This window comes from Pseudomonas sp. B424 (assembly GCF_055408345.1).
The window spans coordinates 112,154-167,214 of the sequence record NZ_JBUZTL010000009.1 but is presented as its reverse complement, the minus strand read 5'-3'; the positions used below and the strand labels follow the sequence as shown (position 1 = coordinate 167,214).

The 55,061-nt window shown below is 60.4% G+C and carries 59 protein-coding genes (2 of these 59 running past the window's edge); 32 read left to right on the top strand and 27 right to left on the bottom strand.

All coding sequences use genetic code 11. The features are described from left to right. Positions 1–466: the 3' portion of an alpha/beta hydrolase gene (locus ACZRMS_RS13555; RefSeq protein ID WP_463995665.1), read on the top strand. 191 nt of this gene lie to the left of the window's left edge; the window shows 466 of its 657 coding nt (coding positions 192–657); its start codon lies beyond the left edge, outside the window; the stop codon is at positions 464–466. A gap of 83 nt (positions 467–549) precedes the next feature. After that, complete coding sequence (gene rhlB / locus ACZRMS_RS13550) at positions 550–2,052, top strand: ATP-dependent RNA helicase RhlB (protein WP_463995664.1); 1,503 nt, start codon at positions 550–552, stop codon at positions 2,050–2,052. 63 nt (positions 2,053–2,115) lie between these two features. Here the strand turns inward: rhlB and moaE are convergent, their stop codons facing one another. Genes moaE through moaC form a run of 3 tightly spaced genes read right to left on the bottom strand, consistent with a single transcriptional unit; the run spans position 2,116 to position 3,283 of the window. Continuing rightward, complete coding sequence (gene moaE / locus ACZRMS_RS13545) at positions 2,116–2,565, bottom strand: molybdopterin synthase catalytic subunit MoaE (RefSeq protein WP_463995663.1); 450 nt, start codon at positions 2,563–2,565, stop codon at positions 2,116–2,118. A 2-nt stretch (positions 2,566–2,567) separates the two neighbouring features. Next, positions 2,568–2,813 carry a MoaD/ThiS family protein gene (locus ACZRMS_RS13540; protein ID WP_463995662.1) on the bottom strand — a complete coding sequence of 82 codons (246 nt, stop codon included), beginning with the start codon at positions 2,811–2,813 and terminating at the stop codon, positions 2,568–2,570. Beyond that, positions 2,810–3,283 (bottom strand): cyclic pyranopterin monophosphate synthase MoaC, encoded by a 474-nt coding sequence (gene moaC, locus ACZRMS_RS13535; RefSeq protein WP_463995661.1) that lies wholly within the window; start codon positions 3,281–3,283, stop codon positions 2,810–2,812. The genes ACZRMS_RS13540 and moaC overlap by 4 nt, the downstream gene beginning before the upstream one ends. Before the next feature lie 144 nt (positions 3,284–3,427). Here moaC and ACZRMS_RS13530 point away from each other — a divergent pair, with 144 nt between their 5' ends. After that, on the top strand, positions 3,428–3,874 hold the full coding sequence (locus ACZRMS_RS13530) for a DMT family transporter (protein ID WP_261739552.1): 447 nt from the start codon (positions 3,428–3,430) through the stop codon (positions 3,872–3,874). Here ACZRMS_RS13530 and ACZRMS_RS13525 read toward each other — a convergent pair. Then, positions 3,863–4,774 carry a LysR family transcriptional regulator gene (locus ACZRMS_RS13525; RefSeq protein ID WP_463995660.1) on the bottom strand — a complete coding sequence of 304 codons (912 nt, stop codon included), beginning with the start codon at positions 4,772–4,774 and terminating at the stop codon, positions 3,863–3,865. The two genes, ACZRMS_RS13530 and ACZRMS_RS13525, sit on opposite strands and share 12 nt — an antisense overlap. Positions 4,775–4,815: 41 nt before the next feature. Between ACZRMS_RS13525 and ACZRMS_RS13520 the strand changes: the two genes are divergently transcribed. Together ACZRMS_RS13520 and ACZRMS_RS13515 are read left to right on the top strand one after the other, a co-directional pair. Next, complete coding sequence (locus tag ACZRMS_RS13520; RefSeq protein ID WP_463995659.1) at positions 4,816–5,949, top strand: efflux RND transporter periplasmic adaptor subunit; 1,134 nt, start codon at positions 4,816–4,818, stop codon at positions 5,947–5,949. After that, entirely contained in the window at positions 5,946–8,987 is a 3,042-nt protein-coding gene (locus ACZRMS_RS13515) for a MexW/MexI family multidrug efflux RND transporter permease subunit (RefSeq protein ID WP_463995658.1), read from the top strand. The genes ACZRMS_RS13520 and ACZRMS_RS13515 overlap by 4 nt, the downstream gene beginning before the upstream one ends. A gap of 51 nt (positions 8,988–9,038) precedes the next feature. Here the strand turns inward: ACZRMS_RS13515 and ACZRMS_RS13510 are convergent, their stop codons facing one another. Together ACZRMS_RS13510 and ACZRMS_RS13505 are read right to left on the bottom strand one after the other, a co-directional pair. Next, positions 9,039–10,433 carry a PhoH family protein gene (locus ACZRMS_RS13510; RefSeq protein WP_463995657.1) on the bottom strand — a complete coding sequence of 465 codons (1,395 nt, stop codon included), beginning with the start codon at positions 10,431–10,433 and terminating at the stop codon, positions 9,039–9,041. 262 nt (positions 10,434–10,695) lie between these two features. Further along, on the bottom strand, positions 10,696–11,814 hold the full coding sequence (locus ACZRMS_RS13505; RefSeq protein ID WP_463995656.1) for a polysaccharide deacetylase family protein: 1,119 nt from the start codon (positions 11,812–11,814) through the stop codon (positions 10,696–10,698). Between the two features lie 123 nt (positions 11,815–11,937). Between ACZRMS_RS13505 and yaaA the strand changes: the two genes are divergently transcribed. From yaaA to ACZRMS_RS13490, 3 genes are all read left to right on the top strand, one after another. After that, positions 11,938–12,717: a peroxide stress protein YaaA gene (gene yaaA, locus ACZRMS_RS13500; RefSeq protein WP_463995655.1), complete on the top strand. Its 780-nt coding sequence runs from the start codon at positions 11,938–11,940 to the stop codon at positions 12,715–12,717. A gap of 104 nt (positions 12,718–12,821) precedes the next feature. Continuing rightward, on the top strand, positions 12,822–13,286 hold the full coding sequence (locus tag ACZRMS_RS13495) for a multidrug transporter (protein ID WP_463995654.1): 465 nt from the start codon (positions 12,822–12,824) through the stop codon (positions 13,284–13,286). A 10-nt stretch (positions 13,287–13,296) separates the two neighbouring features. Then, the gene (locus ACZRMS_RS13490; RefSeq protein WP_463995653.1) at positions 13,297–14,124 is read left to right on the top strand and encodes an SDR family oxidoreductase; all 828 of its coding nucleotides are present in this window, start codon (positions 13,297–13,299) and stop codon (positions 14,122–14,124) included. Positions 14,125–14,241: 117 nt separating this feature from the next. On the opposite strand, the gene ACZRMS_RS13485 is transcribed toward ACZRMS_RS13490, so the two are convergent. Beyond that, the gene (locus tag ACZRMS_RS13485; protein ID WP_463995652.1) at positions 14,242–15,126 is read right to left on the bottom strand and encodes a LysR family transcriptional regulator; all 885 of its coding nucleotides are present in this window, start codon (positions 15,124–15,126) and stop codon (positions 14,242–14,244) included. Positions 15,127–15,235: 109 nt separating this feature from the next. Here ACZRMS_RS13485 and ACZRMS_RS13480 point away from each other — a divergent pair, with 109 nt between their 5' ends. Both ACZRMS_RS13480 and ACZRMS_RS13475 read left to right on the top strand, forming a co-directional pair. Further along, entirely contained in the window at positions 15,236–16,459 is a 1,224-nt protein-coding gene (locus ACZRMS_RS13480; protein WP_463995651.1) for an MFS transporter, read from the top strand. 13 nt (positions 16,460–16,472) lie between these two features. Then, positions 16,473–16,868 (top strand): DUF4440 domain-containing protein, encoded by a 396-nt coding sequence (locus ACZRMS_RS13475; protein WP_463995650.1) that lies wholly within the window; start codon positions 16,473–16,475, stop codon positions 16,866–16,868. A 102-nt stretch (positions 16,869–16,970) separates the two neighbouring features. On the opposite strand, the gene ACZRMS_RS13470 is transcribed toward ACZRMS_RS13475, so the two are convergent. The 4 genes from ACZRMS_RS13470 to ACZRMS_RS13455 are packed head-to-tail and all read right to left on the bottom strand — an operon-like array spanning position 16,971 to position 21,764. Next, positions 16,971–17,834, bottom strand: a complete 864-nt coding sequence (locus tag ACZRMS_RS13470; protein ID WP_463995649.1) for an efflux RND transporter periplasmic adaptor subunit — start codon at positions 17,832–17,834, stop codon at positions 16,971–16,973. A gap of 10 nt (positions 17,835–17,844) precedes the next feature. Next, complete coding sequence (locus ACZRMS_RS13465; RefSeq protein WP_016781859.1) at positions 17,845–18,045, bottom strand: DUF1656 domain-containing protein; 201 nt, start codon at positions 18,043–18,045, stop codon at positions 17,845–17,847. After that, complete coding sequence (locus ACZRMS_RS13460; protein ID WP_463995648.1) at positions 18,035–20,221, bottom strand: FUSC family protein; 2,187 nt, start codon at positions 20,219–20,221, stop codon at positions 18,035–18,037. Before ACZRMS_RS13460 ends, ACZRMS_RS13465 begins: the two co-directional genes overlap by 11 nt. Positions 20,222–20,252: 31 nt before the next feature. Further along, positions 20,253–21,764, bottom strand: a complete 1,512-nt coding sequence (locus ACZRMS_RS13455) for an efflux transporter outer membrane subunit (RefSeq protein ID WP_463995647.1) — start codon at positions 21,762–21,764, stop codon at positions 20,253–20,255. A gap of 218 nt (positions 21,765–21,982) precedes the next feature. On the opposite strand from ACZRMS_RS13455, the gene ACZRMS_RS13450 reads away from it, so the two are divergent. Both ACZRMS_RS13450 and ACZRMS_RS13445 read left to right on the top strand, forming a co-directional pair. Then, the gene (locus ACZRMS_RS13450; RefSeq protein ID WP_463995646.1) at positions 21,983–22,915 is read left to right on the top strand and encodes a LysR family transcriptional regulator; all 933 of its coding nucleotides are present in this window, start codon (positions 21,983–21,985) and stop codon (positions 22,913–22,915) included. A gap of 94 nt (positions 22,916–23,009) precedes the next feature. Next, the gene (locus ACZRMS_RS13445) at positions 23,010–23,999 is read left to right on the top strand and encodes a 2-hydroxyacid dehydrogenase (RefSeq protein ID WP_463995645.1); all 990 of its coding nucleotides are present in this window, start codon (positions 23,010–23,012) and stop codon (positions 23,997–23,999) included. A 110-nt stretch (positions 24,000–24,109) separates the two neighbouring features. On the opposite strand, the gene ACZRMS_RS13440 is transcribed toward ACZRMS_RS13445, so the two are convergent. Then, positions 24,110–25,006 carry a DMT family transporter gene (locus ACZRMS_RS13440; protein WP_463995644.1) on the bottom strand — a complete coding sequence of 299 codons (897 nt, stop codon included), beginning with the start codon at positions 25,004–25,006 and terminating at the stop codon, positions 24,110–24,112. A gap of 118 nt (positions 25,007–25,124) precedes the next feature. Between ACZRMS_RS13440 and ACZRMS_RS13435 the strand changes: the two genes are divergently transcribed. Further along, positions 25,125–25,997: a helix-turn-helix domain-containing protein gene (locus ACZRMS_RS13435; RefSeq protein ID WP_463995643.1), complete on the top strand. Its 873-nt coding sequence runs from the start codon at positions 25,125–25,127 to the stop codon at positions 25,995–25,997. 130 nt (positions 25,998–26,127) lie between these two features. On the opposite strand, the gene ACZRMS_RS13430 is transcribed toward ACZRMS_RS13435, so the two are convergent. The 3 genes from ACZRMS_RS13430 to ACZRMS_RS13420 form a co-directional block, all read right to left on the bottom strand. Next, a complete protein-coding gene (locus tag ACZRMS_RS13430; protein WP_463995642.1) occupies positions 26,128–28,542 on the bottom strand; it encodes a TonB-dependent siderophore receptor in 2,415 nt (804 codons plus the stop codon). A 221-nt stretch (positions 28,543–28,763) separates the two neighbouring features. Continuing rightward, a complete protein-coding gene (locus ACZRMS_RS13425) occupies positions 28,764–29,750 on the bottom strand; it encodes a FecR family protein (RefSeq protein ID WP_463995641.1) in 987 nt (328 codons plus the stop codon). Continuing rightward, positions 29,747–30,307 (bottom strand): RNA polymerase sigma factor, encoded by a 561-nt coding sequence (locus tag ACZRMS_RS13420; protein ID WP_463995640.1) that lies wholly within the window; start codon positions 30,305–30,307, stop codon positions 29,747–29,749. Before ACZRMS_RS13420 ends, ACZRMS_RS13425 begins: the two co-directional genes overlap by 4 nt. Before the next feature lie 177 nt (positions 30,308–30,484). Here ACZRMS_RS13420 and ACZRMS_RS13415 point away from each other — a divergent pair, with 177 nt between their 5' ends. The 4 genes from ACZRMS_RS13415 to ACZRMS_RS13400 all read left to right on the top strand — a co-directional run bounded on the left by ACZRMS_RS13415 (position 30,485) and on the right by ACZRMS_RS13400 (position 35,026). Beyond that, positions 30,485–30,973 (top strand): sigma-70 family RNA polymerase sigma factor, encoded by a 489-nt coding sequence (locus tag ACZRMS_RS13415; protein ID WP_463995639.1) that lies wholly within the window; start codon positions 30,485–30,487, stop codon positions 30,971–30,973. After that, positions 30,970–31,935 carry a FecR domain-containing protein gene (locus ACZRMS_RS13410; RefSeq protein ID WP_463995638.1) on the top strand — a complete coding sequence of 322 codons (966 nt, stop codon included), beginning with the start codon at positions 30,970–30,972 and terminating at the stop codon, positions 31,933–31,935. Before ACZRMS_RS13415 ends, ACZRMS_RS13410 begins: the two co-directional genes overlap by 4 nt. A gap of 123 nt (positions 31,936–32,058) precedes the next feature. Next, on the top strand, positions 32,059–34,395 hold the full coding sequence (fecA, locus tag ACZRMS_RS13405) for a TonB-dependent Fe(3+) dicitrate receptor FecA (RefSeq protein ID WP_463995637.1): 2,337 nt from the start codon (positions 32,059–32,061) through the stop codon (positions 34,393–34,395). A gap of 202 nt (positions 34,396–34,597) precedes the next feature. Beyond that, positions 34,598–35,026 (top strand): HPF/RaiA family ribosome-associated protein, encoded by a 429-nt coding sequence (locus ACZRMS_RS13400; protein ID WP_463995636.1) that lies wholly within the window; start codon positions 34,598–34,600, stop codon positions 35,024–35,026. Positions 35,027–35,097: 71 nt separating this feature from the next. Here the strand turns inward: ACZRMS_RS13400 and ACZRMS_RS13395 are convergent, their stop codons facing one another. Further along, positions 35,098–35,598: a phosphate-starvation-inducible protein PsiE gene (locus tag ACZRMS_RS13395; RefSeq protein WP_048360035.1), complete on the bottom strand. Its 501-nt coding sequence runs from the start codon at positions 35,596–35,598 to the stop codon at positions 35,098–35,100. A gap of 267 nt (positions 35,599–35,865) precedes the next feature. On the opposite strand from ACZRMS_RS13395, the gene ACZRMS_RS13390 reads away from it, so the two are divergent. From ACZRMS_RS13390 to ACZRMS_RS13380, 3 genes are all read left to right on the top strand, one after another. Then, entirely contained in the window at positions 35,866–36,123 is a 258-nt protein-coding gene (locus ACZRMS_RS13390; RefSeq protein WP_019410845.1) for a YebG family protein, read from the top strand. A 77-nt stretch (positions 36,124–36,200) separates the two neighbouring features. Then, positions 36,201–36,776, top strand: coding sequence for an NAD(P)H-dependent oxidoreductase (locus ACZRMS_RS13385; protein WP_463995688.1), 576 nt, complete (start codon positions 36,201–36,203; stop codon positions 36,774–36,776). Between the two features lie 37 nt (positions 36,777–36,813). Beyond that, entirely contained in the window at positions 36,814–37,188 is a 375-nt protein-coding gene (locus ACZRMS_RS13380; protein WP_463995635.1) for a MerR family transcriptional regulator, read from the top strand. A 16-nt stretch (positions 37,189–37,204) separates the two neighbouring features. On the opposite strand, the gene ACZRMS_RS13375 is transcribed toward ACZRMS_RS13380, so the two are convergent. The 4 genes from ACZRMS_RS13375 to hmgA form a co-directional block, all read right to left on the bottom strand. Continuing rightward, on the bottom strand, positions 37,205–38,230 hold the full coding sequence (locus tag ACZRMS_RS13375) for a Leu/Phe/Val dehydrogenase (protein ID WP_463995634.1): 1,026 nt from the start codon (positions 38,228–38,230) through the stop codon (positions 37,205–37,207). A 158-nt stretch (positions 38,231–38,388) separates the two neighbouring features. After that, entirely contained in the window at positions 38,389–39,027 is a 639-nt protein-coding gene (gene maiA / locus ACZRMS_RS13370; protein WP_463995633.1) for a maleylacetoacetate isomerase, read from the bottom strand. Positions 39,028–39,039: 12 nt separating this feature from the next. Then, on the bottom strand, positions 39,040–40,344 hold the full coding sequence (gene fahA, locus ACZRMS_RS13365; protein WP_463995632.1) for a fumarylacetoacetase: 1,305 nt from the start codon (positions 40,342–40,344) through the stop codon (positions 39,040–39,042). A gap of 3 nt (positions 40,345–40,347) precedes the next feature. Continuing rightward, positions 40,348–41,652, bottom strand: coding sequence for a homogentisate 1,2-dioxygenase (gene hmgA / locus ACZRMS_RS13360; RefSeq protein WP_463995631.1), 1,305 nt, complete (start codon positions 41,650–41,652; stop codon positions 40,348–40,350). Between the two features lie 164 nt (positions 41,653–41,816). Between hmgA and ACZRMS_RS13355 the strand changes: the two genes are divergently transcribed. Continuing rightward, positions 41,817–42,611 carry an IclR family transcriptional regulator gene (locus ACZRMS_RS13355; RefSeq protein WP_463995630.1) on the top strand — a complete coding sequence of 265 codons (795 nt, stop codon included), beginning with the start codon at positions 41,817–41,819 and terminating at the stop codon, positions 42,609–42,611. A gap of 12 nt (positions 42,612–42,623) precedes the next feature. On the opposite strand, the gene ACZRMS_RS13350 is transcribed toward ACZRMS_RS13355, so the two are convergent. From ACZRMS_RS13350 to ACZRMS_RS13340, 3 genes are all read right to left on the bottom strand, one after another. After that, complete coding sequence (locus ACZRMS_RS13350) at positions 42,624–42,998, bottom strand: hypothetical protein (RefSeq protein ID WP_463995629.1); 375 nt, start codon at positions 42,996–42,998, stop codon at positions 42,624–42,626. Between the two features lie 381 nt (positions 42,999–43,379). Further along, complete coding sequence (locus ACZRMS_RS13345) at positions 43,380–44,066, bottom strand: LrgB family protein (protein ID WP_463995628.1); 687 nt, start codon at positions 44,064–44,066, stop codon at positions 43,380–43,382. Then, positions 44,056–44,442: a CidA/LrgA family protein gene (locus ACZRMS_RS13340; protein WP_463995627.1), complete on the bottom strand. Its 387-nt coding sequence runs from the start codon at positions 44,440–44,442 to the stop codon at positions 44,056–44,058. The genes ACZRMS_RS13345 and ACZRMS_RS13340 overlap by 11 nt, the downstream gene beginning before the upstream one ends. A gap of 99 nt (positions 44,443–44,541) precedes the next feature. Between ACZRMS_RS13340 and ACZRMS_RS13335 the strand changes: the two genes are divergently transcribed. Next, positions 44,542–45,438, top strand: coding sequence for a LysR family transcriptional regulator (locus tag ACZRMS_RS13335; RefSeq protein WP_463995626.1), 897 nt, complete (start codon positions 44,542–44,544; stop codon positions 45,436–45,438). On the opposite strand, the gene ACZRMS_RS13330 is transcribed toward ACZRMS_RS13335, so the two are convergent. After that, positions 45,419–45,874, bottom strand: a complete 456-nt coding sequence (locus ACZRMS_RS13330) for a flavodoxin (RefSeq protein WP_463995625.1) — start codon at positions 45,872–45,874, stop codon at positions 45,419–45,421. The genes ACZRMS_RS13335 and ACZRMS_RS13330 overlap by 20 nt on opposite strands. 101 nt (positions 45,875–45,975) lie before the next feature. On the opposite strand from ACZRMS_RS13330, the gene ACZRMS_RS13325 reads away from it, so the two are divergent. Together ACZRMS_RS13325 and ACZRMS_RS13320 are read left to right on the top strand one after the other, a co-directional pair. Further along, a complete protein-coding gene (locus ACZRMS_RS13325; RefSeq protein WP_463995624.1) occupies positions 45,976–46,443 on the top strand; it encodes a PAS domain-containing protein in 468 nt (155 codons plus the stop codon). 60 nt (positions 46,444–46,503) lie between these two features. Continuing rightward, entirely contained in the window at positions 46,504–47,109 is a 606-nt protein-coding gene (locus tag ACZRMS_RS13320; RefSeq protein WP_463995623.1) for a hypothetical protein, read from the top strand. Positions 47,110–47,115: 6 nt separating this feature from the next. On the opposite strand, the gene ACZRMS_RS13315 is transcribed toward ACZRMS_RS13320, so the two are convergent. Continuing rightward, positions 47,116–48,048, bottom strand: coding sequence for a MerR family transcriptional regulator (locus tag ACZRMS_RS13315; RefSeq protein WP_463995622.1), 933 nt, complete (start codon positions 48,046–48,048; stop codon positions 47,116–47,118). A 214-nt stretch (positions 48,049–48,262) separates the two neighbouring features. On the opposite strand from ACZRMS_RS13315, the gene ACZRMS_RS13310 reads away from it, so the two are divergent. The 6 genes from ACZRMS_RS13310 to ACZRMS_RS13285 all read left to right on the top strand — a co-directional run bounded on the left by ACZRMS_RS13310 (position 48,263) and on the right by ACZRMS_RS13285 (position 51,246). Further along, on the top strand, positions 48,263–48,832 hold the full coding sequence (locus ACZRMS_RS13310) for an antibiotic biosynthesis monooxygenase (protein ID WP_463995621.1): 570 nt from the start codon (positions 48,263–48,265) through the stop codon (positions 48,830–48,832). Positions 48,833–48,920: 88 nt separating this feature from the next. After that, complete coding sequence (gene folM, locus ACZRMS_RS13305) at positions 48,921–49,631, top strand: dihydromonapterin reductase (protein WP_463995620.1); 711 nt, start codon at positions 48,921–48,923, stop codon at positions 49,629–49,631. A 24-nt stretch (positions 49,632–49,655) separates the two neighbouring features. Next, entirely contained in the window at positions 49,656–50,216 is a 561-nt protein-coding gene (gene folE, locus ACZRMS_RS13300; protein ID WP_463995619.1) for a GTP cyclohydrolase I FolE, read from the top strand. Next, positions 50,216–50,602 carry a dihydroneopterin triphosphate 2'-epimerase gene (gene folX / locus ACZRMS_RS13295; protein ID WP_463995618.1) on the top strand — a complete coding sequence of 129 codons (387 nt, stop codon included), beginning with the start codon at positions 50,216–50,218 and terminating at the stop codon, positions 50,600–50,602. Before folE ends, folX begins: the two co-directional genes overlap by 1 nt. Before the next feature lie 13 nt (positions 50,603–50,615). Continuing rightward, positions 50,616–50,912, top strand: coding sequence for a DUF1244 domain-containing protein (locus tag ACZRMS_RS13290; protein ID WP_048360055.1), 297 nt, complete (start codon positions 50,616–50,618; stop codon positions 50,910–50,912). Continuing rightward, entirely contained in the window at positions 50,905–51,246 is a 342-nt protein-coding gene (locus ACZRMS_RS13285) for a HopJ type III effector protein (protein WP_463995617.1), read from the top strand. The genes ACZRMS_RS13290 and ACZRMS_RS13285 overlap by 8 nt, the downstream gene beginning before the upstream one ends. Before the next feature lie 160 nt (positions 51,247–51,406). On the opposite strand, the gene trxB is transcribed toward ACZRMS_RS13285, so the two are convergent. Then, the gene (trxB, locus tag ACZRMS_RS13280; RefSeq protein ID WP_463995616.1) at positions 51,407–52,369 is read right to left on the bottom strand and encodes a thioredoxin-disulfide reductase; all 963 of its coding nucleotides are present in this window, start codon (positions 52,367–52,369) and stop codon (positions 51,407–51,409) included. 311 nt (positions 52,370–52,680) lie between these two features. On the opposite strand from trxB, the gene cysZ reads away from it, so the two are divergent. Together cysZ and ACZRMS_RS13270 are read left to right on the top strand one after the other, a co-directional pair. Then, entirely contained in the window at positions 52,681–53,439 is a 759-nt protein-coding gene (gene cysZ / locus ACZRMS_RS13275) for a sulfate transporter CysZ (protein ID WP_463995615.1), read from the top strand. A 64-nt stretch (positions 53,440–53,503) separates the two neighbouring features. Next, complete coding sequence (locus ACZRMS_RS13270) at positions 53,504–54,694, top strand: glycosyltransferase family 4 protein (RefSeq protein ID WP_463995614.1); 1,191 nt, start codon at positions 53,504–53,506, stop codon at positions 54,692–54,694. A gap of 51 nt (positions 54,695–54,745) precedes the next feature. Here ACZRMS_RS13270 and ACZRMS_RS13265 read toward each other — a convergent pair whose 3' ends face one another. Next, on the bottom strand, positions 54,746–55,061 hold the 3' portion of the coding sequence (locus ACZRMS_RS13265) for a glutathione peroxidase (RefSeq protein ID WP_463995613.1). Its footprint extends 179 nt past the window's final position; only the last 316 of its 495 coding nucleotides appear in the window; its start codon lies beyond the right edge, outside the window; the stop codon is at positions 54,746–54,748.

The window sequence follows — 55,061 nt, the reverse complement described above, 5'->3', positions numbered from 1 at the left end:
GCCCAGCTGGTACGACATCAAGGCCATGAGCCCTGCCCGTTCCATCAGTGAAGAGGAACTGGAAGAGTCCGCAGATACGGTCATCCAGTTGATAGAAGACCAGCGCCAGAGCGGTATCGACGCCAACCGGATTTTTCTGGCCGGTTTCTCCCAAGGCGGCGCCGTGGTGTTCCACACCGCTTACCTGAAATGGCAAGGGCCGCTGGGTGGCGTACTTGCCCTCTCCACCTACGCACCGACATTCAGCGAAGTGCTGCCTTTGTCTGCCAGCCAGCAACGGATCCCGGCCCTGTGCTTGCATGGTCAGTACGACGATGTAGTCCAAAACGCCATGGGCCGTACGGCTTATGAGCGCTTAAAGGCTGCAGGTGTGGCGGTTACATGGCAGGAATACCCAATGGGCCATGAAGTGTTACCCGAAGAAATCCGCGATATCGGTGCCTGGTTGGCAAAACGCCTGGGCTAAAACCGAAACATCCTTCGCTCACTACGCCGAGCACCCGACTTGCATTACACTGCCCGGCGTACACTCCTTAACCAACTGATGAGATGACCGTGCTCAAAGCACTCAAAAAAATATTCGGTAAAAGCGAGGCTGAGCCGCTCGCGCCAGCTTCCATGACACCTTCGAGCAACACCAGCCCGCGAACCGACGCGCAACAGCCTGGTCGTTCTGCTCCTGCTCCTGTTCCAGCACCCGCGCCGGTGACCATTCCTGACGCACAGCCCGCTGCCGAACAACCGCACATCGAAAAACCAAAAATTGCAAAACCTCGGCGCGAAGTGGCTCCCAAGCCACCGGTCATCCCCTGGAAACTCGAAGACTTTGCGGTAGAGCCACAAGAAGGCAAAACCCGCTTTCACGATTTCAAGCTCACCCCTGAGCTGATGCATGCCATTCAGGACCTGGGTTTCCCGTACTGCACACCCATTCAGGCCGAAGTGCTGGGCTATACCCTGAGCGGTCGCGACGCCATTGGCCGCGCCCAGACCGGCACCGGCAAAACCGCCGCGTTCCTGATTTCGATCATCAGCCAGCTGACCCAGACCCCGCCGCCCAAAGAACGCTACATGGGCGAGCCGCGCGCACTGATCATTGCGCCGACCCGCGAGCTGGTGGTGCAAATCGCCAAGGATGCGGCCGACCTGACCAAGTACACCGACCTGAACGTCATGACGTTCGTCGGCGGCATGGACTTCGACAAGCAGCTCAAGCAGCTTGAAGCCCGCCATTGCGACATTCTGGTGGCCACACCGGGCCGTCTGCTGGACTTCAACCAGCGCGGCGAAGTACATCTGGACATGGTCGAAGTGATGGTACTCGACGAAGCCGACCGCATGCTGGACATGGGTTTCATCCCTCAAGTACGCCAGATCATTCGTCAAACGCCGCCTAAAGCCGAGCGTCAGACGCTGCTGTTCTCTGCGACCTTTACCGAGGACGTGATGAACCTGGCCAAGCAATGGACCACCGACCCGGCCATCGTGGAAATCGAAGCGCTCAACGTCGCCAGCGACATGGTCGAGCAGCACGTGTATGCCGTTGCCGGTGCCGACAAATACAAATTGTTGTTCAACCTGGTCAACGACAACGGCTGGGAGCGCGTCATCGTGTTCGCCAACCGCAAGGACGAGGTGCGCCGCATCGAAGAGCGCCTGGTACGTGACGGCATCAACGCCGCCCAACTGTCAGGCGACGTACCGCAACACAAGCGCATCAAGACGCTGGAAGGCTTTCGTGAAGGCAAGATCCGCGTACTGGTGGCCACCGACGTGGCGGGCCGCGGGATTCACATCGACGGTATCAGCCACGTGATCAATTTCACCCTGCCCGAAGTGCCGGACGACTATGTGCACCGCATTGGCCGTACTGGCCGCGCAGGCGCCAGCGGGGTTTCCATCAGCTTTGCCGGTGAAGACGACTCGTATCAACTGCCATCGATTGAAGCGCTGCTGGGTCGCAAGATCAGCTGCGAAACACCGCCGACAGAACTGCTGCGCCCCGTCGTACGTGCTGTGCGCAAGCCACACGATCCGGATGCAATAGCCTGAGTGCTGACCTGTAGCAGCTGCCTCGTTCCTTCGGCAGCTGCTACGAAGCGATATGCGACATCTTTACTTCCAGCGTTCTGCCGCCGCGTCATCGCTGGCCCGCCCTTCAACCCAGCGCGGGCCATCGGCGGTCTGTTCTTTTTTCCAGAACGGGGCGCGGGTTTTCAGGTAGTCCATCACAAACGCACACGCATCGAAGGCCGCCTGACGGTGAGCACTGGCCACGCCGACAAACACGATAGGCTCACCCGGCTCCAGCGCTCCAATACGGTGCAGCACTTCAATCTTGAGTAACGGCCAACGCTGCTCAGCCTCAACCACGATCTTGCCCAGCGCTTTTTCGGTCATGCCCGGATAGTGCTCCAGAAACATCCCCGCTACGTCACGCCCCTCATTAAAGTCGCGCACATAACCGACAAAACTCACCACCGCACCCACGCCCGAATTGGCCGCATGCAGAGCATTGACTTCAGCGCCCGGGTCAAAGGCTGCCACTTGCACGCGAATGCTCATGTTCAGCCTCCGGTCACAGGCGGGAAAAACGCCACTTCGTCACCCTCCGCCAGCGGCTCGTCGAGCTTGCACAGCTCTTCATTGCGCGCGCACATCAGGTTGGACTCGGCCAGCACCTGCCAGGCGCCACCGCGTTGCGCCAGGTGCGCCCGCAGCTGTTCGATGGACGCAAACTCACCGTCCACTGACTCGACACCCAGCCCCAGGGCCTCACGATAACGGGCAAAAAACATCACGTTGAGCTTCATAGCGGGTCAGCCTGAAAGTGCCCGCTCTTGCCGCCGAGCTTCTCCAGCACACGCACGCTCTCGATGGTCATGCCGCGGTCTACCGCCTTGCACATGTCATAGATCGTCAGCGCAGCAACACTTGCAGCGGTCAGGGCTTCCATCTCGACGCCGGTCTGCCCGGACAACTTGCAACGCGCCACGATCAGCACGGCATCACTGCCATGGGCGCTGAGTTCAATCTTGACGCTGGTGAGCATCAGCGGATGGCACAGCGGGATCAGGTCCGAAGTTTTCTTGGCCGCCTGAATCCCGGCAATCCGCGCCACGGCAAACACGTCACCCTTGGGGTGGCCGCCACTGACGATCATGTCCAGGGTTTCAGGGCGCATGCGCACCACGGCTTGTGCCAGCGCCTCACGGGATGTCACCGCTTTATCGGTGACATCAACCATGTTGGCGCGGCCTTGAGAATCTAAATGAGTCAGCACAGGGGGTACTCCAGACAGGAGCAAGGAGTGTAAACCCGAGAATTGGTTAAGACCATCGACCCCACGAATACCGCGCATCAGAACATCGAATTGGCCGCCTGCCGGCATTCGCCGTACAACGGTTGAAACTTCGGAGCCGTCCTTATGCCTCTTTTTGTTGTCATTGCCCTGAGCCTGTTTGCAGGCTTTGCCGTGCCCTTGCAGGCTGGCAGCAACGCCCGGCTTGGCGTTGTGCTCGGCCATCCGTTTTGGGCCACGGTGATTTCGTTGCTGGTCAGTGGCGTGGCCATTGCGCTGGTGATGCTGATCGTGAAAGTGCCCCGCCCCAACCTCGCGGCGCTGCTCACCGGCCCCTGGTGGATCTGGCTCGGCGGCCTGGCCGGGGTGTTTTACATCACCGTCGCACTGATCACCGTGCCGCGTCTGGGGGCACTGAATTTCATCATGGCGGTGGTGGTGGGCCAGCTGATTATTTCGCTGGTGATTGATTACTTCGGCTTGCTCGGCCTGCCCAAAAACAGCCCGAGCCTGCAGAAGATTCTGGGGGTGAGTGTGGTGCTGGCAGGGTTTGTCATTGCCTCACGGGGTTGAAGGCGCGCTTACCTGTTTGACCAGTTCACGCAGCCAGCGATGGGCCGGATCCTGATTAAACCGCTGGTGCCAGACCTGCACATAGTTGAACGGCGCCACGGTCAGCGGCGGCGGTATCGCCACCAGCGTGTCCCCCAGCGGCACGTTGTCCAGAGTGCGGGTGGCCACGGTGAGGATCAGATCGGTGCCGGCAATCATCCCCGGCGCGGTGCCCCAGTGGGGAACGTTGACCGCCACCCGGCGCTGCAGCCCCCGGGCGCGCAAAACGTTGTCGACCTCGCCCTGGGTGTTGCCATCCATCGACACCAACAAATGCGGACGCGCCAGATAGCTGTCCAGGTCGAGCACGCCACTATCGGGCAACGAACGCCGGTTAAGCAGGCAGGTAAAGGTTTCTTCGAACAGTACGTCGCAGCTGATATCCGCCGGCAGCGTCGCAAACACCCCCACGGCCAGGTCGATTTTGCCCTGTTCGATTTGCTCCAGCATGCCCAGGCGGCTGTCCTGAATCACCACCAGCGAGGTGTCCGGCGCCAGCTTGCGCAGTTGCACCAGCAATTTGGGCAGCACGATAGCGGCGCCGTAATCGGACATCGCCACGCGAAAGGTGCGCTGCGAGTCTGCCGGCACAAAGTCGATGGACTGGCCGAACAGGGTTTCGATCTGGCCGAGCGCGGCCTTGAGCGGCGCCTGGAGGTTTTGCGCCAGGGCACTGAGCACCACCTCATTACCCTGGCGAATCAGTAACGGGTCATCCAGCAGCAGTCTGAGCTTGTTCAGCGAGTGGCTGATGGCCGGCTGGCTCAAATGCAAGCGAACACCGGTGCGGGTCACGTGTTTTTCCGTGAGCAACGCATCGAGCACCACCAGCAGATTCAAATCGATATTGCGCAGTAACACTCCGACTCTCCTGTCATTAGCCCACTCCAAGGGAGCGCTGCATGCTAGATCCCACACCCTCCACTGCCACGGCGCGTAACACGCACCAGCTTACCCCACGCAACGCCCTTTACGGGTTTTCAGGCCTGATGTTGATCCTGATCTTCTGGGCCGTATGGCGCTGGCAACAACCAGCACCCGCCGCGTATGAGGTCGCGCCGGTCAAGGTGGCCGTGGCCATGGTCAGCAACCAGCCGTTTATCCGTTATCTGGACGCGATTGGCGAGCTGGAAGCGGTGCAGGAAGTCAGCGTGCCCGCCGAGATCGGCGGGCGGATCGTCGAGTTGCCCATTGAATCCGGGCAAAGAGTCACCCGCGGGCAAGTTCTGCTGCGCCTCAACGATGCGCCCGAGCGTGGCCAGTTGGTGCGCTTGCAGGGCCAACTGGACAACACCCGGGTACGCCTTGAGCGGATGAAAAAACTGATCGGTTCCAATGCCATTTCCCGGGAAGCGCTGGACAACGCCCAAGCCGAATACACCACCGCCCGCGGTGCTGTTCAGGGGCTGGTGGCACAGATCGAGCAGCGCACCATCCGCGCACCGTTCGACGGCACTTTGGGGATTCGTAAAGTCCATTTGGGCCAGTACGTGAACCCCGGCGATACCCTGATCAACCTGATCGGCAACAAGGGCCTGTACGTCAATTTCAGCGTGCCCGAGCAGGCCCTGCCCCGCTTCGCCACCGGCAAAAGCCTGCTGGTCGAACTCGATGCCCTGCCCCATCAACCGCTGACGGCCGTGGTCAGCAGCATCGATCCGTTCCTTGACCGTTCCCGTACCGCCAGCGTGCAGGCACACCTGAAAAACCCGCCAAGTGCCGCTCTGCCGCGCATGTTTGCCAGGGTGCGCTTGCCCCAGCCACTGCCCGAAAACACCTTGAGCGTGCCAGAAACGGCAGTGACCTACAGCGCGTATGGCGAAGACCTCTATGTCGTGCAACCTGCAGGCATACCCACTGTGCGCCGGGTTTCGGTCGAGACCGGCGAGCGCCGCGAGGGTTGGGTGGTGATCACCCGGGGGGTGGCGCCGGGGGATCAAGTGGTGATCTCCGGTCAGATCAAACTCAGCGATGGTGCACGTATCGAGCCCATGACCGACAGCGTACTGGCCGTTGACGAAGGAGCCATCGAGTGAAGTTCACAGATATATTCGTCCGGCGCCCGGTGCTCGCACTGGTGGTCAGTTTGATGATCCTGCTGGCCGGGCTCAAAGCCTATATGGGTTTGCCCGTGCGCCAGTACCCGTTGCTGGAAAGCTCCGTGATCACCGTCAGCACCGACTACCCCGGGGCCCCGGCCGAACTGATGCAGGGCTTTGTCACCCAACCCATTAACCAGTCGCTGGCCTCGGTGGAAGGCGTCGACTACATCAGCTCATCCTCGGTGCAGGGCCACAGCCTGGTGACGTTGCGCATGGCGCTGAACCAGGACTCGGCCAAGGCCCTGAGCGAGGTGATCGCCAAGGTCAACCAGGTCAAGTATCGCTTGCCGGAACAGGCCTACGACCCGGTGATCGAGCGCTCGGCCGGTGAGTCCACCGCCGTGGCGTATGTCGGTTTTACCAGCGACACCCTCTCGGCCGCAGCCCTGAGCGACTACCTGAACCGGGTGGTGCAGCCCTTGTTCGCCACGATCGCAGGCGTGGCCAAGGTCGATACCTTTGGCGGCCAGCGCCTGGCCATGCGCCTGTGGCTCGACCCGCAACGCATGGCCGGCCATGGCATCAGTGCCGCCGAGGTTGAACAGGCGATCCGCGCCAACAACTTCCAGGCCGCCCCGGGGCAAATCAAAGGGCAGTACGTGGTGTCATCGATTCAGGTCAACAGCGACCTCACCACCCTCGACGAGTTTCGCGACCTGGTGATCAGCAATCGTGGGGACCGCCTGCTGCGCCTGCGCGATATTGCCGAGATCGAGCTGGGCTCGGCCGCCTACGAAACCAGCGCCCTGATGGACGGCAAACCCGCTGTGCATCTGGGGCTGTACGCCACGCCCGGGGGCAACCCGCTGGTAATTGTCGAGGGCATCAAACGCCTGTTGCCGGGCATCCAGAAAACCCTGCCACCCGGGGTCGAGGCCGCGCTGGCGTTCGAAACCGCGCACTTTATCGAAGCCTCGATTGTGGAAGTGATCCAGACCCTGCTCGAAGCGATCCTGATTGTAGTGCTGATCATTTTCCTGTGCCTGGGCTCATGGCGCACGGTGCTGATCCCGATCCTCAGCATCCCGCTGTCGATCCTCGGCGCCCTGGCCTTGATGGCGTTGTTTGGCTTCAGCATCAACCTGCTGACGCTGCTGGCGATGGTGCTGGCCATCGGGCTGGTGGTGGACGACGCGATTGTGGTCACCGAAAACATCCATCGCCATATCAAGGAAGGCCTCGCCCCGCTTGAGGCTGCGCTGATCGGCGCCCGGGAAATCGCCTCACCGGTGATTGCCATGACCGTCACCCTGGCTGCGGTATACATGCCCATCGGCCTGATGAACGGCCTGACCGGTGCACTGTTCAAGGAGTTCGCCCTGACTCTGGCCGGCGCGGTGCTGGTGTCGGGCGTGATCGCCCTCACATTGACCCCGGTGATGTGCGCAAAACTGCTGCCGGCCGGACAAGACGAAGGCGCCATGGGCATGCTGGCCGAGGGGTTCTTCCACCGTTTATCGAGGCGTTATCAGCGAGGCTTGCTGCTGTCATTGCGCAAACGCGGCGTGGTCCTGGGCTTTGCCGTACTGATACTGCTCAGCCTGCCACTGCTCTACGGCCAGGCCGCAAAAGAACTGGCGCCCAACGAAGACCAGGGCAACCTGCTGCTGGCGATCAAATCCCCGCAACACGCCAACCTCGACTTTGTTGAGCGCTATGCCGCGCAATTGAGTGGCGTCCTCGGTGCCATCCCCGAAGCTACCGGCACCTGGATCATCAACGGCACCGACGGTGTGGCGGCCAGCTATGCCGGGGTCAATTTCAAGGAATGGAACCAGCGCGGGCGCAGCGCAGCGCAGATCCAGACGCAATTGCAGCAGCGGGTCGACGGTGTGGAAGGCAATGCCATCTTCGTCTTCCAGATGCCGGCACTGCCCGCCTCCACCGGTGGTTTGCCGGTACAACTGGTGATCCGCAGCACCGAGGATTACCGCTCGCTGTACCTGGCCATGGAACAGCTGAAGCAGCAGGCCCGGGCCAGCGGATTGTTCGCCGTGGTCGACAGTGACCTGGCGTTCAACAACCCGGTGACCGAGGTGCGGATCGACCGCAACAAGGCCAACAGCCTGGGTATCCGCCTGCAAGACATCGCCAGCACCCTGGCAATACTGGTCGGCGAAAACTACACAAACCGCTTCGCAATGCAGGGCCGCTCCTATGATGTGATCGCGCAAACCGGGGCCAGCCAGCGCCTGACGCCCGAGGCCTTGAACGGCTTCTACCTCGCCACCGATGCCGGGGTGCAAGTACCGCTGGCCACCGTGGTCAGCCTGCACAGCGATATCCAGCCCAACCGCCTGAAACAGTTCAACCAGCAAAATTCGGCGACCTTCCAGGGCATTGCGGCACCCGGCGTGAGCCTGGGCCAGGCCGTGGCTTTTTTGACCGAACACAGCAAGCAATTGCCCGCCAGCTTCAGCCATGACTGGCAGTCCGATTCGCGGCAATTTATCCACGAAGGCAACGCGCTGATGCTGACCTTTGTGTTCGCCCTGATCGTGATCTACATGGTGCTGGCGGCGCAGTACGAAAGCCTGCGCGACCCGCTGATCATCCTGATCACCGTACCGCTGTCGATCTGCGGTGCCTTGATCCCGCTGGCACTGGGCTGGGCCACGCTCAACATCTACACCCAGATCGGCCTGGTGACGCTGATCGGGCTGATCAGCAAGCACGGGATCCTGATGGTCGAGTTTGCCAATGAACTGCAAGCCGCTACGGGCTGCTCACCGGCCAACGCCATCATTCGCTCGGCCCGCATCCGCTTGCGGCCGATCCTGATGACCACCGCCGCCATGGTGGTCGGCCTGGTGCCCTTGCTGTTTGCCAGCGGCGCAGGGGCCAGCAGCCGCTTCGGACTGGGCATCGTGATTGTCGTGGGGATGGTGGTGGGGACGCTGTTTACGTTGTTTGTGCTGCCGTCGATCTACAGCCTGATCTCCAGAAGACACACGCCGGCGCCCTCCCCCTGAAACGCAACCGGGCGGCTCAAGGCCGCCCGGGTCAGGGTTAAACAGGCAATGTCAGAGGTGGGATTCGGCGTACTCGGCCAGAATCGAACGAGGCACCCCTTGCAACGCGATATGCACACCGTTGGGGAAGTCTTTGAAACGCTCCGTCAGGTAGGTCAGCCCCGAGCTGGTGGCCGACAGGTAAGGCGTATCGATCTGTGCCAGGTTGCCCAGGCACACCACTTTGGAACCGGCGCCCGCACGGGTGATGATGGTTTTCATCTGGTGCGGTGTAAGGTTCTGGCATTCATCGATCAGGATCAGGCTCTGCTGGAAGCTGCGACCGCGGATGTAGTTCAGGGATTTGAACTGCAACGGCACCTTGCTCAGGATGTAGTCGACGCTGCCGTGGGTGTTTTCGTCATCCATGTGCAGGGCTTCAAGGTTATCGGTGATAGCCCCCAGCCAAGGCTCCATTTTCTCGGCTTCAGTACCCGGCAGGAAACCGATTTCCTGATCCAGCCCTTGCACGCTGCGGGTGCAGATAATCCGCCGGTAACGCTTGCTGACCATGGTCTGCTCAATCGCCGCCGCCAGCGCCAGAATGGTTTTACCCGAACCCGCCGCACCCGACAGGTTGACCAGGTGAATATCCGGGTCGAGCAAGGCAAACAGCGCCAGCCCCTGGTAAATGTCCCGTGGTTTTAAACCCCAGGCTTCCTGATGCAGCAGCGGCTCCTGGTGCATGTCCAGAATCAGCAGCTGATCCTTGCGTACTTCCTTGATCCAGCCAACAAAGCCCTGCTCATCAATGATGAATTCATTGATATGCACCGAAGGCAGATTTTCGTTCATCTGCACCTGGTGCCAGGTGCGGCCGTGGCCCTGGCGGGTTTCCACCTTGTTGACCCGGTCCCAGAACGAGCCGGTCATGGTGTGGTAACCACGGGACAGCATCGACACGTCATCGACCAGCTGATCGGTGCTGTAATCCTCGGACTCGATCCCGCAAGCCCGGGCCTTGAGCCGCATGTTGATGTCTTTGGTCACCAGCACTACCCGCAACTTCGGCTCGCGGGCGTGCAGGTCAATCAGCTGATTGATGATGATATTGTCGTTGAGGTTTTCGGGCAGCAGCGTATTGGGCTCGCGGCGCTTGCTCATCAGGATCGACAGGAAGCCCTTTGGGGCACCTTTGCCACGCTGGATCGGCACGCCCTTTTCAACATCGTCAGGGCTGGCATCACCCAGCAGTTGATCAATCAAACGAATAGCCTGGCGGCACTCCGCTGCCACCAGCAATTTGCCGGTTTTGAGTTTGTCGAGCTCTTCGAGCACCGTCATCGGGATGGTGACGTGGTGTTCCTCGAAGTTAAGCAATGCGTTTGGATCGTGAATCAGGACATTGGTATCGAGTACATAAAGGATTGGCTTGTGGGCAGAAGGAGTGCGTCCGTGATCATCCATACTCGGTCACCTTTGTGGGGAGCCAGTCGACGCAATACCGCAACAGTGCTGCGCCTCGAAGTGACTGCCGTCAATAACCTGCCCGATGGGTCTTGGAAGACGCCACCTGTGTTGCAGGTTTCGGCCGTCTGTCTTCGTAATACTCCTAAATGTGTGACAAAAAAAAGTTTTTTTAGCGATTAGAGGATTTATTTTTCGGAGTGACGAATAGCCTTGGCGGATGTCGAAAGCGGGTCTAGAGTCAGGTATTAAGCGTCTGTTTTTACAACACTTCGCAATCTTCCCAACCCAAGCCACTTTGCGCGGTTGCCTTAAGCAACCAGGGCAGTGCCGTGCGCACTTTGTCCTGGGTATCGTGAAACACAATCACCCCGTGGCGCCACAACAGCATCAGGCTCAGCACCCGTTGTGCCGACTGCTGGGCACTCAGGCTGGCCGCCATGTCCTGTGCATCAATGCTCCACAGCGCCACCCGCAACCCCTGCGCCTGGAAAAACCCCCCGCTGTCTGCCCGCCGCTGCCCATAGGGTGGACGAAACAGGGGCACGTAGTTGTGCGCCAGCGCCTGCTTGACCACGCCCGTGCTGCGCAAAATCGAGTCCTGCCAGGCCTGCCAGTGGCTATGGGAGCGATACTCCCAACCCTGAACGCCTACGCACTGCCCCTTGTACAGCCCTTGCAGGGCCTGTGCACCGCCGTTGTCGAGCCGCACTTGTACGCTGTTGCCCAACACAAAAAACGTCGCATTCATGGATTGCTTGCGCAGGTAATCGGTCAGCCAGTCGGTGGTGCCCGGCAATTGGGTGGGGCCGCTGTCGAAGGTCAGCATGAACAGCCGGTCATGCATCTGGTCACCGTTGAACTCCTGCTCGCCCAACAGCTCGATTTCGCTGCTGATTTGCGGGAGCAGCGCCGCCTTGCGCAGTTGTTCGTCAAGGTAACGCTGGTGAAATTCACGACTCGGCCCGGCCCAGGCCACATAAAACGAGTCATCGGCGATTTCAAACTTGCCGGCCTGCTCGCGCAAGCTGTCCATGCCGTCGACGTAATAGCAAAACGAAGCGTCCTGATCGCAGCTCTGCTGGGCAAAATTGTAGTTGGCCAACAACCGCTGCCACATTCGCTGACGGACGCTGTCTATCGCATCGATGTTGATGGATTTGAGGTTCAGGCGCTGCTTGAGCGCGGTGTCGTTCAGCGCCTCGCTGGCCAGCAAGGCATGGGCAAAAGCCAGGATTTCGGCGCGCGAGGCCACATCGAACAGGGCCGGGCTGATCAATTGCTCGGGCCAGGTGCTGCGGTCCAGCGTCGCTGGCTCATTCGGCGCCGCCACCACCCCCTGACACAGCAGCCAGGCCGACAAAAAAAGAGCAATGCGCACGGATCAATCTCCCTGTGAAAACAGGCAGCACTATAACCGCACGCAGAGGGGCTATCGCGCTCATAGGTGGAGTCAAACCGCTCAACCCCCTAGAATCCCCCGACGCTAAATGGAGACGACCTCATGCTGATGGTGATTTCACCCGCTAAAACCCTCGACTACGAGACGCCGCCGGCCACTGCGCGTTTCACCCAGCCGCAATACCTGGACCACTCTCAGGAACTGATCGAACAACTGCGCGAGCTGAGCCCGCAACAGATTGGCGAGCTGATGCACTTGTCCGACAAGCTTTCAGGCCTCAACGCAGCGCGTTTCGGCAGCTGGACCCCGGCCTTCACCCCTGAAAATGCCAAGCAGGCCCTGCTGGCGTTCAAAGGCGACGTGTATACCGGGCTCAACGCCGTGGACTTCAACGAGGCAGACTTCGACTATGCGCAAACCCATCTGCGCATGCTCTCGGGGCTATACGGCCTGCTGCGCCCTCTGGACCTGATGATGCCGTATCGCCTGGAGATGGGCACCAAGCTGGCCAATGCCCGCGGCAAGGACCTCTATGCTTTCTGGGGCACCCGTATCAGCGAGTGGCTCAACGAAGCGCTGGCCGAGCAAGGCGATGACGTGCTGCTCAACCTGGCGTCCAACGAGTACTTCTCGGCGGTCAAAAAACCGGCCTTGAACGCACGCATCATCAATACCGAATTCAAGGACCTGAAAAACGGTCAGCACAAGATCATCAGCTTTTACGCCAAAAAAGCCCGCGGCATGATGAGCCGGTTTGTGATTAAGGAACGCATCAACAACCCCGATCACCTCAAGCAGTTCGATGATCAGGGTTATCGCTTCAGCGCAGAGCAGTCCAAGCCGGACCTGCTGGTGTTTTTGCGTGACCACGCTCCCGAATAACCCCCCTCATGCCTGATCCACCTCAGTTGCAGTGAACATGCGCCCTCGCCATGGGCATCTAAGCTTAAGTAGGATGTGTGTTCATTTTCTGCGAGGCGAGCGTCATGCTTATCGGCGTTCTACTGATCATCACGTGGCTGATCCTGCTGCTGCGTTACCCGTCCAAAGCCTTGCCGGTGTCGATGGCAGCACTGATCGGGCTGGCGCTAGTGGCTGTCTCGGTGGCGTGGCTGGATCATCGTGAAGCTCAGCAACTGGCACGTCTGGAGCTGCGTATCGTCTATGACCCCGTGCAGTGCCCGGCAGACCGTCCGCTGCAACTCACGCTGCAAAACCGCAATACCGTGCCATTGGCCGAACTCGGCTGGCGCATCGCGGCCTATGCACCCGGCGATACCGTCAACCTTGCCGACAACCTCTATACCGCCCCGCGCTACCGTGGGCCTGGCGAGCTGCAGCCCGGAGCAAGCTGGCAGGACTGCCTGCCCATGCCGCCCCTGCGCGCTGGTTATCGCCCGCAAACCCTCGAATTCAGAGCCGAGCGCCTGCAAGGCAGCTTTGCCAACTAAGGATATTTTGATGCAGCGTGTTTTGATCACCGGTTGCTCCAGCGGTATTGGCCGCGCCCTGGCCGATGCCTTCAAGGCGGCGGGCTACGAGGTCTGGGCCAGCGCCCGCAAGCCTGAGGATGTGGCCCGGTTGGCAGCAGCAGGGTTTAACGCGGTGCAACTGGACGTGAATGACAAGGAGGCGCTGGCGCAACTGGCCGAACACCTGGCCAGCGATGACGGCGGCCTGGACGTGCTGATCAACAATGCCGGCTATGGCGCCATGGGTCCGTTGCTCGATGGCGGCGTTGAAGGGCTGCAGCTGCAATTTGAAACCAATGTGTTTTCAGTGGTCGGTGTCACCCGCGCCCTGTTTGCAGCGCTGCGCCGCAACAAGGGCCTGGTGGTCAATATCGGCAGCGTCTCCGGCGTACTGGTGACTCCGTTTGCCGGCGCTTACTGCGCCTCCAAGGCCGCTGTCCATGCCCTGAGCGATGCCCTGCGCATGGAGCTGGCACCCTTTGGCATTGACGTGCTCGAAGTACAGCCCGGCGCCATCGACACCCGCTTCGCGAACAATGCCAGCGCACAGGCCGAACAGTTGATTGACGAGCGCTCGGCGTGGTGGCCGGTGCGTGACGGTATTCGGGCCAGGGCCAAGGCCTCGCAAGACAACCCAACCCCCGTATCGGCCTTTGCTGACGCGGTGCTCAAGGCCGTACAAAAACCCGGAACGCCGATGTTGCTCAGATACGGCAACGGCAGCCGTGCCATGCCGTTGCTGGCCGCGCTGGTGCCGGCCCGCTTGCTGCAAAAAATCCTGATGAAGCGGTTCGGGCTGGATAAAGACCTGCCGTGACCTGTAAATCTCTGTGGGAGTGGGCTTGCTCGCGATGGCATCTCCTCGGTTTTCCTGAAAGACCGCAGTGTTTGTATCGCGAGCAAGCCCGCTCCCACAGTGCCTGCGAAACCACGTTCAAGCATGGCCCTTCATGAAATCGATGAACACCCGCACCTTTAACGGCAGATGACGGGTGTCGGGGTACAGGGCGTAAACCCCCTGACGGGTAAATTGCCAGCCGGGCAGTAAATGAATCAGGCGCCCCGCCTGCAAGTCGTCCCCGATCAGCCAGTCAGGCAGGATCGCCACACCCTGCCCGGCCAGGGCAAAAGCGCGCAGTACCGATGAGTTGTCAGCCTTGATCCCTGCCTTGGCGGGGTTGGGTTGCCAGGGCCGGACCGTACCGCTGCTCACCTCGGTGATACTCAACTCCCCTACCCGGCCATGTTCCAGCCACGGCGTCTGTTCAAGGGCTTGTACGCTGTTGACACGCGGCACGCCGGCCACAAACGCCGGTGAAGCCACGGGCAAAATGTCGAAGGTACTCAACTGCACCGCACGATGGCTGGAGTCGAGTACGCGGCCCAGCCGCAGCGCTACGTCAAAACGCTCGGAGATCAGATCGGCATGGGTCGATGAGGTCGACAAGTGCACGTTGAGGTCGGGGTGCAACGCGCGAAACAGCTCCAGTGCAGGCACCACTTTGGCCAGTGCATATTCCACCGTGGTGGTGATGCGCAGCGTGCCTTTGAGTTCGGTGTGTTCGCTGCGCGCCTGATCAATGGCCAGCCGGGCCGCCTCCAGCATATTCACGCAATGCAGATAAAAACGTTCACCCGCCTCCGTCAGGGCCAGCCGCCGAGTGTTGCGCGTGAGCAGGGTGACGCCCAGTTCGGCCTCCAGCCGCTTGATGTTAAAGCTGACCACGGCACGGGTCTGGCCCAGTAAATCGGCCGCTGCGGTGAGTGAACCGGCTTCGACCACGGCTTTGAAAGTGTCGAATCGATCGAGGCTGACCATCTGCGAACCTGCCAATTGTCAAAATAATTTTGACAATCTAGCAGCACGGGCGGCGTTCCTCTAGCCGCAAAAGCCGCCTACTGTTCGGCCTCTGATCAAGGAGCCGGCCATGGCCTATCGCAACAAAATCGCACTGGTGTATTTGCTGGGCTTTGCGCTGGACCTGGTGAACATGTTCGCCGCCGCGATTGCCTATCCCGATATCAGCCAGGAACTGCAGGCATCGGTCACTCAGCTGGCCTGGATCGGCAATGCTTACATGCTCGGCCTGATCCTGATCATCTTGCCCAGTGTGTGGCTGGCGGCAGTGTTTGGCGAAAAGCGCCTGCTGGTGATCTCGCTGGTGCTGTTCAGCCTGGCGTCGTGGTGCGTGGCACACGCGGCGTCGATCGAGGCACTGATTGGCTGGCGCCTGCTGCAGGGGCTGGGCGGCGGGCTGTTGATTCCGGTCGGCCAGGCCATGGCGTATCGGCACTTTCCGGTTCGCGAACGTGCCCGCCTGACCTCGGTGATTTTGCTCGTGGCGCTGCTGGTGCCTGCCCTGTCGCCGGTAGTGGGTGGCTGGATGGTGCAGACACTGTCATGGCGCTGGGTGTTTTACGCCAATTTGCCGCTGGCTTTACTGACGCTGCTGCTGGCCGCCTGCTGGCTCAAAACCGAACCACGGCCGCCACACCCGCCGCGCCTGGACAAGGCCGGGCTGAGGGCTGGCGCCGCGCTGATGGGGCATTTGCTCAAAGGCCCGCCGCTGCAGGTGGCAATGCTCACGTACCTGTTCATCCCCGGGATTTTTATCGGCACGCAACTGGTGAGCATTTTGTATCTGCACCAACTGGGTTTTAGCGCCACGCAAACCGGCGCCCTGATGTTGCCGTGGGCCCTGGCCTCGGCGCTGGGCATCACCCTGAGCCGCTACCGGTTCAACCGTGTCGGCCCCAAACCCTTGCTGCTGCTGGGCATGAGCGCCCAGGCCCTGGGCATTGCACTGTTGATGCAGGTACAAAACACCGACCTGCTGTTGCCGATGGCGTTGTACGCATTGATGGGCTTTGGTGGCAGCCTGAGCAGCAGCACTGCGCAAAACACGGCGTTTATCGACATAGCCCCCCAACACATGGGCCCCGCCAGTGCGCTGTGGAATATCAATCGTCAGTTGAGCTTTTTGCTCGGCCCGGCATTGATGATGGCCTTGTTTGGCGCATTGACCACGATCACCTCGACGCCCCACGCCTTTGCCCTATGCTTTGCCATCGGCTGCGGGTTGACGCTGGTGCCCCTCATCCCCGTGCTACGCCTTGATACATCCCGCGTGCTGGCCTTGCTAGCACCCTGACCTGGAGATTCTGATGACTGATTTTGCGCGCTACTTTGACCTTGTGACCGAAACCCATGTCGAGATTGAAGGCTGGTTTTCGGGGCTTGAGCCCGGCATCTTGCCGACCTTGCTGGGGCGTTTTTCGCCGCAGTTTTCGATGATTACCCCCAGCGGCAAAGTGCTGGATATCGACGGGGTAGACGGGCTGTTTGAACAACTGCGCGGTGCGCGCCCGGGCTTGAAAATCACCCTGAGCGAGTTCAAGGGCATTGCCCTGTACCCGGACGGCGCGGTGGTCAGCTACCGCGAGTTGCAAGAGGAACACAACGGCAACCGCACTGATCGCCGTGCCACCGTTGTGTTTGAAAAGGACGCTGGCGGCAAGGTGCTCTGGCGCCATTTGCATGAGACGTTTGGCGCGGATTAAACCTGTGGGAGCGAGCCTGCTCGCGAAGGCATCACTGCGGTTTACCTGAAAAACCGTGCCGTCTGCATCGCGAGCAAGCCCGCCCCCACAGATTCGTCGGGATTACTCGGCTTTGTCCTGCTCCACGATCACAGTGCAGGTCGTGCCTGCCGCCAGCAGGAAACCATCGGGGATTTCGTCGATGTGGATGCGCACCGGCACCCGTTGCGCCAGCCGTACCCAGTTGAACGTCGGGTTTACATCAGCCACCAGCTCACGGCTCTCAGGGTTGTCACGGTCGTAGATACCGCGCGAGATGCTTTCCACATGCCCCTTCAGCACTTCGCCGCTCATCATCTGCAGGTCGGCTTTGTCGCCCACACGGATGTGCGGCAGCTTGGTTTCTTCGAAGAAGCCATAAACCCAGAACGAATCCTTGTCGATCACGGCCATTTTCGGATCGCCCACCCGCGCATAGTCGCCGCGGTGCACGTTGAGGTTGGTCACGTAACCGTCAACGGTAGCCAGCACTTTGGTGCGTTTGAGGTTGAGCTGCGCCGCGTCAAGCTGAGCCAGCGCGTGCTGGTAGTCAGCCAGGGCCGAGTCGGCGATGTTGCTGGCGTCGTCACGGTTTTCGCGGGAGATCACCAGGCTGTCCATGTCCGCCCGGCGATGGGCGTTGACCTTGCGCATCTCCCAGGTGGCCTTGCGGGACGCCACCAGCGATTGCGCTTGCTTGACCACGATTTGGTAATGCTCAGGGTCGATTTCCAGCAGCACGTCGCCCTTTTTCACCAACTGGTTGTCTTTGACCGGCACGCCTGTCACGTAGCCGTTAACGTCGGCCGCAACGTTGATGATATCGGCCCGCACCCGTCCATCACGGGTCCACGGGGTGTTCATGTAATGCTCCCAGAGGGTGCGGCCGATCCATATCGCAAGGGCCAGAACCAGCAAGGTGGCGAGCAGGCTGAAAAACTTTTTCATCGGATCGGTCTCAACGGTAAACAGTGAGCGCCATGGCGCCAAAAAGACAGGCAAACAGGCTCAGGCGCAACAGCGCCGGATGCCAGAAGAAGCGGTACAGGTCGTAGCCGGAAAACAGTCGGTCAAAGCCCCATGCCAACCCCGCCGCGATAAAAAACATCAGGGTCATGGTGGGCATGTAGACGCCGTGGAAGGCGATTTCACGAGGCATGTTCAAGTCCTTGCGGCTGGGCGTAAGCGGCCAGCGGCGATTGCGGGTCCAGCAGTGATGTACGGATGAAATGCAGGTAGCTTTGCACCCGAACCAGTGCCGAGGTGTCGAAGTTGCGGGCGAACGGCTCATCGGTGGACTGCACCCGGCCGATGGCGTGATCGACGGCAATCAGCGCACGCTCCAGGTTGCTTTCACTGGGGGCGATAAACAGCCGCACCAGCGCCCGGCCCATCACCCGGATGGCCTGACGCCAGGGCTGGGCCTCGGCGTAGGCCGGGTGAATCGGCAAGATCGCCTGCTCTTTGCGCAATTCGATAATTGCGTGGCCGACCTCCAGCACCACAAACATCCAGCGCAACAGTTCGCGTTGCACCTGCGGCTTGCCGGCTGCCAGGCCATACGCCTGGTGCATCAGGTCGCGGGTGCGGCTTTCCAGGCTGGAGCTCAGGCCACGCAGTTTGCCGCTGATGGCGTACACCACTTGTTCGCGCAGGTCCTGCTCCAGACGGCTCCACAGCCAGCGGCTGTTGGGCGGCAGGATAATCGCCCCGGCGGCGGCACAAACCAGCATGCCCAGCACCATCGCGATGTAGTCGTTGATGAACTGGTACGGGTTGTAAATCGTCAGGTTGTCGGGGACCGAACCGGTGCTGAAAAAAATCAGCAGGCCCAGGCCGACACCCGCGTAGTTGGCCCGCGAGGTGAGAAACGAGCCGAGCACGATCACCGGCGTCAGCACCAGGCACAACAGCGGGAAACCGTCGATATGGGGCAACACGAAGAACATTTCGACAAAGCCCACCAGCGCACCGATAAAGGTCCCGCACGCCATCTGGAACGCCATGCGTTTGGGGTTCGGCGTGGCCGCCGACAAGCCCACGGTGGCGGCTGCAATCAAGGTCATGGTGGCGCCGCTGGGCCAGGCCGTCATCACCCAGTAAGTGCCGAGCACCACCAGAATAAACGCGGCCCGGATGCCTGACGCGGCGGCCGACCACCAGTTGGTTTGCGAGATAAAGGGCTGGTCCCAGCGCTCGCGTTCGTGGGTGTGGTCGGCCAGCGAGGCGTGGGTCAACGCGTAGCTGTGCACGTCGTCAACGAAGCGGAACAACAGCTCGTACGCGGTGTTGAAGTCCAGAAAATCCGAGGGGCTCGGACCGCTTTCCAGAAACTTCACCCGCAGCGCACGCACATGCCCCGGCAGGCTCGCCTTGAATGCATCCAGTTGCTCGGCCAGCAAGACCGCATCTTTATCGGTCAACGAACGACCGGCGTAGGTGTCGAGCAACCGGGCAAGTATTTCCAGCTCCGGCTCAATGGCCGACACCACGTCCACCACACCACGGCTGCGCAAACGCGCGAGCAATTGGTGCAAGGCATTGAAGCGTGTGGTGATGGCCATGAACTCGCTGTTCAAACGGCTCAAGCGGCCACTGCGACGACGCATGTGCGGGTCTTCAAACACGGTCACGCTGCGCATGCCTTCGAGCCCCACGCTTTCACCGATAAAGCGCACGTTGCTGGCTTCATAGGCCTCTTGGGTGGACTGGCCGCGCAAGCCTTCGCTCACAAAGCCGGCAAACACACCGAAGCGTTTGTACAGCGCGTCATGCATCGCCGCGCCTGCGGTTTTAGGCAGGATGGCGGCGCTGATCACCGTGGAGCACAAAATGCCCAACGAGATTTCCAGCACCCGCCATACCGCGGCCATAAAGGCGCCGTCGGGGTGCGCCAGCGCGGGCAGGCCGACCATGGCGGCGGTGTAGCCCGCCAGCACAAAGCCATAGGCACGAAAGTTACGGCAACGGGCCGCACCGGCCGAGCAGATGCCCACCCAAATCGCCATGGCGCCCAGAAACAACACCGTGTTCTGCGCAAACAAGGCGATCAGCGCGACCATCACCGCCGAACCGGTCAGGGTGCCCAAAAACCGGTAAAAACTTTTGGCGAACACCTGGCCACTTTGCGGCTGCATCACGATAAATACCGTGATCATCGCCGTGCGCGGCTGCGGCAACTCAAGCCGCATGGCCAGCCACAGGGTCAGAAAAGCCGCAACCAGCACTTTGAAAATATGTACCCAGGTCACGCCATCGCTGCGTGCCCATTCATAAAAGCCACGGCGCCATTCCAGGGAATACAGCCAGCGTACCGGGGCGGGCAAGTGGTTCATCTACAGGCTCTCAAAATTAGCCATCAGGGATTTATTGATTGAACAGCGCCATGACTGCCGGGGGTTTGTCGGGGACATAACGGTCATCCTTGGGCACGTCAAAACCAGCCCCAAGTCCGCCACCCAGGGCCGTTACCAGCTCGGCATGGGCACTCAGGCGGGCGGCCTGGACCTGCTGCTGGATTTGCTGCTGCTTGAACAGCAGGGTTTGCGCATTCAGTACGTTGAGGTAGTCGGTCAAACCGCGTTGGAAGGCGACCATGGCAATGTCGTAGGTTTTCTGCGCGACCTCGACCGACTCGGCGGCGAACACCTGCTGTTTGTCCATCGACTCACGCTTGATCAACTGATCGGAAATACTCTTGAGCGCATTCACCAGCGTCTGGTTGTACCTGGCCACCGCCATGTCATAACCACCCGAGGCCACGCCCAGCTCGGAGCGCAGACGACCGCCATCAAAAATCGGCAGCGAGATCGCCGGGCCGACGTTGTAGTTGAGTTTCTTGCCCGTCAGGAACCCCAGTGCGCTGCCGCCGGTGGCCATAAAACCAATACTGCCCACCAGGTCCACGTTGGGGTAAAAACCGGCGTGGGCCACGTCAATGCCTCGGGCCTGGGCCGCCACTTCCCAGCGGCTGGCGACCACGTCGGGGCGCTGCCCCAGCAGTTGCGCAGGCAAGGCCGATGGCAGTTTCAGGGCGGTGTTCAAGGCCAGGGTCGGACGCTTCAGACGTGCGCCCTCGCCCGGACCTTTACCCGCCAGCGCTGCCAGCTGGTTGCGGGTCAGGGCGATTTCTTCTTCCCGGGCATCGATCTGGCGATGAATCTCGGGCAGCGGTGCTTGCGCCTGGCTGACTTCGAAGTGGGTACCGATACCGCCGTCCAGACGCTTTTGCGCCAGATCGAGGATCTGCTCTTGCTGGTGCAGGGTCGATTCGATGATGTCGAGCTGGGCGTAATGCAGCGACAGCTGGATATAGGCGCGAATCACGTTGTTCTGCAATTCGAGCCGGGCCTGACGCCCTTCGGCCACACTCATGTGCGCCAGGTCCACGGCCTGCTCGGTGGCATTGCTTTCACGCCCCCACAGGTCGAGGGCAAAACTGAAGCCCAGAGCGGCGTTGTTGTCCCAGGTGGTGGAGTTGTCCAGCGCGCCCGGGCCATAAAACTGGTCCGACGGCCAGTTGTGGCGCTTGAGGGTCGACTCACCATTGATTTGCAGCGATTCGGCCGACTCGGCAACCCCCGCCATGGCCCTGGCCTGACGCACACGGGCGCCAGCCATTGCCATTGTTGGGCTACCCTGCACTGCGAGGCTTATCCAGGCATCCAGTTGCGGGTCGCCGTAAGCGTGCCACCATTGAGCTTTGGGCCAGTTTGCGTCTTTCGCGGCGCTTTGAATCGCCTCGTCGGTGGCCAGGTTATTGGCAGGGAGCATCGTGTCTTTTGGACCGATGCCACCAAAACCAATGCAGCCGTTTAATGCTAACGATAAAGCCAGAACACTGAGGGCTTTAAGCTCTCTGCTGATGCGACGCTGCACTGCTGCAAATTCCTGACATGAGGGGATAAGACTTGAGGCAGAGAAGTCTATGGGTTGGCAGGCGCAACGATAAGCTGGCATAACTGTGAATCTTTATTACCGTTCTCGGGATAATCCGTTAGTCGAATGCAAAGCAGCCTGTAAAGGCTGAAACTTCATGTCACAATTTGCCGCTGCTGGTTGTCGTTGTCCCCTATACCGCCCCTTGAGAGCACTCCATGGACACTTTGCAAAATATGCGCGCCTTCAGTTGCGTAGCCGAAGCCGGAAGTTTCACGGCCGCTGCCGCCATGCTGGATACCACCACCGCCAATGTGTCGCGCGCGGTCTCGAACCTTGAGGCCCACCTGCAAACCCGCCTCTTGAACCGCACCACCCGGCGCATTGCCCTGACCGAAGCCGGCAAGCGCTATTTATTGCGTTGCGAGCAGATCCTGGCCTCTGTCGAAGAAGCCGAAGCCGAGGCCAGCGACGCTCACTCGCGCCCTGCCGGCCAACTGAAAGTGCACACCATGACCGGCATCGGCCAGCACTTTGTGATCGACGCCATTGCCCGTTACCGCAAGGCCCACCCGGATGTGACCTTCGACCTGACCCTGGCCAACCGCGTGCCGGATTTGCTCAACGAGGGGTACGACGTGTCCATCGTGCTGGCCAGCGAGCTGCCGGATTCGGGCTTTGTGTCCCAGCGCCTGGGCATCACCTACAGCATCGTCTGCGCATCGCCCGGTTACGTGAAAGCCTACGGCAACGCAACCAAGCCCAGCGACCTGCTCAACCATGCCTGCCTGCGCCTGGTAAGCCCGGTGATTGCGCTGGATAAATGGGTGTTCGAAGGCCCGGAAGGTCAGGAGATGGTGCTGATCAACTCCTCGCCGTTCCTGGTCAACTCCGCCGATGCGATGAAAACCGCGATCACCAGCGGCATGGGCGTGGGTGTGCTGCCGGTATATGCCGCCATCGAAGGCCTGCGCAACGGCACACTGGTGCGCATGCTGCCCAAGTACCGCTCGCAAGAACTGAACCTGTACGCCATCTACCCGTCACGCCAGTATCTGGATGCCAAAATCAAAACCTGGGTGGAGTACATGAAAGGCTCCTTGCCGGAGATATTGGCAGCGCACCAGACCGAACTGGCGACGTATAGCTGATAGCACCCTGCCCAAGGTTCCACCGGATATTGGCGCAGGGCTGTCGGGAATGTTAGCGTGCTTACATTCCCGACAGCCGATGAGCCTTGTTCCGATGAGCCTTCCCAGCACAAAAAAAACCGTACTCGCCTTCAGCCGCGTAACGCCCGAAATGATCGAGCGCTTGCAGCAGGACTTCAACGTCATCGCCCCCAACCCCAAGCTGGGCGATATCAACGCACAGTTCGACGAGGCGCTGCCCCACGCCCATGGTTTGATCGGCGTCGGCCGCAAGCTGGGTCGCAAGCAACTGGAAAACGCCAAACAGCTGGAAGTCGTGTCCAGCGTGTCGGTGGGTTACGACAACTACGATGTCGACTATTTCAACGAGCGCGGCATCATGCTCACCAACACCCCGGACGTACTCACCGAAAGCACCGCTGACCTGGGCTTTACCCTGATCATGAGCAGCGCCCGCCGGGTCGCTGAACTGGACGCCTGGACCAAGGCCGGCCAGTGGCAAGCCAGCGTGCCGCCCGCCTTGTTCGGCAGCGATGTGCATGGCAAAACCCTGGGGATCGTCGGCATGGGCAATATCGGTGCAGCCGTTGCTCGCCGGGGTCGACTGGGGTTCAACATGCCAATCCTGTACAGCGGCAACAGCCGCAAGACCGAGCTTGAACAAGAACTGGGCGCGCAATTTCGCAGCCTGGACCAACTGCTGGCCGAGGCAGATTTTGTCTGCCTGGTGGTGCCGCTCAGCGAGAAGACCAAACACCTGATCAGCCATCGCGAACTGGGGCTGATGAAGAAAAGTGCCATCCTGGTGAACATCTCCCGCGGCCCTGTGGTGGACGAGCCGGCCCTGATCGAAGCCCTGCAAAACGGCACCATTCGTGGCGCGGGCCTGGACGTTTACGAGAAAGAGCCGCTGGCCGAGTCACCTTTGTTTGCATTGAAAAACGCCGTGACCTTGCCCCACATTGGCTCGGCGACCCATGAAACCCGCGAAGCGATGGCCAACCGTGCGCTGGCCAACCTGCGCAGCGCCCTGCTGGGCGAGCGCCCGCAAGACCTGGTCAACCCGCAGGTGTTCAAGGGCTGACGCAAGGCCTGTTGTGGGAGCGGGCTTGCTCGCGATGACAGCGACGCGGTGTATCAGTCACACCTCGGCGATCCGATCGCGAGCAAGCCCGCTCCCACAGGGGGGGAGGCTCACGCCAGCTTGGCGTTCAGTGCCACCGGTTTGGGCTTGCGAAACACCAGCACGTTGCCCAGCATCACCAGTACCAGCCCGGCCAAGGCTGGAGCCGTCCACTGGTAGCCTTCAACAAACGCCGACACGTTCAGCGCCACCAACGGGAACAGCACTGTGCAATAAGCGGCGCGCTCCGGGCCCATGCGCCCCACCAGGGTCAGGTAGGCCGTGAACCCGATCACCGAACCCGGAATCACCAGGTACAGCAGCGAGCCAATGTAGCGCGTGTTCCACTCCATACCGAACGGGATACCGCTGAACACGCAGTACACCGCCAGCATGCTCGCGCCATAGAGCATGCCCCAGGCATTGGTGGTCAGCGGCCTGAGCCCGGCTTTTTGTTGCAGGCTGGACAGCATGTTGCCCGCCGAAAAACACAGGGTACCGATCAGCGCCAACCCCAGGCCGAGCAAAATGTGCGGCGTTGCGGCATGGCCGCTCAGTTCAGGCCAGAACAGCAAGCCCAGCCCGAGCATCCCCAGCGCACCACCGGCGATGACATTGCGGGCGATTTTCTGCTTGAAGAAGATCCGCGCATTCAGTGCGTTCCACAGGGTGGCTGTAGAGAACACCACCGCGATCAAGCCTGTGGTCACCCACTGGCTGGCCGTCAGAAAACACATGAAGTTAACGCAAAAAAGGCACAACCCCTGAGCCAGGCAAATCATATGCCCGCGCCTGTTCATCACCTGCAACTTGCGGCTGAGCAGCAGCACGGCAAACAGCACCAGCGCCGCCAGACCAAAGCGGTAAACGATGGACACCGGAATCGCCACCACCCCCAGTTGCAGCTTGAGGGCAATCCACGTGGTGCCCCAGATCAGCACAGTCGACAGATACAAAAACAGATTCATGGCGCACTCCAGACAATGGCTTTTAGTGTGATCCCCGGTCTGTGCGGCCACTTGCAGATTCTTGCGCTTTTGTTGGCCCGGGGCTGGCGGCCTGGATACGAGGGAGTAGGATGCGAACATGCCCGCATTCGATACCCTGCAAGTTTTCCAGTCCATGAACAGCTCGCCCAATGCCCGTCTGGAGCACAGTGTCGAGCTGAGTGAAGGCATGGCCGCTGCTTTGTGGACCAACCACCACGACGCCCGCGAATATCAAGCGCCGACCCATCACACGTTGTCGTGCTACATCTCCGGCGGCACTGGCACCTTTCGTCGTGAGCAACCCGGGGCCAAAGGGGCGCCGGGCAAGCTGTGCGTCCTGCCTGCAGATCACCAATCGGCGTGGGTCATCAATGGCGAGATACGTCTGGCCCATGTGTATGTCAGCCGGGAGCAATTTGCGTTGGGGTGCATCACCCTGCTCGACCGCGAACCACGGGAACTGCAGCTGCGTGAAATCACCTTTCTGGATGACGAACAGCAAAGCCGGCGTTTTCATCGACTGATCGAAATGAACTGGGACGAACCCGGCGAACGCCTGCTGACCAGCAGCCTGGCCAGCGAGTTGCTGGATCATGCCGTGCTCAGTCAGGTGGGGATGCGCAGCGGGTTGCAACTCAAGGGCGGGCTGGCGGCCTTCCAGCGTCGCCAACTGGTCGAATACATCGAACACCAACTGGCCGAACCGCTGAACATCGGCCAACTGGCGGCGCAGTGCGCGCTGTCGCCTTATCACTTTGCGCGCATGTTCCGCGAAAGCTTCGGCGTGCCTCCGCACCAGTACTTGCTGGCCCGCCGCCTGACCCGCGCCCGCGATTTGCTGCGCAACAGCCCACTGCCCCTGGGTGATGTGGCGCTGGCCTGCGGCTTTGCCAGCGCCAGCCACTTCGCCAACCGCTTCAAACAAAGCCTGGGCTGCACGCCGGGGGAATATCGGGCGGTGTTCAGGTAACCCCACAACTTTCATCTTTGGGAGCGGGCTTGCTCGCGATTGGATCGACGCGGTGTATCAGGCAAACCGCGCTAAGGCCATCGCGAGCAAGCCCGCTCCCACACAAAGCCATGTCCCGAGGCTGCGGCCTTTAAAACTCCAATGTGCTGGAGAACGTCACTTGCCGTGAGTCCCCGATCGACACAAAGGTGCGGCTGGCTGCCGAGGTGTAGTAGGTGCGGTCGAAGAGGTTTTTGACGTTGACCTGGAACTTGACCTTTTGCCCTTCGATCCGGGTGTCGTAGGTCGCAAAGGCATCCGCCACGGTGTAGCCCGGCAGGTCGAAGTCGTTCAGCGCATCACCGGCACGCTCGCCCACGTAGCGGGCGCCTGCGCCAACGCGCAATTTGTCGCCGCCTGCGATGTTGCCAAAATCATAAACCGCCGATACCGAGCCGCTGTTTTTGGCCACGTTCTGCAAGCGCATGCCCTGGTAGGTCGTATCTTTGGTGACTTCGGCATCGGTGTAGGCGTAGCTGGCGATCAGGCTCCACTGGTCGCTCAGCTGGCCGCTGACGTCCAGTTCAAGGCCCCGCGAGCGGACTTCACCGGCCGCCGAGTAAGCCGTAATGCCATCCACAGTGGAGGACACCAGCACGTTGCGTTTTTTGATGTCGTACAAGGCCACGGTGCCGGTAATGCGCCCCGGCAAATCCAGTTTGGCCCCCAGTTCCCAGGACTTGGACTGCTCCGGTGCGATGGACGAATCCAGCACCACACCGCCCGTCAGCGGCGCAATGCTGGAGTTGGGCTTGAAAGATTCGGTGTAGCTGCCATAGAACGACAGCTCATCGGTGTAGCGGTACACCAGCCCGGCACGGGGGATCCACTTCACACCGCTGGTGTCGGTGCTGACCTTGAACGGAATGCTTTTACCGCCCAGCTGGTCGTACTTCTGGAAGCGCGCCCCCGCCACCAGAATCCACTGGTCGGTGAGGTGGATGGAGTCCTGGGCAAACAGCGAATCGCTGCGCAGCAAGTCGGTCTGGTTGCTGTCACTGGCGCTGACGGTGGTGCCGGCAACTTCATTGCCATACACCGGGTTCTCGTAACTGAAGGTGGACTGGCTGTCCTCGCGGATCAGCTCGGCGCGGTAGATTTTGCGGTATTCGTCATCCACGCCAAACACCAGGTCATGCTGCATGCCCGCCGCCTGGACCTTGCCTTGCAGGCTGATGGTGGAAAAACGGTCTGTGGTGATGGCGCCTTTGGTGCCGTCCATTTTGCGGGTCAGTGTGCCGTCCGGGTTGACCTTGGTGACGCGCACCTGGCTGGCGTCGTAGGTCTCGCGGTTCCAGCTGTAGCCGAAATGGGCTTTCCAGTCGTCGTTGAGGTCGTGATCGACTTCAAGGCGATACAGGTCGGAGCGCCCTTCCATATTGTTGAACGGCTCATCCAGACGGCGCGTGGCCGGGATATCCAGCGGGTGGTTGGTGGCCGGGTTGATCGCCGTACCCCGGTCAAACGGGGTCAGAAACTCGCGGTGTTCGTATGCCAGCAGCACTTGGGTGTTGTCGCCATACCAGGCCAGAGACGGTGCGATCAGCGTCTCGCGATGCACACCGAAGTTGCGCCAGTAATCTTCGTCCTCGTGGTCGATGATCATCCGGTATGCCAGGCCCGAATCCCCCAACGGGCCGGTGCTGTCCAGACTGCCGCCACTGCCGTTTTTGCCCGATCCATAGGTTGAGCCACGCACAGTGAGCGCGCTGTACTGCTCAAGCTGCGGTTTTTTGCTGACCACGTTGACTACGCCGCCCGGGTCTTGAATCCCGTAGAGCAACGAGGCCGGGCCCTTGAGTACTTCGACCCGCTCCGTCGCGGCCCCCATCGCCCGGCCCTGCACCAATGGCATGCCATCGCGCATGATCGAACCGTCGCGGTTGTCACCAAAACCGCGCTTCATCACCGAGTCCTGGGTGCTGCCCAGCGTGTTGCCCTGGGTGATACCGCTGACGTTGTTCAAAGCGTCGTCCAGATTGCGCGGTGCCTGATCGCGAATGACCTGGGCAGCCACCACGTTGATGGTTTGCGGGATCTCCATGCTCGAGCCCGTGCCGCGCATCACCGAAGTGCTGGCCGGTGGCTGATAGCTGGTGTCATCCGAAGCCTGCGAGGTAATGCTGGTGGCGCCCAGGTTCAAGGCGCCTGCCGTGGGCCGGGGTTCGAGGGCGAAGGTGTTGGCGTCGGTGCGCCGGGCATTGAAGCCCGACTGCGCGAGCAACTGCTGCAAGGCCTGGCCGGCACTCATGCGGCCCTTGATGGCCGGGGCTTGAAGGCCCAAAGGCGCTTCGTCGGTGTAGACCACGCTGAGGCCGGTCAAGCGGCTGAAGTCGTTCAGGGCCCGGGGCAGCGGTTTGGCGGGCTGGTTGAACTCAAACAGCGCACTGGCTTGCCGGGTAGCCTCGGCGGCCATTGCTGCGCAAACCGGGTTTAGTGCCAACCCGGCCATCACAAACGCAGAAGCCCCCAACCACTGTTTCACCGAACTTGCCCTGGACTTCATGCTCATGACCTGTGTGTTGACTCGATACGGAATACGAATTTTTCGCATTTTCAAGCACTACACGGATGGGAACGGGGGTTACCTCACCTGATGCGCAAAAATAATTTCGGATGCGGGAGCGGGCTTGTTCGCGGTCGGATCGCTACGGTGTATCCGGTGAACCGCGGCGTCTGCATCGCGAGCAAGTCGGCTCCTACAGAAGGAATGATTGTCAGGGGGGGTCAACGCAACACAATCAGCCCAAACACACTGTGCTGTTCAAACCCGAGCACGCCCTGTAACGAATTGAGCACCGCTTGCGGGTCCTGGCTGGGGAAGCTGCCACTGATGCGCCGTGTGCCCAATTGGGCATTGAGCAACACAATCTGCCCCGGGTAATAACGCTTGAGGTCCGCCACGACGTCGACCATCGGCGTTCTGGAGTAGGTCAGCCAGCCTGTGCGCCAACCCAGTCGGGCCTGGCTGTCGACGTGGTGCACCGCATCGGTCACGCCGCCATCGTAGGTCAGTTGCTGATCCGCGGTGAGGATCTGCTGCGCCGCGTTCTTGCTCGCCCTGACCCCTACCCGCCCGGACAGCACCGTGACTTGCGCCCCACCCGGCTGCAGGCGCACTTCAAACTCAGTACCCAGCACCCGCGCTTCGCCGCCCTCGGCATCCACGACAAAGGGCTCACCGGTGTGGGTGACGTGAAAGAAGGCCACGCCACGGCGCAGTTGCACATGGCGCTCACCGCCACTGAAGTTCACCGCAATGGCACTGTCGGCATCGAGCGTGACCCGGGACTGGTCGGCCAGCACCACCGTGCGCACTTGCCCCGGTACGCTCACATAATCAGCGCCCAGATCATCCAGCCAGCGGGCAGGCTGCCAGCCGGCAAACACGCCGACCATCAGCAGCAAACAGGCCGCCACCGCCAACCCGCTGGCCCAGTGCCGCAGGAGGCTGCGCCGGGACCTGTCCATCGCGTTGAGGTAACGCTGCATCACCAGGGCCTCTTCGTCTGCCAAGGTGGTGCCGGCCACCTCGCTCAACTCCCACACCACCTGTGCCCGGGCATAGGCCTCGGCGTGGGCCGGGTCGGCCTGCAGCCAGCGACTGAAGGTGGCCTGGTCACCGCTGTCGGGCTGATCGTGCAACACACTGAGCCACGCCAGCGCGGTGCGCTCTTGCTCGGGGGTGACGGGGATACTCGAACGACTGATCACGACAGGGTCTCGGGCGGCGGCTCACGCAAACTGGCCTTGCAGGCCTCCAGGGCGCGCATCATATGTTTTTCAACGGCACTTTGGGACACGCCCATGACCTTGGCGATGTCGGCATAGGTGCGACCGTGAATCCGGTTGAGCAAAAAAATATGCCGCGTGCGCTCGGGCAGGCTGCGCAAGGCCGCCTCGACCTGGCGTAAATCGTTGCCTGCTTCCAGCGCCGCCTGGGGCTCGCAGCTTTTGGTATCCGCCAAGGGCTGCCACTGATGGCTGATCCGCTCGCGGGTGCCTTCGCTGCGCAAATGGTCAATGGCGATGTTGCCCGCACAACGCAGCAGGTAGGTGCTGAGTTCTTCAACCTGCACCAGAGGCCGGCGCCAAAACCGCAGGAACAAGTCCTGAACCAGATCGGCAGCAGTGGCCCGGCACCCCACGCGGCGGCTCACCAGCGCTTCCATTTGCGGACGCTGGGACAAAAACACCTGCAGAAAATGCGCTCGTCCATGGCGCGATTCATTGCTGGGGCCATCCTTGAGTTCGGGAGGGGTCATGGACATCGGGGCGCAGGTCAGAAAGGAAAGCGATACTAATGATAAATATTCTCATATGCAAAAACATATGTCGGGCTGTGTCCATGTCATTGATAAGCGGTGATTGCTCAATGCAATCAGCCACCCATACAATGCGAACAATTCTTGTTCTCTAACGCGTTTTCAATGCAGCTGGAGTGGTCGTTGCCGCAGTCAAACACCGTCGAGGTCCTCTATCAGGACCACCACAGCTGGCTCACGGGCTGGTTGCGGCGCAAGCTGGGCTGCCCGCAAAGTGCCGCCGACCTGGCCCAGGACACTTTCATGCGGCTGCTGACCGCCCGTGAAACGCCCTCCCTGGCCGAGCCCCGGGCGTTCTTGACCGTCGTCGCCAAGCGCGTGCTGTTCAATCACTACCGTCGCCAGGATCTGGAGCGCGCCTATCTGCTGGCACTGGCCGAGATGCCCGAGCAACTCGCACCCAGCGAAGAAGAACGGGCGATCATCCTGCAAACCCTGATGGAGCTGGATCAGTTGCTCGACGGCCTGCCCTCCCCGGTCAAGCGGGCCTTTCTGCTGGCCCAGGTCGATGGCCTGAGCCATGCCCAGATCGGTGCCCGACTGGGCATTTCGATTGCCACGGTCAAACGTCATTTGAGCAAGGCAGCCCTGCGCTGCTACTTCGCCCTGTGAGCGGCGCGTTCAACAACCCGCCCGACATCGGTTCGGATGTTGCCGGGCAAGCGGTGAGCTGGCTGATCGAAATGCAGGGCGGCGCCCTCGCCCCCCAGCGCCAGCAAGCCTGGGAACAATGGCTGCAGGCCCATGGCGAACATCAGCGGGCGTGGGAGCATATCCAGCGGGTCAACCAGCGTTTGCGCAACTTGTCATCGCCACTGGCCCACGCGGCCTTGAATGCCCCCCAAAGCAGCAGCCGGCGTCAGGCCCTGAAACTGTTGTTGCTGTTGGGCGCAGGATCGGCGCTGACCTATGGCTTGCGCGACCGATTGCCCATCGCCCCGCTGCTGGCAGACTTCAGCACCCCGGTGGGGCAACGGCGCAGGCTGCAATTGCACGATGGCAGCCAGATTCATCTCAACACCGGCAGTTCGGTGGACGTACGTTTTGATGCGCAGCACCGGGTCATTCGCCTGCTCGAAGGCGAGATGCAGCTGACCAGCGCCCGGGATGCCCGCCCCTTGCAGGTACTGACCGCCCACGGCGCATTGCAACCCCAGGCCGCACGCCTGAATGTGCGCCAATTCGGCGACCGCACCGAACTCGCCGTGTTTGATGGCCGGGTTGAACTCACCCCGGCCGCCCATCCAGGGCCAGCGCTATGGGTGCAACCCCGTCAGCAACTGAGCTTTGACCGCCAGGGCTGGAGCACCCCGCGGCCGCTGGATGCGGGCAGCGGCGCCTGGACCGACGGCATGCTGGTGGCCGCCCACATGCGCCTCGGGGACTTCTTGGCTGAACTGGGACGCTATCGCCGCGGCCGGCTCAACTGCGATCCAACAGTGGCCGACCTGCTGATCTCCGGCACCTATCCGGTGGACGACAGCGAGCGGGTTCTGGACCTGCTGCAAGTCAGCCTGCCGGTGCGGGTCAAGCGCTTTACCCGGTATTGGGTGACGGTCGAAGCGAAAGCCTGACTCACACCATGACCCCGCTCCCACAAGGGGTCCGCATCAATTTCAAAAAATGTGAGCTGTTTTCGAATCTGGCGTGACAGAGGAGGTAAGCCACTTCGATTATTACCTTTCCAGGATTCGTTCATGCCTGTTCAGCCTTTTCGTCTCACCTCTTTAGCCCGCTTGCTGCTGGGTGCCAGTTTGAGTTTTAGCGTTCTGCCGATGGCCTTGGCCGATGCCAAGGCTTATCACATCGCCCCCGCCTCACTGGAAAACGCCCTGAACCAGTTCGGTCGTGAAGCCGGGGTGCTGATTTCGTTCAGCTCCACCACCGCCAGCGGCATTCAGAGCAAGGGCCTGGAAGGCACTTACGAGCCCGAACAAGGCCTGCAGGCGTTGCTGGAAGGCACAGGGCTGCAAGCCCGCGCCGAGGGGCTGGGCGCGTTCAGTCTGCAACCCGTAACCGCCTCTGCAGCGCCTGCGAGCATAGAACTGGGCGCATCCAGCGTGGTCGGCGACTGGCTGGGCGACGCGGCGCAAACCGATGTATTTGAACACCCCGGTGCCCGCGACGTGATCCGCCGCGAAGCGTTCGAGCGTCAGGGCGCCACCAGCGCCCGTGAGGTGCTCAATCGCATCCCCGGCGTCAACGCCCCGGAAAACAACGGCACCGGCAGTCACGACATGGCGCTCAACTTCGGCATTCGCGGGCTAAACCCACGGCTGGCTACCCGCTCCACCGTGTTGATGGACGGCATCCCGGTACCCTTCGCCCCCTACGGCCAGCCGCAGCTGTCGTTTGCCCCGATCAGCATGGGCAACATGGACGCGGTTGACGTGGTGCGCGGTGGCGGTGCCGTGCGTTATGGCCCGCAAAACGTCGGCGGTATCGTCAACTTCGTGACTCGCGCTATTCCTGATGAACCTACCGTCAAGGCCGGTTTCCAGACCGAGACCAGCCCGTCATCCACCCAGGATGGCTTCAAGAAAACCGCCAACCTGCTGGCCGGTGGCACCAACGACAATGGCCTGGGTGGCGCCTTGCTGTACTCCGGCACCCGCGGCGGCGACTGGCGCGAGCACAGCGACACGCGCATCGACGACTTGATCCTCAAGGGCAACTACCAGATCGACGAAGCCAACAGCGTGCACGCCATGGCCCAGTACTACGATGGCGAAGCCGATATGCCCGGCGGCCTGAGCACCGCGGCCTACAAAGCTGATCCGTACCAGTCGACGCGCCCGAACGACAAGTTCTGGGGCCGTCGCACCCTGGTCAACTTCGGCTATCGCTACCAGCAAGACCGCCGCGAATTCACGGTCAACAGCTTCTTCACCAAAACCCTGCGCAGCGGTTATCTGGACCAGGGCACCTTCCTCTCGCTGTCGCCACGGGAATACTGGGTACGCGGGATCGAAACCCGCATAGCCCAGGGCTTTGACCTGGGCAGCAGCAGCCACGAAGTGGGCGCAGGATATCGCTACATCAGCGAAGCCGGCCACGAGCTGCGCTATCGCACGCCCATTGCCGCCAACCAGCTGCCCACCACCGACAGCCGCAATGACCGCGACACCCGCGGTGCCACCGAAGCCCATGCGTTCTTTATCGATGACAAGATCGACATCGGCAAATGGACATTCACCCCCGGCATTCGCTACGAGATGATCGAGCAACAGCAAACCAACCTGCTGACCCACGTCAAATACAAGGGCGACTACAACACCCCGCTGCCGGCGCTGAACGTGATGTACCACGTGACGGACAGCTGGAATATCTATGCCAACACCGAAGGTTCGTTCGGCAGCGTGCAATACAGCCAGATGCCCAACCGTGTCACCGGCGGCGAAGTCAAACCCGAGAAAGCCCGTACCTGGGAACTCGGTACGCGCTACGACAATGGCAACCTGCGCGCGGAGATCGGCGCATTTTTGATCAACTTCAACAACCAGTACGACAGCAACCAGACCACCGACACCGTGATCGCACGGGGTAAAACACGTCATCAAGGGATCGAGGCCAGCGTCAACTATGCGCTGGATGGCTTGAGCCCGGCACTGGCCGGTTTCGACGTGTACGCCAGCTATGCCTATGTTGACGCGACCATCCGCGAAGATGGGCCGAACAAAGGCAATCGTGTACCGTTCTCCTCGAAAAACAAGGGCAGCATCGGGGTGGGATACACCGAGGGTCCGTGGAAAGCCAACCTGGACAGCACCTTCCAGAGCAACCAGTTTGCCGACAACGCCAACACCCGCGCCGAAAGCGCTGATGGCAGCACCGGTTTAATCCCCGGTTACATGGTGTTCAACAGCCGTGTGGGCTATGACTTCGGCCACCAGCTGTCTGATCTGAACGTGGCCGTGGGGGTCAAAAACATCCTCAATCACGAGTACTACACCCGCTCGTTTGACGATAACAACAAGGGCAAATACGTGGGCGAACCGCGCACGCTTTACGTCCAGACATCTGTCGCATTTTGATATAAATCAACCAAAGCCCGCCCATGCGGGCTTTTCTTACAGCCAAAGACTGACGCCAGTCACAGCGCGTGAGACTTCCTGAAAATAGTGCTTGAAATATTTCGTCATCGGCCCAAACACTGTAACTGAGCGATGACGATGAACCTTTGGGTACTCGAGGCCGTCAGACCTCACACGAGCACGCTTATATAAGGGAAGAACTATGCTTACTCACGTCTTTTCCGATAAACACATCGACAGTGACAAACGCACCCAAGACTGGGTTACCGCTACTGTTGAAGTAACGCTCGAACGCCATTTGGAATTTTTGACCCGGGTCGAAGTTCATCTCAGCGATGAAAATGGTGGCAAGTCTGGTCCTAAAGACAAACGCTGCAAAATGGAGGCTCGACCTAAAGGACACCAGCCGATTCTCGTGTCCCACGACGCTGATTCGCTGACACAAGCCGTGGAGGGTGCCGCTGAAAAACTGGAGCACGCTCTGGAACACTTGTTCGGCAAGCTGCGTGGCAAACGTACAGTGACCCTCGCCCCGGAAGGGTTTGAGGAGAAAGAGCCAAAGCAGAGTGCTGACGCCCTGCTGGAAGAAGAGTTTTTGGAGAAAGAAAAAGAACTCGAACTCAATAGCTGATTCAGCGTTCAGGACGCACAAAAAAGGGCGGACTTACTTCGGTAAGCCCGCCCTTTTTCATGTCGTTGCGGTTACAGCTCGCCCTTCTCCACCTCAGGGTGTTCACCGGAGCCGGCACCGGTCTTGCGATGCGGGTTCTCGATCTTCACCGACGGGAACTGCGAGGATGCATAGCGCACCACCAGGATCGCAAACGCCAGCAACAGAATCGCCCCGGTCAGGTACACAACGCCCATGTCCGGCGGGTTGTGATGTGACACGTTGGAAATCAGCAAGCGGGTCAGCGCCGTGATCGCCACGTAAATCAGGAACCGTACCGGCATATGGTTGGTCTTGAAGTAAATCCCGACCATGGCGCCCAGTTCGAGGTAGATGAACAGCAGCAAAATGTCATCAATGGTGATGTTGCCCTTCTCCACCATCCCCAGAAATTCCATCACCGCCGCCCAGGCAGTGACCGCACCAATGGCGAACAACGCCATGTAGTGGAAGGTCTCAACGAACAGATTGCCCATCGACTCGGCCAGTTCATGAACCTGGCGACGTAGCTTTTCAGCTTTGTTAACTCTCACGATGCAGCTCCTTGAATCGACTCGAACGGATCATCCGCGATACACATGACGCTTTTTACATGCAGAAAAAAGGCCAGTCTCTTCTGGTGAGAAGGTGGCCAGCGGCTATTAGACACCTCGCATGCCCCGCTCGCACCTCAATAGCGCTCCATTTGCAGCTAGAGTAAAAAAGCCGCTATTCAAATCCTGGTGATTGGCTTATCCTTTTCGCTGTATATAAATACAGTAATCGCTAGATAATTTACGTGAAGGCATATGAGGTGGTAAATGGCCGTCGAAGTGGTATACCGCAGCAGCCGAGATCTGGAGCGTTTGTTCATGGATAAAGCCGAAGCTGACCGTCATGACAAAATGCTGGAGCTGGCCGAATTGCTGGCTGAAGTGTTGCAAAAGGCTGTGCCGTCACTGAGCGAACAGCAAGTCGAAGAAGCCGGTATCTACATGGCGAAAAACCGCGATGTGTTTGCCAAGGCCTTCAAGAGCCAGCCGGACGCCCTGTCCGAGTTGCTGGTCGACAGCGAGTAATCGCCCCGTCCCTCGCTTGACTCTCCCCTACGGGGCAGACCCTACCCTCAAAGGCCCCCTTTCAGGTTGGTGTCATGATGAGCAAGCGAGTACTGGTGATTCTGGGTCACCCCTGCACTGACAGTTTCTGTAGCGCACTGGCAGACAGCTATATCGAGGCAGCCGTCGCGGCCGGCCATGATGTACGCGTAGTGCGCTTGGGTGCCTTGCACTTCGACCCGGTACTGCGTGAAGGCTACAAACAAATCCAGGCCCTGGAGCCAGACCTGCTCGACGCCCAGGCCGATATCACCTGGGCCGAGCATATGGTGTGGGTCTATCCAATTTGGTGGGGCGGGATCCCGGCGCTGCTCAAAGGGTTTCTGGACCGCATCCTGCTGCCCGGTTTTGCCTTTCAATATCGCAAGGGCAAGGCCTTCCCCGACAAGCTTCTCAAAGGTCGCAGCGCACACCTGCTGGTGACCATGGACACACCGCCCTGGTACTACAAATGGATTTACCGCATGCCGGGGCTGCATCAAATGCGCAAAACCACACTGGCGTTTTGTGGCATAAAACCCCTCGCAACCCTGACATTTGGCCCGATCCTGGATTCCACGGGCAAACAACGAGATATTTGGCTCCAGCAAGCCCGCACGCTCGCCACCCGGTAAGCGCCAAATCAGCGGGCAGCCATAAAAAAGGACTTTTATGTACATAGGCAAAGCCGCCCGGCTATCAGGCACCACCGTCAAAAGCATTCGCCACTACGAAGAAATCGGCCTGTTACCCCCGGCACAACGCCGTGGCGCCTATCGCGTCTACTGCGAGCAAAGCGTGGAACTGCTTATGTTTATCAAATGTGCGCAGCAACTGGGGTTCAAGCTCAAGGAAATGCAGGCGATCCTTGATGAGCACCGGGGTCGGGCGCTGCCATGGGAGGTGGTGAGCAGCGCCATCGCCAGCAAAAAACAGGCGGTGACCCGCCAGATCGAGGCGTTGCAACAGGTCTATGCCGGGCTGGTCGAATTTGAAAGACGCTTCAGCCATGCCGAGGAACAGTGCCAGTTGCAGCAAAATCAATGACTGACAGGGCCCCGACTTATTCCTTGGGGTACAACAACTGCTGCGCCAGTTCATCCGAGACCCGGGCCGGTGAGCGCTTTTCGGCCTGGGCGTGGGCGTAGATGCCGGTCAGACGCTGGCTGATGCGCAACAACTGATCATTGATGGCCTCGGGCGCAGCCCCTTCATGGGTCAGGGCCATGTAGATAAGCCCTCCGGAATTGATGACGTAATCGGGCGCATACAAAATGCCTCGCCGTTCGAGCTGGTCGGCCACTTGCAGATTGGTCAGCTGATTGTTCGCACATCCGGCCACAGCCGAGCAGCGCAGTTGCGCCACGCTGTGCCAGTTCAAAACTCCGCCCAGCCCGCACGGCGCCAGGATGTCGCACGGGGTGCTGAGCAAAGCCTCACAGGCGATGGGGTGCGCACCCAACTGATCCATGGCCAGGCGTACCTTGCCGGGATCGGTATCGCACACCAGCAACTCGGCACCCGCGGCATGCAGTTGCTCGGCCAGCGCGTAACCGACCTTGCCCAACCCCTGCACCGCCACCCGCAAACCTTCAAGGTTGTCACTGCCCAAACGCGACGAGGCGGTGCTGCGAATACCGGCAAACACCCCCATGGCCGTATGCGGCGAAGGATCGCCGGCAGCGGTGGTGCTGGTGACATGCTGGGTATGCTGGGCGATGCAGTCCATGTCGGCAGTAGAAGTACCGCTGTCGATCGCGGTGATATAGCGCCCGTCCAGCTGATTAACGCAGCGGCCAAACGCTTCAAACAGCGCGGCACGGCTGTCGACATGGGCCGCACGCACGACCACTGCTTGCCCGCCCCCCACCGCCAGCCCGGCCAACGCCGCTTTATAGCTCATGTCCTGGGCCAGACGGATGGCATCATTCACCGCACTTTCGTCGTTGGGATACGCCAGATAGCGGCATCCCCCCAGCGCTGGCCCCAGGCGAGTGTTATGAATCGCAATCACGGCTTTGAGGCCTGTAACGGGGTCCACACTTAGGTGCAGCGACTCAAGCTGAGCGCTTTGCATGAGAGCAAACATCGTCAGGCCCTCGAATGATTACGGGTACTCGCCAGTATAGGCGGAGCCAGAAAAATCGTTGAAGTGCGCAGGAATAAGCCTTTGCCGTTTTGACGGTTTAAGTCATAACCCCTGTGGGAACGGGTTTGCCCGTTCCCACAAAGAGGCCCGGAAGGCTGTCAGGCCGGAGTATCGGATTGATTGGCCGGGTGCGCCTGGATAAATGCCGGGTGCTGTTCAGCCAGTGCCGCCACCCGGGCAATACGCGGGTACGGCGCCAGCGATACCTTGAACCGCTGCGCGGCATACAGTTGCGGGATCACATATACATCCGCCAACCCGGGCTCAGGCCCAAAGCAGTAGCCACTCTCGCCTATCAACTGCTCGATGGCTGTCAGCCCTTGGGTGATCCAGTGACTGATCCACTGCTCGACCTGATCCTCGCCCTGCCCCAGCTGGCGCAGCTGGTTGAGCACGCTGACGTTGTGCAGCGGGTGAATATCGCAGGCGACCAAAGCGGCCACCGCCCGCTCGTGAGCACGGGTAGTGAGGTCCCGGGAGAGCAGCGCCGGCTGCGGATATCGCTCTTCGAGATACTCGATGATCGCCGGCGACTGGGTCAGTACGCTGCCCTCATCGGTGCGCAAGGCCGGCACCCGGCCTTGCGGGTTGACCGCCAGATACGCCGCCTGACGATGTTCACCGCCCTGCGCAGCGATCAGATTGACAGGCACCGCCTGATAATCCAGGCCTTTGAGTGCCAGCGCGATCCGCACCCGGTAGGACGACGTCGAGCGGTAGTAGGTGAAGAGTTCCATGACCCGCTCCTTTTAGCGTGCGGCGATGACCTTGCCCCGGCACTCGCCGAAACCAATGGAGGCATGGCCTTCACGGGTACAACGGGCACGCAGGATGATTTCGTCGCCATCTTCCAGGAACTTGCGCACTTCGCCCGACGCCAGCTCGATCGGATGTTTGCCGCCCTCGGTAATTTCCAGCAGGCTGCCCAGCTGCGAGCGGTCCGGCCCCGACAGGGTGCCGGAGCCAAACAGGTCGCCTGACTGCAACTGGCACCCGTTAACGCTGTGGTGGGCCACCAACTGCGCTGCGGTCCAGTACATGTTCAGGCTGTTGCTCAGTCCCAGTCTATGGGCTGGCAGGTTCTGCTCGCGCATCGCCTCGGTCAGCAACAACACTTCAAGTTCGATATCCAGCGCGCCATTGGCCTGATCCCTGGTGTCGAGCAGATACGCCAGCGGCTGCGGATCACCTTCAGGGCGGGCCGGCTGTGCGCGACGGAACGGCTCCAGCGCTTCGGCGGTGACTACCCACGGCGAGATGCTGGTGATGAAGCTTTTGGACAGAAACGGCCCCAGCGGCTGATATTCCCAGGCCTGGATGTCACGGGCAGACCAGTCGTTGAGCAGGCAGAAACCGGCGATGTGCTCGCCTGCTTCGCTGACCGGGATTGCATCGCCCATGTCATTGCCCTGACCAATCCAGATCCCCAGCTCCAGTTCGTAATCCAGGCGTGCACACGGACCAAAGCTCGGCTCGGTCTGACCGGCCGGCAAGGTCTGGCCTTTAGGTCGCAGCACCTGGGCGCCGGAGGCTCGAATGGTCGAGGCGCGGCCGTGGTAGCCAATCGGCACGTACTTGTAGTTAGGCAGCAACGGGTTATCGGGGCGGAACAGTTTGCCGACGTTTTTCGCGTGCTCGATGCCCACATAAAAGTCGGTGTAGTCACCGATTTTGGCGGGCAGGTGCAGTTGGCAGTGTGCCGCCAGTGGCAGCAGCTTTGCACCTTGCGCTTCGATTTTTCCGCGCAGGGTGCTGCCTTCGCCCAGCAGTTCAAGCAAGCGCTCGCGCAAGGCCACACGGGCACTGCGGCCCAGCGCAAAGTAGGTGTTGAGTGCACCGCCTAACGAAGCCTCGACAGCTGCCTTGGCCTGCCCTTCAAACAGGCCGGCCGCCAACCCGGCTTCCAGATCGAAAATGGCATCGCCAATGGCAACCCCGCTGCGCGGGGCCGAGCCGTCAATGCTGAAGATACCCATCGGCAGGTTTTGCAGCGGAAAGTCGCGGTGACCGTTGGCGGAGTCGATCCAGCTGCGGGTGAAAGTGGACTGGGTCATGGGTTATCTCCGATTCGGGGTGAAGGTCACGGGCAGCGAGGCCCAGCAAGCGTCGTAGTTCGATTGCAGTTGCGGGCACTCAAGGGCGAACCGGCTGGGGCGCAACACCTGGCTGGTCTCGAACATGAAGGCCATGGTGTTGTCGATTTTGCTCGGTTGCAGTTCGGCCGCAATCGCTTTGGTACAGGTTTCGCCATCCGGCCCGTGGGCGCTCATGCAACTGTGCAGCGACGCACCACCGGGCAAGAAACCTTCGGCCTTGGCGTCGTAGCTGCCCTGGATCAGGCCCATGAATTCATTCATCAGGTTGCGATGGAACCACGGTGGCCTGAAGGTGTTCTCAGCCACCATCCAGCGCGGCGGGAAGATCACAAAGTCGAGGTTGGCCAGGCCCGGTACGCTGGTTGGCGAGGTCAGTACGGTAAAGATGGACGGATCGGGATGATCGAAACTGACGGTGCCGATGGTGTTGAAACGACGCAGGTCGTATTTGTACGGCACGTTATTACCGTGCCAGGCGACCACGTTCAGCGGCGAATGATCCAGCTCGCAGCCCCACAGTTCGCCGAGAAACTTTTGCACCAGCGGCGTGCCTTGCCGGGTGTCTTCGTAATGGGCGACCGGGGTCAGAAAATCACGCGGGTTGGCCAGGCCGTTGCTGCCGATCGGCCCCAGATCGGGCAGGCGCAGCGGCGCGCCATGGTTCTCGGCGACATAGCCGCGGGCCTGCGGGTCGAGCAACTCAACGCGAAACTTGAGGCCACGGGGGATCACCGCGATCTCCAGAGGCTCCAGGTCCAGTCGCCCCAGCTCCGTGCAGATGCGCAAGCGCCCCTGCTCCGGCACCAGCAGCAATTCGCCGTCGGCATTGAAGAACACCCGTTGCATCGAGGTGTTGGCGCAGTAGTGGTAAATGCTGATGCCCGAGGGTTTTTCCGCCCCGCTATTGGCCACCATGCCCACCAGGCCATCGATAAAATCGGTGGCCTCGGCCGGAATCGGCAGCGGGTTCCAGCGCAAGCGGTTAGGCGTCACCGGGCCCAGCGGGCCACCGGCCAGTTGGCGCTCAAGTTTGACGAACGCCGGGTGGTTGGCCGACGGCTGGATGCGGTACATCCAGGTGCGCCGCGCTTCGCTGCGCACCATGGTGAACGCAGTGCCGGAGAACAATTCGGCGTACAGGCCGTAAGGGGCTTTCTGTGGGGAATTCTGACCAACCGGCAGGGCGCCGGGCAGTGCTTCGCTGCTGAATTCGTTGCCAAACCCGGATTGATAGCCCAGGGCTGGCGAAGACGCGTCGAGGTTCATGGAGCCTCCAGAGTGGAGAAGACAGTTGACTGCGCGCTGCGATGAAACAGTTGGCGCGTCGCTGCGTTATTTTTATCGTAATCCAATTACGCATAACGTAATTTGATTGGTATTCAGCGTCAAGCTATAAAGACGCCCATTCGTCCCGAGATCCAAGCATCGCCATGGAAAAGCCCCGCAGCAGCAACGAGAGTGCCGGCAAGCAAAAAGTCCGTTCAGCCGAGGTCGGTACCGACATCCTCAAGGCCCTGGCCCAGCTGTCACCCTCGACCTCACTCTCGCGCCTGGCCGAGCACGTGCAAATGCCAGCCAGCAAGGTGCATCGCTACTTGCAGGCACTGATTGCCAGTGGCTTTGCCGAGCAGAATGTCGCCACCAACCATTACGGTCTGGGGCGCGAGGCGTTGCGGGTGGGATTGGCCGCGCTCAACAACATGGATGTGCTCAAAGTCGCCGCCATGCCCCTGGCCGAGCTGCGTGATGACTTGAACGAAACCTGCTTTTTGGCCGTATGGGGCAATCAGGGCGCAACCGTGGTGCATATAGAGCCGGCGGTGCGTGCTATCACCGTGGTGACCCAGCTGGGTTCGGTTCTACCGCTGTTGAGTTCATCCACGGGCCTGGTGTTCAACGCCTTTTTGCCTGACCGCGAAACCGCCGAATTGCGCGAACAGGAGTTGAAAACCGACCTGGTTCATCCGCTGCAAACCCCTGAGGCCTACACCCGGCTCTGTGAACAGATCCGCGAACGCGGCTTGCACTTTGTGCACGGTTTGCTGATGCCCGGTGTCGATGCGTTATCGGCCCCGGTATTTGATGCGACCGCCAAGGTGGCGGGTGTACTGACCGTGGTTGGCCCGACGTCACTGTTCCATGCCGATGAAAACGGGCCCGCAGCCAAACGATTGCTGGCTGCGAGCCAGGCCATCAGCTGGCGGATGGGTTACCAGCCGGACTGATAATCGGCGGTATCAAACCATCCACTTGTATTTGGCCTCATCGAGCAACTCTCGCATCATTGCCTCAACGCGCTCGATGGGGAGTTGCAGCATGCGGTGCATGTCCTGGAGCGTATTGGCTTTGGAGAAAACCCCGCTCTCCCAATCGTTGTGCGACTGCACGGTGCCCCACTCCAGCGTATCCATGCCCAGGCCCAGCAGGTCCTGGCTAAAGGTCAGGCTCTCATCAACGATGTTGTTGACCGTGTTGATGTAGATGTTTTCGCAGTCCACCCCAAAAGGTTGCAACTGCTGATTCAGAAATGAACGCACCCGCTCGACCACTTCCGGGCTCGGTTTAAGGGTGAAGTCGCCAGCATCGAGTGTGCGTTTATCCATATGGCTCATGATGTACCTCCTGTTGGTGCCCCCGATCAGTGCGGCGCGATGCCGTGACTGAAACTGTCGGGCGCATTCATGTGAAGGCGCATTCAATACGGGCCATGCACAAGCGGTGAAACACATAGTTATCGCGTCGCGGGCAAGCACCCAAGCCCTTGAACCACCGTCATTTTCCGGCCAGGCAACTGTTGCCAAAGCTGTAACAGAGATTGTCGCAAAGCGGCCTTACTCCGCTGCCGCCAAGCTCTTATTCTTGTCGAACTTTCCAGCACTTGCCCGCATCGAGTCGCATCGACTCTGCCACCCGATTTACCCTGACGTTGATTTGTAGCTCCTTGATGAACGTCTTCCTTGGCCGCTGTTTTACAGCGGCCTTTTTTATGCCTTCTAAAACACCATTGCCAGCAACGGCGCAGCGAACAGGTTGAGGATGCCGGTCAGGACCATGACCAGCCCCGCGACCGAACCTTCTTCGCTGCCCACTTCCCGGGCGCGGCTGACACCCGCACCGTGAGCGCCGATGCCGAACAACGCGCCCCGTGCCAGGCTGCTGCGCAGCGGCAGCCACTTGAGCAAGATGCCGCCCAGCAACGCACCAAACACACCGGTAAACATCACGAACACGGCCGTCAGCTCCGGTACGCCGCCCAGATCCTGGGCCAGCGGCATGGCAAACGGCGTGGTGATGGAGCGCGGCACCAGGGACATGGTCAGTGAGGTGTCGAGCGACAGCGCCCTGGCCAGCCAGAATGAACTGCCGATAGACACCGCGCTGCCCGCCAGCATCCCCAGTAACAACGCCACCCAGTGCCGGGCCAGCAACTTGCGTTGCTGCCAGATCGGCACGGCGAAAGCCACTGTGACCGGGCCCAGCACCAGCATCAGCCAATGGGTGTTGCTTGAATACTCGGCATACGCGGTGTGCAGGGGCACCGCCACGGCAAGTAGCAAGGCGGGCACCAGGATCAGCGGCGACAGCAGGTAGCGCCCGGTGCGCCGGTATAACCATCGGCTAAAGCCGTAGGTCGCCAGAGTGAACAACAGCCAGAACATGGGCATCAGCTCAAACTTCATGGCGCAACCTCCAGCGGCACACCGCTTCCACGGTAAATGCCGTTACGACCATCACCAGCAAAGTACTCACGCCAATCACCAGCAGGATGCGCCAGCCGTCATCGCGCACGATCACGCCGTAGTCGAGGAGGCTCATCAGGGCGGGAATAAAGAACAACAGCATTTCAGCCATCAACACGCCAGCGCCCAGTTGCAGGGTCGCAGGCTTGACCCAGCCCAGGGCAAACGCCAGCAGCAACAGCGCCATCCCCACTACACCGCCCGGTATCGGCAAGTGCCCCCAGGCTGCCAGTTGGCAGCCTGAAAAGTAGAGCGCCAGCAATACGGCCAGTTCACAGATCAGCCGACCCACGTGTTTTACATCGAAGCGTTTCATGATGTTTCCATTCCAGACAGGCCTTCAGTTTAAAGAGCCTGTTGCCATCCCGAAAACGAATTGTCAGACTTATAGCCATTCCAAAATGGAATCACGAAAATGGAATTCAAACACCTGCGCACCTTTGTTGAAGTCGCACGCCTGGGCGGCTTTACCCAGGCGGCCCAAGGTCTGCATATCAGCCAGTCAGCGGTGAGCAAACAGGTTGCGCAGCTTGAGCACAGCCTTGGCACGCCGCTGTTCGATCGACTGGGTTCACAAGTCAGGCTGACGGCTGCGGGCAATGTGGTGTTGCAGCGGGCCGAAGGCATGCTGCGGTTGCATCAGGAATTGTTGAGTGAGCTCGACGACTTGAGCCATATGGCGCGGGGCGAGCTGCGTGTGGGCCTGCCGCTGTTGGGCAGCAATACGCTGTTCGCCGGGCTCTTTGCCGAATACCGTCGGCGCTACCCGAACATTCAAGTGCAGTTGCTGGAAGAAGGCAGCCTGAATATTGAGAAGGCGGTATTGAGCGGCGAGCTGGAGCTGGGCGGCAGCCTGACCCCGAAAAACCCCGCATTCGCTTATCAGCCTTTTTGTGACGAGCCCCTGGACGTGCTGATCCCGGCGGATCACCCACTGGCAGAAGGGCCCAGCGTGCGCCTTGAACAATTGGCCGACACGCCCTTTTTGCTCTATCAGCGCAGCTTTGTGCTTAACGAGCGCGTGCTCAAGGCCTGCCAGCAAGCAGGCTTTACTCCCAAGGAAGGGGGGCGCAGTGGCCAGGCAGATTTTTTGGTGGCGCTGGTGGCCGCAGGCCAGGGCGTGGTGTTGCTGCCCAGCGTAGTTGCCCGCGCACTGGAGCGCCCCGGCGTGGTTCGCTTAAAGCTTGTTGCCCCGGACTACCTGCGCTGGGATATTGCGTTTATCTGGCGCGACGGCGCGTATCTGTCACGGGCAGCTCAAGCCTGGCTGGAGCTGCTGCGTGAACGCCCGGTTACTGGTTCAGGGCTTTGATCAAGTCTGCAACCCATGGCTCGGAATCTTCTTCCGGGGTCACCGTGACGCTGGAATCCAGACGCAGCATCGGCAGCACTTCACGCACTCCCAGCTCTGCAAACAGCTCGCGCATCTGCTCGCCACCGCCACAGAAGGTGTCGCCGTAGCTTTCGTCACCCAGCGCGATCACCGCACCTGGCAAGCCCCGCCAGGCAGCAGGCAACTGATCACGAATGGCGCTGTAGAGCGGCACAAGATTGTCCGGCAACTCGCCCATGCCTGTGGTTGAAGTCACGGCCAGAAAAGCCTCAGGGCCAAACGCCTGAATATCGGCCAGACTTGCGCGGGTATTGAGCAAAACCTCAAACCCGGCATCGGTGAGCAGTTGCTTGGCATTGCGGGCGACTTCTTCAGCGGTGCCGTACACCGAGCCGGAAAGGATGGCGACTTTCATCAATCTGATCCTGTAACTGACTAAAAGGCCGGGATATTAACAGGTCTGGCAGCGATGCCTTACCATGCGCCACTCTGCACGCCTTTCTGGAGAACCACACTATGATCAACGCTCGCTTGTTACAACGCATGGTGGACGCGTCCCAGGACGGCATTGTGGTCGCCGAGCAAGAGGGCGACGACAACATTCTGATTTATGTGAACAACGCCTTTGAAGCCCTCACCGGCTACAGCCGCGACGATATCCTGTATCAGGACTGCCGTTTTTTGCAGGCCGGCGACCGCGACCAGCGTGGCCTGCAGCTGATCCGCGAAGCCATTGCCAGCGGTCAGCCAACCCGCCAGGTACTGCGCAACTACCGTAAGGACGGCACGCACTTCTGGAATGAGCTGTCGATCACGCCGGTGTTCAACGAAAGCGACCAGCTGACGTACTTCATTGGTGTGCAAAAGGATGTCACCCAACAGGTCAAAGCCGAGCAGCGGGTCGCTCAGCTCGAAGCCCAGCTGGCCGTGGTAGAGGCCGAACTGCAGGCGCTCAAGGCGACGAGCGGATCAAACAAAATGTAAAAACTGCGGTCTGAAATTCATTAACACGACTTTTCAGACCTTTTTTGAGCCCCACCCTCCATGTCACACGATTCCCTTTTGACTCAGGACGAGCTGGATTTCATCCAAACGATGCACCAGAACCCGCTGTTGAACAGGCGGGATGCGTCGTCCAGCCTGATGGTCAACGGGGTGTCGCAAATCCGTGATTTGCTGACACGGCTGGCTGCCCACGAGCAAGTCACGATCCTGGCGCAATTTGACAACCAGCAGATGAGTTTTCCGCTGCGCCTGGTGGAAGACGAGTTCCACGCCCAGCATCTGCAACTGGGGGTTCCAAGCATCTTCGAAGACGGTCCAAAGGCCCGCCCCTGGCGCCTGACGCTGACCGAGCCGGTGCCACTGGAGAACATCCGGGGCAAGGCCGGGCACCTGTGGGTCACCGAAATGTCGTTCAAGGGGGTACTGGTCGAGATGCGGAGCGACAGCCAGCCACCCCGCCAGTTTGCACAGTGGTTCAGCCCCGACGGATATGAGCGGATTGCCCTGCGCGGCACCCTCGAGCGCAAGACCGAGCTGGGGTTGTACGCCTACCGCCTGAACCAGCGGGACAAGGGCGAAACCGAGCGGCTGCGCCAGTACATCCTGCAACAACACCGCCTGGCACATCCAAGCCTGCACGTCTGAGACCGGTCAGTTGCCCAGGGTTGCCTTGAGATCGGCGTCCAGCCGCTGGTTCATCAGCCGGGCCTCGCTGCCCAGGCAAGCAATGGAAGATTCGGCCAGCGCCTCTTGCGCCAGATTTGCCCCCTCCCCCGCCAACGCCACCGAGCAGCTCAAGGTTTGCGCCAGCCGCATAAGCCTGCGCTGGTGAGCCGTACCCAGCGCATGATTGGCAAACAGCACAACCGCCTGGGGCTCAAGCTTCTGGCAAATCAGCGACAGCTCATCCAATGGCTGACCGATTGCCAGCACCCTGACCACCCGCTCATTACGGGTCAACAGCAAGCCCGCCACCAGCAGTTCCAGCTCGCGACACAACTCGGGCACCGCCACCACGATCACACACTGCCGATCACCCGCCGCCTGCAATTGCAGGCGATGCTGCACCCGCCCGCGCAAAAATCCATCCAGCATCAACCATTCGCTGGTGCGACCAAAAACATCCTGATTTCTGAGCAACTGCTGCCACAGCGGCAGGAAAATCCCCTGAAATACGACTTCTGCCGGGTAGCTGGAAAAAATCTGCCCATACAGGCGCTCCAGCTCCGGTTCGTTGAATGCCGTGAGGGCGTTGCCGATTCGGGTTTGCCAGTCGCCATATTCACTGGCAACGGGCGGCGGGCTGTCGGCAGGCACGGTGTTCGCGAGTAATTGCGCGACTTTGCTGACGGCAACCCCACGCTCAAGCCAGCCCATGACCCGGCGAATCGCCTCAATATCGGTCGCTGAGTACAGGCGATGCCCACTTTCGGTGCGTTTTGGTTCGATCAAGCCATAACGCCGCTCCCAGGCGCGCAGGGTCACCGGGTTGATACCCGTGAGCCGGGCCACTTCCCGGATCGGGTAGAGGCCTTGGCAATCATCAGCCTGTGTAATGGGCTCAGCTTCAGTAATCACGGGCATTGGGAGGGCACAAGTTGCAGTAGATGGGCGCATTCTACGCTCCATTTCCCATGAGCGCCCCCGCTCCCGCAGCAGCTGCCGAAGGCTGCTACGGGAGCGGGGGCGCTGCACTCAGGAACGATATTTGCTTGTTTTTCATCACACAGCCCACCACCCCGGCGCTGTGTTTTGTGTCTGCCCTACCCGGGCAGCATTAGCCTCATGGAGATACACAATGTCTACCGCCCCTGTCACGTTGATGGTCGCGCGCCGTGTTGCCAAAGGCCGCTATCAGGAATTGATCGCCTGGCTGCATGAAGGCGAACAGTTAGCCACGGACTTTCCCGGCTACCTGGGCTCCGGCGTACTGGCCCCGCCTCCGGGCGACGACGAGTTTCAAATCATTTTCCGCTTTGCCGACGAATCCACGCTGCACGCCTGGGAGCACTCCGTGTCGCGCAAGGCCTGGTTACTGCGCGGCAGCGACTTGTTCGCCGATCCTTCGGAACACCGCGTCAAAGGAATCGACGGCTGGTTTGGCGCCGCCGGGCAGCGGCCGCCACGCTGGAAGCAAGCAGTTGCCATCTGGCTGGCCTTCTTCCCCGTGTCGTTGCTGTTCAATTTTGTGTGCGCCCCCTTACTGGCAGAGTTGAGCCTGTTACCACGGGTTCTGGTCAGCACCCTGGCCCTGACGCCCCTGATGGTTTACCTGTTTATCCCGTTGTCGACCCACTGGCTGGCAGCCTGGCTGCACAGCACGCCAAACAAACCTTTGCGCAGCACCATCGCGACTCAGCGCAACTAAACTCGGGCTTGGGCGTTACGTCGCGGACGCTGGTATAGTTTTGCCATTGCGCCGCGACTGTTTCCGGCTTTCCTGCACCGAGCCTGTCATGCCCACTTCTTCTGCTCCGATCCTGATCACTGGTGCCGGCCAACGCATCGGCCTGCATTGTGCGCAGCAACTGCTGGCAGACGGCTACCCGGTAATTTTCACCTATCGCAGCGAAAAGCCCGGCGTGCAAACCCTGCGAGATCTGGGCGCTACCGGGTTGTTTGCCGATTTCTCGACCGAAGCCGGCATTCTCGATTTCATTCAGCGCCTTGAAAAGCACACCGACAGCCTGCGGGCGATTGTCCACAACGCCTCGGCCTGGCTGGCAGAAACGCCAGAAACACAAACCGGCGCCTTCATGCAGATGCTCAGCGTGCACATGCTTGCGCCATACCTGATCAACCTGCATTGCAGCGAGTTGCTCAAGCGTTCGAACCCGGCGGATATCGTACATATCAGTGACGACGTGACGCGCAAGGGCAGTAGCAAGCACATTGCCTATTGCGCCACCAAAGCCGGGCTCGAAAGCCTGACCCTGTCATTCGCAGCTAAACTGGCGCCACGAATCAAGGTCAACGGTATCGCCCCGGCCATGCTGTTGTTCAATCCTGACGACAATGCGGCGTACCGCACCAAAGCGCTGGCCAAATCGGTGCTGGGCATAGAACCCGGTGCCGAGGTGATTTACCAGAGCCTGCGTTACCTGCTGGACAACCCCCATGTGACTGGCACTACCCTGACCGTCAATGGCGGCCGGCATCTCAAATAAGCCGTCCCGCGAGGAAGTATTTTCATGAGCGTATTACTGCCCGGGTATTACCGCGACATCCTTATTGGCCTGGGTGAAGACCCGGACCGCGAAGGCTTGATCGACACCCCCAAGCGCGCGGCCAAAGCCATGCAGTATCTGTGCAAGGGTTACGACCAGAGCCTGGAGACCATCGTCAACGGCGCCCTGTTCGCCTCCGACAGTGACGAAATGGTGATAGTCGCCGACATCGAGCTGTATTCGCTCTGCGAGCATCACCTGTTGCCGTTTATCGGCAAGGCCCATGTGGCCTATATCCCCACCGGCAAAGTCCTGGGGCTGTCGAAAATCGCCCGCATCGTCGACATGTTTGCCCGGCGCCTGCAGATCCAGGAAAACCTCACCCGGGAAATCGCCGATGCCATTGAGGGTGTAACCCAGGCCGCCGGCGTGGCCGTGGTGATTGAAGCCAAACACATGTGCATGATGATGCGCGGCGTGGAAAAACAGAATTCGACCATGAACACCTCGGTCATGCTGGGCGCATTTCGCGAACCGAGCACCCGCATGGAGTTCCTGCAATTGATTGGACGGAGCAAGCCGTAATGCCACAACTTCAGCCAGGAATGGCCCGTATTCGCGTCAAGGACCTGTGCCTGCGCACGTATATCGGGATCAATGAAGATGAGATCCTCAACAAGCAGGATGTGTTGATCAACCTCACCATCCTCTATGCGGCGCAGGAGGCGGTGCGTGACAACGACATCGACCACGCGCTCAATTACCGGACCATCACCAAGGCCGTGATCCATCACGTCGAAGAAAACCGCTTCGCCCTGCTGGAGCGCCTGACCCAGGAACTGCTGGACCTGGTGATGGCCAACGCGGCCGTGCTGTATGCCGAAGTTGAAGTCGACAAGCCGCACGCGTTGCGTTTTGCCGAGTCGGTATCGATAACGCTGGCGGCCAGCCGCCAGACCGCAACCTCTTGACCCCGGTGACCCCATGACGCCACAAGAACAGCTTGAACTGGAGGCGGCCGCCTTTCGCCGCCTTGTCGCACATCTGGACAGTCGCAAGGACGTGCAGAACATTGACCTGATGAACCTCTCGGGTTTCTGTCGCAACTGCCTGTCCAAGTGGTACAAGGCCGCAGCTGACGAGCGTCAGATCGACCTCAGCCTCGATGATGCCCGCGAAGTGGTGTACGGCATGCCGTATGCAGAGTGGAAATCCCAATACCAGAAAGAAGCCAGCGCCGAACAATCGGCGGCGTTTGCCCAAGGAAAAAAGCATGACTGATCTGAATACCCTGCGCGCCAGCCTCAACAGCGGCGAACACGCCTTTGCAGACACCCTGGCGTTTATCGCAGCGCACTACCATTACCAGCCGCAAGCGTTCAACAACGGCGGCGTAGAAAACGCGGCCGGGCAAAACGAAGGTTCGTGCAAGACGCTGGGCCTGGCCCTGCTGGAAGGTCTGAGTGATCAAGAAGCGCTGCTGGCGTTTGGCGAACATTACCGCTCGGTACTGGCCACCCCCGAAGGCACTGATCACAGCAACATCCGGGCGCTGATTGCCCACGGTCTGGCCGGTGTGAAGTTCGAAGCACAGCCGCTGACGCGCAAGGCGTAAGCCAGCCTCTGCCACATAGGGGGTGGGAGCGGGCTTGCTCGCGATGCAGGCGCCGCTTTTTTTCAGTTACACCGCAGCGATTCCATCGCGGGCAAGCCCGCTCCCACAGGGCAGACACAAAAAAACCGGCCAAGGCCGGTTTTTTTGTTGGGGCGAGTTATCAGAACGATACGTTTTGCAGGTCGTCCAGGTAACGCTCCGCGTCCAGTGCAGCCATGCAGCCTGCGCCCGCCGAGGTGATGGCCTGACGGTAAACGTGGTCAGCCACGTCGCCCGCGGCAAACACGCCTTCGATGCTGGTGGCTGTGGCATTGCCTTCACGGCCGCCCTGCACAACCATGTAACCGTCTTTAAGCTCCAGCTGGCCTTCGAACAACGAAGTGTTCGGCGTATGGCCGATGGCGATGAACACGCCGTCAACTTTCAGCTCGTCAAAGCTGCCGTCGTTGTTCTTCAGGCGGGCACCGGTCACGCCCATGTTGTCGCCCAGGACTTCGTCCAGGGTCGCGTTCAGCTTGAGCTCGATCTTGCCTTCAGCTACACGGGCGTGCAGCTTGTCGATCAGGATCTTCTCGGCACGGAATGTTTCGCGACGGTGAACCAGGGTCACTTTGCTGGCGATGTTGGCCAGGTACAGGGCCTCTTCAACGGCCGTGTTACCCCCCCCCACTACGGCAACAGGCTTGTTGCGGTAGAAGAAACCGTCACAGGTCGCACAGGCCGAAACGCCCTTGCCCATGAACGCTTCTTCGGATGGCAGGCCCAGGTAACGGGCGCTGGCGCCGGTGGCGATGATCAATGCATCGCAAGTGAAAGTACCGCTGTCGCCCTTGAGGGTGAACGGGCGGTTTTTCAGATCCACTTCATTGATGTGGTCGAAAATGATTTCAGTCTCAAAACGCTCGGCGTGTTCGCGCATGCGATCCATCAACGCCGGGCCGGTCAAGCCGTGAACATCACCCGGCCAGTTATCGACTTCAGTAGTGGTGGTCAGTTGACCGCCAGCCTGCATGCCCGTGATCAGCAGTGGTTTGAGGTTGGCGCGGGCTGCATAGACTGCAGCGCTGTAACCGGCAGGGCCGGAGCCCAGAATAATCACACGCGAATGACGTACTTCAGACATGACTCACTCCTATGGCCGCCCGCATTGAAACCGGGTCGGAACGCCGCTTTACCGGCTGGAATAAAAAGAAACCTTAAACCTGCTCAGGCAGTGCCTGAAATTCGCAGATCCTGAAAAATATGGGTGAAGCTTATAGAGGCCGCAGAGAGTAAGGAAATACGCATTAACAATCCAGCTCATAGCAGGTCTCTATGTAGTCGAATTCGATTTTAGACGGCTTTGTTACAGTTATTGTCGATACAGCGACAAGGCTTTCGTCCTACAGATAAAGCCGTTAAGGTCGCCCGGTTTCCCACTGCTCGGAGCTCTCTATGCCCGCCCCCGTTCTCTCTGGCCCGCAGTATCTGCGTGAAGGCCTAAAGTTGGTACTCAGCCCCGGCCTGCGCCTGTTCGTGCTGCTGCCGTTGCTGACCAATCTGGTGCTGTTCGTCGGGTTGATTTATTTCGCCGGGCATCAGTTCAGCCTCTGGGTCGATGCCTTGATGCCATCGCTGCCCAGCTGGCTCAGCTTTCTCAACTACGTGTTGTGGCCGCTGTTCGTGGTGCTGGTAGCACTGATGGTGTTTTTCACCTTCACCATGCTGGCCAATATCATTGCTGCACCGTTTAACGGTTTTCTCGCGGAAAAAGTCGAAGCCGTAGTGCGCGGGGTCGATAACTCTCCGCCCTTCAGCTGGGCCGAACTGGCGGCCATGGTGCCCCGCACCCTGGCCCGGGAATTGCGCAAGCTGGGCTATTTCTTGCCTCGTGCCATTGCGCTGCTGATCCTCTCGTTCATTCCGGTGCTCAACCTGATCGCGGCACCGCTTTGGCTGTTGTTCGGGGTCTGGATGATGGCTATTCAGTACATCGACTACCCGGCCGACAACCACAAGCTGGGCTGGAACGAAATGCTTGCCTGGTTGCGCGAGAAACGCTGGCAGAGCATGAGCTTCGGCGGCATCGTCTATCTGGTGCTGCTGATCCCCGTGGTCAACGTGCTGATGATGCCGGCCGCCGTGGCCGGGGCAACCCTGTTCTGGGTGCGTGAGCGCGGCGACGAAGCGCTGGCAGCGGCCAGCCGCAGCTAACGTCTTCACAAATCTATCATTACCGTGACATATGGCCGTCATGGCCCCCACGCACACTGGGGCCATGACCACAGCCCTGCATATCGCCCTGATCACCGAAACCTTCCCGCCCGAAATCAACGGTGTGGCCAATACTCTTGGCCAACTGTGTAATGGCTTGCGCGCACGCAATCACCACGTAGAGCTGGTGCGCCCGCGCCAGGCCGACGATGGCAGCCGGCGCAGCAACGACGAGCTGATGCTCTGCCGGGGCGGGCCATTACCGGGCTACCCCGGCCTGCAATGGGGCCTGACATCCACCCACCGCCTGACAAAACGCTGGCGCCAACAAACTCCGGACGTGATCTATATCGCCACGGAGGGGCCACTGGGCCTGTGTGCATTACGTGTCGCACGGCGATTGGGCATTACGGTGGTCACGGGCTTTCACACCAATTTTCAGCAGTATTTGCATCAATACGGCCTGGGCCTGTTCACCCGCGCGCTGACCCTCTATCTGCGCTGGTTCCATAACCGTTCTGCATTGACCCTGGTCCCCAGCACCAGCCAGTGCCTGGAACTTGCGCGCCGGCATTTTGAACGCCTGGAACTGCTCGAACGGGGTGTCGACAGCCAGCTTTTCAGCCCCGCAAAACGCCAGAATGCGTTGCGCCACAGCTGGGGTCTCAGAGACAACGATATTGCGCTGCTGCATGTCGGGCGCCTGGCACCGGAAAAAAACCTCGGTGCCCTCAAGCGCTGCCTTGATGCGCTGCAAGCCCGTTACCCGGGGCGCCGCTTCAAGTTGATCGTGGTGGGCGACGGGTCAAAACGCGCAGCTCTGGAAGCCTCGTTGCCTGAGGCAATTTTTTGCGGGCAACAGGCCGGGGAAGCGCTGGCGCACCACTACGCCAGTGGGGACGTGTTTTTGTTTCCGAGCCTGAGCGAGACCTTCGGCAATGTGGTGCTCGAAGCCCAGGCCTCGGGCCTGGGCGTGGTGGCGTATGACGAGGCCGCTGCAGGCCAGCATATCCGCCACGGCTACAACGGCGTGCTGGCCATGCCGGGCGATGAATACGCCTGGATCGAAGCCGCATGCTGGTTGCTGGAAGACCCCGAAACCTTGCGCACCCTGCGCCTTAATGCGCGACGCCATGCCAGCCGCCAAAGCTGGCCGGGGGTTATCGAGCAGTTCGAAAACCAGTTGCACCGTGCTTGCCGGAGCTGCGCATGCGCAGCCCCGGGGCCGGTGCAGATCGAATCGAAAAAACCTTGAGCCAGGGTCTGTTGACGTTTGGCTATCGGCCCATCGGGTCGCGTGTCACAACTAAACGTCAACAGATCCCAGGGACTTTTCAATCGCCAGGATTACCGTTGCATCGTCAGGCGCGGTTCGCGGTGAGAAGCGCGCCAGCACCCGACCGTCCTGACCGACCAGAAACTTCTCGAAGTTCCAGGTGATGTCCCCTTCGAACTCAGCCCCCTCGCCTGCCAGCAAACGATAGAGCTGATGACGGTCAGGACCGTTGACGTCCAGCTTGCTGCTCAGCGGGAAGCTGACGCCGTAGTTGAGGCTGCAAAACGCTTGAATCTCTTGCTCGGTACCCGGCTCTTGCCCGGCGAACTGGTTGCAGGGCACACCC

Coding starts and splice junctions, on each gene's coding strand:
- rhlB (WP_463995664.1), top strand. CDS start 550: ATGACCGTGCTCAAAGCACTCAAAAAAATATTCGGTAAAAGCGAGGCT.
- moaE (WP_463995663.1), bottom strand. CDS start 2,565: ATGAGCATTCGCGTGCAAGTGGCAGCCTTTGACCCGGGCGCTGAAGTC.
- ACZRMS_RS13540 (WP_463995662.1), bottom strand. CDS start 2,813: ATGAAGCTCAACGTGATGTTTTTTGCCCGTTATCGTGAGGCCCTGGGG.
- ACZRMS_RS13530 (WP_261739552.1), top strand. CDS start 3,428: ATGCCTCTTTTTGTTGTCATTGCCCTGAGCCTGTTTGCAGGCTTTGCC.
- ACZRMS_RS13520 (WP_463995659.1), top strand. CDS start 4,816: ATGCTAGATCCCACACCCTCCACTGCCACGGCGCGTAACACGCACCAG.
- ACZRMS_RS13510 (WP_463995657.1), bottom strand. CDS start 10,433: ATGGATGATCACGGACGCACTCCTTCTGCCCACAAGCCAATCCTTTAT.
- yaaA (WP_463995655.1), top strand. CDS start 11,938: ATGCTGATGGTGATTTCACCCGCTAAAACCCTCGACTACGAGACGCCG.
- ACZRMS_RS13495 (WP_463995654.1), top strand. CDS start 12,822: ATGCTTATCGGCGTTCTACTGATCATCACGTGGCTGATCCTGCTGCTG.
- ACZRMS_RS13490 (WP_463995653.1), top strand. CDS start 13,297: ATGCAGCGTGTTTTGATCACCGGTTGCTCCAGCGGTATTGGCCGCGCC.
- ACZRMS_RS13485 (WP_463995652.1), bottom strand. CDS start 15,126: ATGGTCAGCCTCGATCGATTCGACACTTTCAAAGCCGTGGTCGAAGCC.
- ACZRMS_RS13480 (WP_463995651.1), top strand. CDS start 15,236: ATGGCCTATCGCAACAAAATCGCACTGGTGTATTTGCTGGGCTTTGCG.
- ACZRMS_RS13475 (WP_463995650.1), top strand. CDS start 16,473: ATGACTGATTTTGCGCGCTACTTTGACCTTGTGACCGAAACCCATGTC.
- ACZRMS_RS13470 (WP_463995649.1), bottom strand. CDS start 17,834: ATGAAAAAGTTTTTCAGCCTGCTCGCCACCTTGCTGGTTCTGGCCCTT.
- ACZRMS_RS13465 (WP_016781859.1), bottom strand. CDS start 18,045: ATGCCTCGTGAAATCGCCTTCCACGGCGTCTACATGCCCACCATGACC.
- ACZRMS_RS13460 (WP_463995648.1), bottom strand. CDS start 20,221: ATGAACCACTTGCCCGCCCCGGTACGCTGGCTGTATTCCCTGGAATGG.
- ACZRMS_RS13450 (WP_463995646.1), top strand. CDS start 21,983: ATGGACACTTTGCAAAATATGCGCGCCTTCAGTTGCGTAGCCGAAGCC.
- ACZRMS_RS13445 (WP_463995645.1), top strand. CDS start 23,010: ATGAGCCTTCCCAGCACAAAAAAAACCGTACTCGCCTTCAGCCGCGTA.
- ACZRMS_RS13440 (WP_463995644.1), bottom strand. CDS start 25,006: ATGAATCTGTTTTTGTATCTGTCGACTGTGCTGATCTGGGGCACCACG.
- ACZRMS_RS13435 (WP_463995643.1), top strand. CDS start 25,125: ATGCCCGCATTCGATACCCTGCAAGTTTTCCAGTCCATGAACAGCTCG.
- ACZRMS_RS13430 (WP_463995642.1), bottom strand. CDS start 28,542: ATGAAGTCCAGGGCAAGTTCGGTGAAACAGTGGTTGGGGGCTTCTGCG.
- ACZRMS_RS13420 (WP_463995640.1), bottom strand. CDS start 30,307: ATGTCCATGACCCCTCCCGAACTCAAGGATGGCCCCAGCAATGAATCG.
- fecA (WP_463995637.1), top strand. CDS start 32,059: ATGCCTGTTCAGCCTTTTCGTCTCACCTCTTTAGCCCGCTTGCTGCTG.
- ACZRMS_RS13400 (WP_463995636.1), top strand. CDS start 34,598: ATGCTTACTCACGTCTTTTCCGATAAACACATCGACAGTGACAAACGC.
- ACZRMS_RS13390 (WP_019410845.1), top strand. CDS start 35,866: ATGGCCGTCGAAGTGGTATACCGCAGCAGCCGAGATCTGGAGCGTTTG.
- ACZRMS_RS13385 (WP_463995688.1), top strand. CDS start 36,201: ATGAGCAAGCGAGTACTGGTGATTCTGGGTCACCCCTGCACTGACAGT.
- ACZRMS_RS13380 (WP_463995635.1), top strand. CDS start 36,814: ATGTACATAGGCAAAGCCGCCCGGCTATCAGGCACCACCGTCAAAAGC.
- ACZRMS_RS13375 (WP_463995634.1), bottom strand. CDS start 38,230: ATGTTTGCTCTCATGCAAAGCGCTCAGCTTGAGTCGCTGCACCTAAGT.
- maiA (WP_463995633.1), bottom strand. CDS start 39,027: ATGGAACTCTTCACCTACTACCGCTCGACGTCGTCCTACCGGGTGCGG.
- fahA (WP_463995632.1), bottom strand. CDS start 40,344: ATGACCCAGTCCACTTTCACCCGCAGCTGGATCGACTCCGCCAACGGT.
- hmgA (WP_463995631.1), bottom strand. CDS start 41,652: ATGAACCTCGACGCGTCTTCGCCAGCCCTGGGCTATCAATCCGGGTTT.
- ACZRMS_RS13355 (WP_463995630.1), top strand. CDS start 41,817: ATGGAAAAGCCCCGCAGCAGCAACGAGAGTGCCGGCAAGCAAAAAGTC.
- ACZRMS_RS13350 (WP_463995629.1), bottom strand. CDS start 42,998: ATGAGCCATATGGATAAACGCACACTCGATGCTGGCGACTTCACCCTT.
- ACZRMS_RS13345 (WP_463995628.1), bottom strand. CDS start 44,066: ATGAAGTTTGAGCTGATGCCCATGTTCTGGCTGTTGTTCACTCTGGCG.
- ACZRMS_RS13340 (WP_463995627.1), bottom strand. CDS start 44,442: ATGAAACGCTTCGATGTAAAACACGTGGGTCGGCTGATCTGTGAACTG.
- ACZRMS_RS13335 (WP_463995626.1), top strand. CDS start 44,542: ATGGAATTCAAACACCTGCGCACCTTTGTTGAAGTCGCACGCCTGGGC.
- ACZRMS_RS13330 (WP_463995625.1), bottom strand. CDS start 45,874: ATGAAAGTCGCCATCCTTTCCGGCTCGGTGTACGGCACCGCTGAAGAA.
- ACZRMS_RS13325 (WP_463995624.1), top strand. CDS start 45,976: ATGATCAACGCTCGCTTGTTACAACGCATGGTGGACGCGTCCCAGGAC.
- ACZRMS_RS13320 (WP_463995623.1), top strand. CDS start 46,504: ATGTCACACGATTCCCTTTTGACTCAGGACGAGCTGGATTTCATCCAA.
- ACZRMS_RS13315 (WP_463995622.1), bottom strand. CDS start 48,048: ATGCCCGTGATTACTGAAGCTGAGCCCATTACACAGGCTGATGATTGC.
- ACZRMS_RS13310 (WP_463995621.1), top strand. CDS start 48,263: ATGTCTACCGCCCCTGTCACGTTGATGGTCGCGCGCCGTGTTGCCAAA.
- folM (WP_463995620.1), top strand. CDS start 48,921: ATGCCCACTTCTTCTGCTCCGATCCTGATCACTGGTGCCGGCCAACGC.
- folE (WP_463995619.1), top strand. CDS start 49,656: ATGAGCGTATTACTGCCCGGGTATTACCGCGACATCCTTATTGGCCTG.
- folX (WP_463995618.1), top strand. CDS start 50,216: ATGCCACAACTTCAGCCAGGAATGGCCCGTATTCGCGTCAAGGACCTG.
- ACZRMS_RS13290 (WP_048360055.1), top strand. CDS start 50,616: ATGACGCCACAAGAACAGCTTGAACTGGAGGCGGCCGCCTTTCGCCGC.
- ACZRMS_RS13285 (WP_463995617.1), top strand. CDS start 50,905: ATGACTGATCTGAATACCCTGCGCGCCAGCCTCAACAGCGGCGAACAC.
- trxB (WP_463995616.1), bottom strand. CDS start 52,369: ATGTCTGAAGTACGTCATTCGCGTGTGATTATTCTGGGCTCCGGCCCT.
- cysZ (WP_463995615.1), top strand. CDS start 52,681: ATGCCCGCCCCCGTTCTCTCTGGCCCGCAGTATCTGCGTGAAGGCCTA.
- ACZRMS_RS13270 (WP_463995614.1), top strand. CDS start 53,504: ATGACCACAGCCCTGCATATCGCCCTGATCACCGAAACCTTCCCGCCC.